This is a genomic window from Levilactobacillus acidifarinae DSM 19394 = JCM 15949, from assembly GCF_001434835.1.
Taxonomy (GTDB): domain Bacteria; phylum Bacillota; class Bacilli; order Lactobacillales; family Lactobacillaceae; genus Levilactobacillus; species Levilactobacillus acidifarinae.
Window position 1 is genome coordinate 1 of sequence record NZ_AZDV01000002.1, and the last position, 57,671, is coordinate 57,671.

A 57,671-nucleotide genomic window follows, 5' to 3' on the forward strand; every position below is an offset into this window, starting at 1 on the left:
AGTGAGTCGTTGTCCGTTTCGGAAAGCGAATCGACCTCAACGAGTGAATCGATATCATTGAGCACTTCGACGAGCCAGTCGTTATCCGTTTCGGAAAGCGAATCGGCCTCAACGAGTGAATCGATATCGTTGAGTACGTCGACTTCGACGAGCCAGTCGCTATCCGTTTCGGAAAGCGAATCAACCTCAACGAGTGAATCGATATCGTTGAGTACGTCGATTTCGACGAGCCAGTCGTTGTCCGTTTCGGAAAGCAAATCGATTTCGACGAGTGAGTCGTTATCCGTTTCGGAAAGTGAATCGACCTCAACAAGTGAATCGATATCGTTGAGCACGTCGACTTCGACGAGCCAGTCGTTATCCGTTTTGGAAAGTGCATCGGTTACAACAAGTGAATCGATATCGTTAAGCACGTCGACTTCGACGAGCCAGTCGTTATCTGTTTTGGAAAGTGAATCGACTTCGACGAGTGAGTCGTTATCCGTTTCAGAAAGTGAATCAGCCTCAACGAGTGAATCGTTATCGTTAAGTACATTCACTTCGACTAGTCAGTCATTGTCTCAAAGCCAGAGATCACAATCAGAATCAATCTCACGTAGCTTATCAATTTCACAAAGTGTTGCGACTTCGCAAAGTATAAGTCAATCAGCACAAAGCGAAGCTATGTCGACTTCTAAATCAGTCAGTCAAAGTTTGGTCACATCGACGAGTCAGTCGAAAGTCTTGTCCGAAAGTCTAGAAGAAGGCAGTGCCCTAGCGCGGCCAACCCACTTCAAACGGTTCAGCGTTTCCGCGGCGAAAAAGCTGGGTCTGTATCGTAAGCCGACCTTTACCAAGCAAAATCGGCTCAAGTTTTACGCGAAACAACCACGTTCGCGGCAACCTCAATTTGTCGTCATCGGGGTCGCCCACTCGATTCATGGTGTCTTGCGTTACCACGTTCGGGACGTGAACCGACACTCAAAGACTTACGGGATGACGGGGTACATTACCGCGCGAAGTAACTTTTTGAAGCGGACCTACCATACGAAAGTGGATCGGCTCAAGATCGTGACGGTGTTGAATCCACGGGGAATCGACAGTTACCGCACCGCCAAGTTGAAGGGTAAGGTCACCCATTACAAGCAAGGGCAACAACTGAAGGTTAAGCGCATCGTTAAGCACAACCTGACGACGCGTTACCAGCTGACTAACGGACGCTACATCACGACTAATAAACAATTTGTTTATGCCGGGCGCTTGAAGTATCCGAAACGCATGACCGTCACGTACGGGGCCAACCTGTACCGCGACGTGAACTTCCACGCCAAAGCGGGGCACCATTACACGCGGTCACAAACCATTCGGGTCTTCGGTTGGGACTACAGTAATCATGGCACACTCCGTTACCGAGTTTCTGGCGGATACGTCACCGCAAACCACCGGTACGTCGATGCTACACAGCAGCATCTTTTAGCGGGAGAACACCTGTTGTAATCAGGCGATAAAAAATGGCCACTCAGGGTTATCTGAGTGACCATTTTCCTATCCAAACGACCTAAATTGGGGGAGCTTAATTCGGGTGAATATAATTTTAGTTATAAAAGATGTGCTAGACTGAAGATGAAATCTGGACGAGGTAGATTAACGGAGGCGGTCAATGATGAACGGGTTAACCCCAGAACAACAAGCAGCTCTGCGTGATGACAAACCACAGTCTCGTCGGTTAGGTGAGACGTGGGTGGCCGCCGCTCTCGCCGCAGTAGACGATTTAATTGACCGGGGAACGGTCAATTCGGAAACGGTCGATGGTGATTCCCTGAAGGGAGAAATCATCAAATCGATTGATTGTCAGGAAGTGGCCGCCATGCAAGCTAAGGGGACGATTCCCGCCGAGTCTAAATTATCAGCGGCTAGTCACATGAAGGCGGTCTCCTCGTCAGTACGGGCTACCGCCACGATTAAGCACGCGGTCGTGACGATTAACCGTAATTCCCTCTCGTAAGGTTACTAAACTAATAATAACTAATCAAAATAGCGATCACTGTCAATTAAAGCAGTGATCGCTATTTGGTTACAGAATTAGCAATTAATGGAACTCGTCGTCGGCCATCTTAGCCAGTAAATCGCGGGCCGGTACGAAGAAGGCTTGACCGGATAACAATTTGGAGAAGGACAACAAGTAGTCGCCCTTTTCTACCATGTTAGTCAGCATGCCCTTAGTAACTTTCCAGTGCCGGGCGTAACCGATAAAGTAGGTCCCGGTATTGCCACCAGCCGGATTGGAATAAGGCACGTTCATCCGCACAATCTTTTGTTCGACACCATCTTCAGTGAACTTAGAAGCCACGTTGTGGGCGTTCTTGAATTTGTCGGCGTCGTCGAGTTCGTAGTCACTGAACTTTTCGCGACCCACGGCCTTTTCTTGCTCTTCGGTCTTCAAGTGGTTCCAGACGGGCATGTCGTGTTGCCACTTCTGAGCAAAGGCGTAGGAGCCGTTTTCAAAAGTAGGATCTTCGTCGCCGACTAAGGCGTAATCGGCCGCATCTTCAATGGCTGGTGCTTCGGTACCGTCGATAAAACCAATGATGGCCCGGCCTTCGAAGTAACGGAAGCCTTGAGTTTCGTCAACCACGGTCGTCACGTCTTCGAGCACGCGCCGGAATTGAGTTTGGGCTTCATAAACCACGGCGTTATCGCTGGCCCGAATGTGTAAGAACAAGTCCCCTTCGGAAGCGGGCATCTCGTACTTGGGACCCTTCAGCGTCGTAAAGGTTTCCAATTCAGCCGGTTTTGGAGCATCCGGGAAGAGGTAGTCCCAAGCGGCGTTACTGATCCCGATAGAAACCTTGAGTTGGGACCCAGTTTCGGGCTTGGCATCACGAATCTTCAAGGAACGCACGATGGCCTGTGAGCGGTCAGCGAATTCTTGAAAGACTTCGCGTTCGTGTTGTGGAGCTTGACGCTTGAACTTTAAAACGGTGAATTGAACGTGTTCCCCGGCATCTTTCCAGACATCTTGAGCACGGCGTGGATCGATTGACATGTTAAATCCCTCCAGTTTTTTAGCTGATTTTAGCGTACAAAAGCGCTGAGAGATAGTCAACTGATAAGGTGCCGACTCGCAAAATTAATTAATCATTCGATAAACGGTTAATTAATTCGGCACATTTTCCCGGTCTAAGATCTGAACGTCTTCACCGTTAGCTTGCCGACGTTCAACGTTGTCTTCACCCCATAAGCAGAGCTCGTGAAGAATTTGAACCAGGGTTTCACCATAAGGGGATAACGCGTATTCGACCTTAGGCGGAACTTGTTTGAAGACCTGACGGGTGATAATCCCGTCGTGTTCCAGTTCGCGTAATTGTTGGGTGAGCATTTTTTGGGAAATTTGGGGAATTGCCCGGGAGAGCTCGCCGGTGCGCATGGTTTGGTGCCGTAAGTGACATAAAATGACCGGTTTCCACTTACCACCGATCACGTCGATAGTGGCTTCAACCCCAATATGGTAGGTTTTTTCGGGCATAGGAACCCCTCCTTGATTAAGTTACTTCTTAGTATAGCACGGGGTTAAACGCTGAGAACTTTCTCCAATTCCATCACTAGATAGTGGGCTTGTTCATCGTCGTCCCAAGGGCGGTCGGGAAACAGAATGTAGCGATCGATGACGTAGCCCCCAATGATCGACATGATGTGCCGAAAAACGATGGGGAAGGGCCACGTAACCATGAGTCCCCGTTGTTGGAAATCTTGAATGACGGTGCGAAAAGTGTCGACGAAGGTGGCGGGGGCCCCAGCGAGAAATTCTTGCCGTAACGTTTCGTTATAGAGCAACTCGCTGAAGAAGACCTTAATGGCATCTTGGTTTTCATCGGCAAAGGCCATTCGGTTACGGACAAAGAATTCTAAAAAATCGTGCAAATTGGTCATGGGTTGCTTTAAGGTTTCTTGTTTGAGTTCCTCTAAGACGTTGGGAATAATTTGGTGGATGATTGGTTCTAAGGCGATACGCAAGATATTGGCTTTAGATTTGAAGTGTTTGAACATCGTGCCTTCGGATTGATGGGCGGCCACGGCGATCTGGTGCGTGCTGGTGTTGGCGTAACCTTGTTTGGCGAAAAGCTGGATACTGGTGATGAGAACATCTTTTTGTTTTTGGGTGAGGTCCTTAGTGGCGTTGACCGCCGCGGGAAACTCAGCAAGAATTTTTTTATTGGGCATGGGACATTTCTCCTAACTAAATCTTAGGTCTATTTTAGCTGAAAATAAGCAAAACGGGTAACGTCTTGTCAGGCGTTACCCGTTTTAGCGTGAGGGGGTTGAGCTTAGTGCTGTTGAGCGATGTGGCCACCCTGACGATAGCCCAAGTAGAACTGGCAAATCGCGAGAATGACGTTGACCCAGTTGACCGTCAAGAACCAACCGGACAGTGCGGCCACGCTGGCGGCACCGTAGAAGGCCCAAAATCCCCAGACGATGGCGATGACGTTAATCCAAGCAAACCACTTCATGAGAGCTTGATTATGCGTCGCAAAACAGGTCCAAATTCCGTTAACAATCAACCAAATAGCTAGAATCCAAAAACTGGTGGTAAACATAATAAGATCTCCCTTCATTTTGTCGAGCGAGTAATCACTCGCCCTTAAGAACAACTTCATAATAACACCAAATTGGAAAAAGGCAAGAGGAATTTTTAAACTTATTTCGTGATTGGAAGAGTAGTGACTGCGTTTTGACTATTTAGTTTAGGTGATGGACTAATTTGACGAGCAATGAAAAGTGATTGGTAAAAAAGCGGCATAAAATTTATGAGACGTAATATTTATAAATTTATTTTATCCATAATAGATCTTATTACAGGATGATAAACAGTTATGCAGAGGAATCCACGTGATATAAATGCTTTTATATCAGCGTTTATAGATTTTGTTATACAGCGCTAACCGTCCCATCTCGCGGGGAACATGGTATTATCGGTATGAGTAAGGGAGACTGGAGAAGGAGCGACAGAGATGAATGGTTTAACCCCCAAGCGAAAGTCGGCGTTATTTCAAAGTAATTGTAAAACTCATTTTAAGATGTATAAAGCAGGAAGACGGTGGCTAGTCGCGGGTATTTCACTTTTGAGCGGTCTTTTAGGGGGGAGCACCTTGGTGGGAACGACCGCTAAAGCCCAAACCCCAGCTCCTGGCACGGGGAAAACGGTCGAGGTCGACCAGATCACGGCCACCCAGACGTCGACAACGATTCCGGCCACGTCACAGAGCGCTGCTTTACCTAGTGCTAGTGTGAGCCAATCGTTGGAAGGGTCGCAAAGTTTAGCGACATCCCGGGAGACTAAGACGTCTGCGACCGCGACTGAAGGCACGATAGCAACGGTGACGTCAACGACTAGCCAGGCAAGTCCCGCAGTCGCCCCGGCGACCACTTCGGTTACGGACAAGTCGAGCCAAGCGACAACGTCCGTGACGGCCCAGCTTCGTGGCGCTGCCACGGCGGTGAGCGCGCCTGCGGCCTACGCTCTACCGTTTGAAACCATCGATCAGAACCGTGGGGAAGTCAACCAAACATCGTACAATAAAGGAACGCAGGCCGCTCGGGACCAGATTGACGGCATTGTCAATAAGTTCGATTCAACCGGGGCGAACAGTATTACCCACCTTGTCGGGAATTTGGGATTTGTTGGGGCGATTTCCAATCAAATAACCGCTAATATCCAGCGAATCTCGAACTTGATTGACCTCTATTATCAGGGAAAAAACTTCCAGTATGACGATGCTTACGGGACGCCCGTCTGGTATAACGGTGAGGCGACAACGCCGCAAACGGCGCACCTGATTTACCACGATTTTAACTTGGGGTATGCTGATTACTTGCGGGCATTTACCCGGGGGATCAGTGAATGGGCGGCGGGAATCAAGGCTAAGGCCCTATCAAGTGATCCCCACGTGGCGGACGGCCTGATCAACTATGGTAATTATGACGGTAGCCAGTTGACCGGGGGCGGACTTTTAGGAACGGCGAGCACAACGATCAATGTCGGCCTATCTTGGGCCCAGGGAATCTGGAAAACGCCCAACTACGCGAACAACATCCTGTCGTACCAAAACAGCAATAATCTGGCCGCCGAAAGTGTCAGCAAGACGGCTACGGCGATTAACTATTACATTTCCATTGTGGCCCCGGTCGTCATCAACGGAATTGCCCATCAGGCCTTGGCGGACGTCCGGGCGATTGGGGGGCACATTGGGGATCAAGACTATGCGCCGGCTAAACTCAGTGATGCGGTGAACCTCAACGGTAATATGACCAAATTTTTAAAGGGAATTGGGCTAAGCGACGTTTTAGGAACGACCATTGTGCAAAACGTTTACGAAGCGATTCGGGCCAACGCCCAGAACGCGATTGAGCGTAACTGGACGATTGGGGCGAATAAGGCCCTCAAAAATTTTTGGAACGATACGAAACCGGTTGATTCAGAATCAAGTTATAAGGATATTCAGGGCTATAATGAAGAAAATCCAGAAGCTATTTTAAATACGACTTCATCGGTTAAATTGTCTCGAATTGCGGAGGCAGCTGGGTACGCGTGGTACCAGAAGATCGTTTCCAAGGTCATTCGCCAGGCGGGATACGATGCCCAAAATAATCAGGCGCAGCGACCAATTGACGATGTCATGACCAATATCGCTCAATTGTTCAATGGGTCTAATGATCCGATTTCGACAGACCTGCTCAATCAGATATTGCAGGGCGGCCAACACGTTTATCCCAAAACGAATACTCCTTATGTGCGTAAAAGTACGGGAGTTAGGGCGGTTCTGACTAACATTTACCAGGCGGCCTACAAGTCAATTCAGGGAGTCCTAAGGGATTATCAGGCCAACCCGCAGGCGACCGATGCGGACATCGAGCGGAACCAACAGCGTTATCAATACACTAGTTTGGCGGACGGGACGCAACAACCCGTAAATAATTACAGCATCATCTACAAGTTCTTACGCCAACTGAATTCACCATATGGCGGTATGATGCTGGCCGATAAACAGGTTCTAACGGAAAAAACGGGATCATCAAAAATTATTGATGATGAGCAGATAGGACGTAAAGCTTATGATTTTTTTTATGACACGGTTGTTAATATCTTGTCCGGGAATCCTAAGGGACAGCAGTCAGACCTGAATTTCTTAAATGTGAGAACGGACTATTTCGTCAATGATGCTCTATTGCAAAAACTCGCAACTAGTCAATATCGGACGGCCTATCAAAAGGAGTTAGGTTTAGCCAATCAGATGTTTAACGCGGGCATGGCGTTTGCCCAGCAACACTATCAAAATTCGGCTACGGGGTTTATCCCGCAGGCTGAAGACGCCGGGGTGGACGCGAACAACAATAGCGCACGGGGGGATCAAAGTGTTAAGCGTTATGCCAATTTGAGTGCCCCTTACCAGGGAGACTTACACTCCGGTGACCTTTTCAAGGCCGGTTATACGGCCATGTTGGCGCCCGTGATCGTCAAGCTGGAAGCGGCTAACTCAGCGGATCGAACGGCCTTTAAGACCACTAGCTTCACGGGTCAAACGTTAAAGGGGCAGGATGTGTCCTTAGAAGCGCCGGAACCGAAAGCCGGCTGGATTGCTACCCCCCCAACCCAAATCCAAACGCTCAAAGCGGGACAAACCACGGTTACGTTTCAATACAAACGGGCAACGACCCTTGAGCAGAGTGGGTTGGCTGAGCAACAAGTCACGTTTAACGGAAAGGACGCTCAAACTCTGCTGAAGGGCACCCGGTTCACGCCGCATTGGTCGGACCAGACGACCGGCCAGACCATCACCATCGCACCATCGTGGTTAACGGTTGACAATAACGGGACGCGGACGGGCGATTTTACCTATCATTTGAATAAGGTGGGGGCCCAGCAGGTCTATCAACAATTGCAAACGCAGCTGACGGCGACCGCGCCCAAGTACGCCTTACCGGATGTCGGGGAGTTAACGCAGATACTGGGCACCTTACACGTGGCGGCGACTAGTGACAGTCGATTATTGCCACAGCTAAAGACGAAGCCGGCGGTAACCGTGGTGGGACGGCCACTGGACGTACAAGACCTAGTCGTAACGGCCACCGATTCCCAAGGCCAACCCATTGAACTTAGCCACGTGACGATGGGCCCCGTTGATTGGCAGCAAGCCGGCCAGCAGGTCGTTCAACTCACGTTACAAGCCCCGACTAGTCAGCAAAGCGTGACGGCAACGACCACGGTCGAGGTAGTCACCCCAGAACAGTCGCTCACCGCCACGACCTCTACGACGGATCAACAGGGAAGTATTAGTCAATTAGAGTCGGGGGAGAATTCGGTTAGCGATTTGGCCGTTTCGGCCATGAGTCAGTTAGCGAACGTTTCGACCAGTGAAGTGACCCTAAGTCAGCAGTCGTTGTCGGATGACCGGCAACTGACCTCATTGACGGACCAAGCGACCAGTTTATCCAGTCGGGTCTCACAAGACCAGAGCCTACTAGGATCGCGCACGTCGGCTGTTGAGTCACGCACGGCGGCCGGGCAAACTAGCCTGGTTTCACAAGCATTGCAGTCGACGAGTGACAATCCAGTAGTTGATTCCGCCACGGTGTCGCAGGTTTCTTTGAGCGAGGCCAGTCTGAGTAGCTGGTCACAAGCGGTGCAGGCCGCACAAAAATCCGCGCAGGATCAGCTAACCACGGAACGTTCACAGTCGAAGGCCCTTGCAGAAACCAGCCAACGATCGCGTAGTCGGGCAGCTCAAAGCCTAGCTGATAGCTCAACTTCAACCAGCCGTTGGGCGTCTCAGATTGCTTCGGAAATGAGTGCGGGAACGTCTGCACGGACGAGTTTGGTGGCGCAAGAAGCCTCCGAAAAATCTGCCTTAGCTTCATTAACGTTGACCCAGGCTAACGATCAGTCGACCGCCGATAACGTGGCCAGTGCTTTAGCAGTGACTTCAGATGCTTCGCTCAGCCTTGCCCAAGAGCCGCAACCCGACCCGCACCTGACAACCGAAATTAGTCAATCGTTAAGTGATTTGGTGACGGCGAGTCAGTCCATCAGCACTCAAGAACAACAATTAATACGGGATAGTCAGCAGCAGGCCCAGGTTTCCGTTGGCAATAGTCAAGCTCACCTGAAGGTTTCGCTCTCTCAAGGATCACTGATTAATGCCAGTCAATCCGCCGCGATTGCTAGTATCAGTGATCATAGTCTAGCCTTAGCTAGTCAGGAACAAGCCGCGGAGCAAGCTGAGAACAGTGTGGCGATGCAATCCCGGACTGACCGACAGACGCTAGCTAGCGTTAGCACAGCCGAGCACAGTCTGAGTCAACTTTTTTGGGCGGACCATTCGGCCAGCGTTCAATCAACGATTGGCGTTTCACTGAATGATTTGTCAGTCAGTGGCCGGTCGTTAAGCGAGTTGGTTCGGTCGTTGAGTGCCCGGGATAGTCGGTTGACGTTCGTGGCGACTAGTTTAACGGCGCAAGTAACCGCAGCGTCTAACACGTTGTCACCACTTAAGGACGCGCAACGAAGTTTGAACAAACAAATAACGTCACAGACCCAATCGGGCGTCAAACAAACCAGTGCCCTAACCTCCTTAGCTGAACAAAGTCTCAGTGCGGCTACGGCGTTCGATTCAATCGTCACATCGCTGATAGAACACAGTTTAGCGTTACCCAATTTACCGGCTAAACAACGAAGCCAATTAGCGGCGCAGTTGCAGGATTTAAGCCAACAAGCGGTTGCCCGTCAGCAGCACTGGAACCTGCAAGTGACCCAGGTCGCGCAAAAATCGTTAGCCTTAGTCGCTGAGCAACAGAACTCGATTAAGCGTGTCGCGCAGCGTCAAAAGGAATTGAGTCAAAGCGTGGCACAGTTAGCCCGGCAATCGACGCAATTGAAGTCACAATCGGCATCGTTGTCGGAACTCCTTTTGCAGCCTTCCCAGGACCTTAATCTGAGTTTAGCGAACGCGAAGACTCAGTGGGTGGGTTACGGTCAAACCAGTCAGGCGCTCGTAACGCCCAATGCGAAGCAAACGGCACAGTTAACCTCGGCCGCCGCTAGTCTAAGCGAGCAATCTGTGTCGGTAATCAGTCAAAGTGTCCAAGTCGATCTGGCGCAGGGGTCGGCTGCTAGCGAGAGCCTGGCGGCACGTTCAGCGTGGTTAGCGGGACATGATAGCCTATTTTCGCAACAGGAAAGCAGTGTGAGCGCTGAAACCAGCGTGACCAAGACCCAATTAACGCAATTGGCAAACGGCCAACAAAGTCTAAAGCAACAGGCGCAAACTATCGCTAATGCCGAGCATGCTTTACAGCACGCAGTTGCAAGCGCCTCAACGCTTGGCAGTGAAATAACGTCGCAATCGGTTGCTAGTGTTAAGCAAATTGAGACGGCCCAACAACAGGTTGCGGCTCATCAGGTCGCGATGCTACAGACCGAAGCGGCGAACCAGACCACGTTAATCACGACCAGTCAAGCACTGGCCCAGCATAGTCAACAGAAGATACACGATTGGGCAGCCCAAACGGGACCACGACAAAGTTTAACCCAAACACTTAACTCGGCCGAACAGTTGTCCGTGGCCCAGACTAGCGCGCAATGGTCGCTCATTAACGTCAGTTTGAGTGACCGATCCGTGGTAGATTGGCTTCAGCAATCCACTTGGGTGGCCGTCAGTCAAAGCTTATTGGCAACTCAAACGCCGATTCAACGGCAACAATTGCATTCCGCCGAGGCGAGTCTGAGCGCCGTTTCCTTGTCGAATGCTAGCGAACGGCAACAGCTAAAGGTGCAATCGGAAAGTCTGGAAGCGGGGGTAACGCAAGCCGTCGCAACCAGTCAAAACTCTGTTGATCGCTTCAGAAATTCGCAACAGTCCCTGGCTGCCCAAGCCACGGCCGTTCAAAGTCAGTTCACTGGCATCGCCTCTCAGATGACGTCGTTACGCGTTCAAAGCCAGATTGACGCTAAGGATTATCAGCAAAAAGCCACCTCCGTTGCCCAACAAGTAGCGGAAGTTACCGCCCAACAAGCTAAATCGCAAACCAAGCTTGCCATGGCGGCGTTAGCGAGTGCGTCGACGAGCCTGGCGCTGCAATCTCTTTCCGTGACCAGTGTTAGCTTGTCTAATCAGCAATCCCTGATTTCGATGACTCAGGTCATGCAGGCGGGGCAGTCGACGCTAAACTCGACTGCTGATAGGTACCTTTCCTTACAAGAAACCAGTGCTAGCCAACAGAGCCAAGCTGATCATCGGGACTTAGAACAATCGCAAGCCCTCCAGAATGGGTACGATACCACCAAGGAGGCCTTGACCTCCGTTACCACGGACGTTCAACAGGCTAACCATAGTCTATCGGTGACCATTGAGACGGCTTTGACCAGTGCTGCGGCTAGCGTGGCGCTAGTCCAGGCCAAGCAGCAAGCCCAACACGCTGCCGACCAGCAACAAGTCGAGACCATGACCGATCAGCAACAGCTTTTAACCCACGCTGCTCAAAGTCAGCAGGCGCAAACCACCGTTGATACCCAACAGTGGGCGACCACTCACGATGCTGAGAACAGCTTAGTCACGGCCTTAAACTCGACGGCGGTTCAAGCATCAAACCAGGCGACGAGTCAGCAGTCGTTAATCGACCAAAGCCTCAGTGCACGTTCCGAATTTACCCGTAGTCAGCAGTCCGAGTGGCTGACGGTCCAGCATAGTCTCAGCCAGTTACCCGTGGTGACGGTCAGTCAGACGAGCGGGTTAACTAGCGCCCAACAATCGTTAAGCCAACAAGAACAGGGCGATTTAGCCGCCCAAGACTGGGTCATTGTGCATCAAGCTAGTTTAGCGGTGACGGCCGAACGGGACCTACTGGCGAGCCAGTCGTTAGCGACTCGACAACGCCACACCAACCAAGTGCTTAGTCAGGTCGATGCTGAGTTGGCTGACCACCTGGCCTCTGCAAATAAGCAAGTGACCATCCAAGCCGAGCAAAGTACTTCCGCCATGCAGCAGTTTCAAACTGCCGTTAAGTCGGCCGATCAGCAAGTCATCGACGTAGGCCATTTCCAACAGCAGGTTCACCAAATGCAGACGGATCATCACGTGCAATCGCTGGCGTTGACCAGTGCTGAAGCTAGTCTGAGCTTACTCTCGGTGGCTGAAACCAGTGTGAGTCTTACTCAGGATCACGCGTGGGTATCACTGACGGCTGGCAGTCAGGCGCAACAGTCCCAATACGTGCGGTCGCTAGTGTCGTTGGCATCGTTAGCCGAAGCCAGTGCGCAGGAACGGTCAATCTGGCGGCAAGCCCAATTGTCGGCACTGACCAGTGCTCAGCAAAGCTTACGGACCAGCAGTCAAGCTATGCAATCCGTGGGACAAGGGTTGAGTCAAGCCAAGGCCAGTCTATCCTTAGTTGCCAGTCAAACGATTTCGGCCGCGACTAGCCAATCCATTTCGGCACGGGTTGGTAGTGAACTGATCGTGGCGTCAACGGCCGAGGCTAGTCTCCAGCACCAAGTGTCAGTAGCGCTGCAACAACAATCGGCAGTGACTTCGTTGCAGACTAGCTTACGGGTTCAGGACAGCCGATTACAGAGTGAGGCGGCCCAGCAGTCTCACCGGGTAATGGTTAGTCTGGCGAGTCAAAGTGCCCTAGTGTCCGAGCAATTGGTGGGCCAACCACACCATTCGGGGTGGCAATCAGCGGCCACGAGCCTGAGTGACCAACTGGGAAGTATGGTTAATGAGATGTCCCAGTCGGTTCAGACGAGTCAAAGGAATCAATCGTTAAGCCAGAAGTCCACGGCACAAACGTCACAGCTGGCAGCTTCTAGGAGTCAGCTTCAAGCCGCCTTAACCAGTCAATCGCAATCGATTGTGACCTCTTTAGCGGCCAAGACAAGTCAACTAGTGACGACGGAACACAGTTTGTTGGCGTCGTTAGGAACCACGTTAAGTCAACTGAGTGAGGCTTCAACGGCTTCGGTAAGTTTACAATTAGCCCACCGTCCAGTGACCGTCGACCAACAGGCGCAGGTCACGAGTTTACTTGATCAGGCTGTCGCTGAAACGAGTACACTGATGGGCAATAGTGCGGCCCAACGGTCGTTAGCTCAACGCAGTGTTGCCGAAGCCCTGGCTAGTTTGAGTGTTCGTTCGCAGCGAGATGCTAGTTTATGGACGTCCTTAGCCACGGTCGCGCAAAGTGAGACGCAGCGGTCACAAACGTTGAACAGCGTGGCGGAACTTGTTTCTACGGCTACAGGTAGCGTGAGTGTCGCGTCACAACAAGAGCAATCGATCATGACTAGTCGGAGTGACGCTTCGTTAGTTCAGGACCAGCTCCCGACCGAAGCTGAGTCAACCACGGCGGCAACCGCCGTGACCACTTCGGATTCATGGCGGCCGGAGGAAACTGCTGCGTCGATCGAGCCACAGGTGACCGGGAAGGTGAACCAGCTTGTGACCCAATCGTCCGGGAGTAAACACCATCATTTGCTGGCTGACCATCCCCGTTTCAAACGGTTCCGGATTACCGGCGTGAAGAAGCTGGGACTGTATCTCTCGCCAGACTTTAGTCGTCGGACGCGTTTGACCTGGTACGCCCAACGCTCACGGACGCATCAACCAATGTTCGAGGTGCTGGGACACGGGATTTCGAAGCACGGGACGCTACGCTATAAAGTTCGGGATATTAATCGCCAGTCAGCGACCTACGGATTGGTCGGGTACGTAACGACGCGGTTGGCTTACGTACGCCCAACGTACTACGCTCGACTTAAACACACGTCCGTGATCACGGTTCTAAACGCTCACGGCATTAACGGGTACCGAACGGTGAAGTTTACCGGCCGGCTCCAGCATTACCGGCCGGGTCAATCCCTCCGCATCAAGCGGTGGGTTCATCACGGGCAAACGACCCGGTATCAATTGACTAATGGCCAATACGTTACGGCCAATAAGCAGTGGGTCATTCGCGGGCGAGTTCAGCGGACGCAACGGTTAGCCCTGACACACCAGGTTTTGAGAACTAATCGATTAAGTGCCGATGACCAACCGACCACGTTCACCGAGCATGTGACGGTAAGGCCCTTTAATGTTAAAACCACTGATCATCAATGGCGTCACGGTCGGCTAAAGTTGACTCAACCGGCCGCTGCCAAACTCGGCCATTTAACTAATTGGTGGGCGTTTCGATCGGACATTAGGCGTTAAAGGCAGTCCATTAACGCACGTTGCGGGTCCCTTCATTCGGAGCTATTAAAAAGGTCGTGACTTTTGTCACGGCTTTTTTGGTAGAAAAAAATGACCACCCCAAGAGGTGATCACTCGAAATAGCTTTAGTTAACCATGATTTAAGGTAACGTGTTGCCCGCTGCAAAGTAGACGTTATACCATTCTTGCTTGGTCAACGTAACGTCCGCACCGGCTGCACTGTCGGCGATGTGGGCTGGATTCATAGTCCCCAGTAAGACTTGGATGTTAGCGGGGTGCCGTAAGATCCAGGCAATTACGATGCCGTTCTTGGAAACGCCGTACTTGTCGGCTAACTTTTGCAGTTCGTCGTTGAGTTTCTGGTATTTTGGATCGTTAATGATCATCCCGGCGAAGAGACCGTACTGGAACGGGGACCAGGCCTGAATGGTGACGTGATGACGCCGAGCGAATTCCAACATACCACCGTCATGATCCACAGACCACTTGTCTTCCATGTTGACGTGCATGCCGGCGTCAACCATGCCGGTATGGGCGGGGCCGAATTGGAGTTGATTGAACATCAGCTTCTGGTCAACGGCGTCTTGAACCATCAAATACTGTTGCACGTTAAAGTTGGAAACCCCAAAGTGACGAACCTTGCCCTCACGTTGTAACGTGTTAAAGGCGTCGGCCACCTCGTTAGGTTCCATTAACGGATCTGGCCGGTGTAGTAAGAAAGCGTCCAGATAATCAAGGCCCGTGCGAGACAGAATCCCGTCGACAGCATCAATCAAGTGTTGCTTGGAGAAGTCGTAGCGTTTGCCGAAGACCAGACCGTCGTGACTGCGGGCGGGGTCTAAGACGATGCCCCCCTTAGATTGAATGTAAAAGTCGTCGCGGGATAAGTTAGAGGCGGCTAAGGCTTCCTTGAACTTCTTCTCTGACGCACCGTCCCCGTAAATGTCGGCAGAGTCGATGTAGGTGATGCCCGCGTCGTGAGCAGCTTCCAAAGCCTTAGCGGCGTCGGCGACTGAAAGATCGGCCATGCGCATGATACCTAGGGCGACAGCAGAGGCCTGCCAATCAGTACCACCTAAGTTAAGTTGTTTCATGCTAAAAATCCTTCCTTTCTTGGTTCATTCAATACAAATTAAGTTTACACCCAAAGACTTAGTGACCCTAGTAATCGCACCTTCTAATCCTGGTTAGCAAAAATTACTTATTGACTTTTAGAATTTTGGCAGTATAGTTAATTACACAAGTAACTAACCAGTGAACTAACAAACGGGGGAATTTAAAATGACAAACGCAGTTGTGGACGTACACCACTTAGAAAAAACCTACGGAAAGGCTGGCGAACGGCCGTATACCGCTTTGAAGGACCTAAACTTCTCGGTTGCCGAGGGGGAATTTGTCGGCATCATGGGAGCGTCCGGGTCGGGGAAGACCACCTTACTGAACATGTTATCCACGTTGGATACGCCCACTAAAGGGGATGTAATCGTCAACGGTCACGACGTCACCAAGATGCGGAGCAACCAACTCTCCGACTTTCGGGCCCAAGAAGTCGGGTTTATTTTCCAGGACTTTAACCTATTAGAAAGCCTGACCGCTGAAGAAAACATTGGTTTACCACTGGCGCTACAGGGGACGGCCTCGAAGGTCATGGATCAAGCGATTCACGCGGTCGCGGAGACGCTGTCGATCACGGACCTGTTAAAGAAGTACCCGGCTCAACTTTCCGGTGGGCAGAAACAACGGGTCGCCGCCGCGCGGGCCATCGTTCACCAACCATCGATCCTGATGGGCGACGAACCAACCGGGGCGTTGGATTCAACCAGCGCGCGTGAGTTGTTAGACTTACTGACCACGATCAATCGCGATCAGCACATGTCCGTTTTATTAGTGACCCATGATCCGTTCTCCGCCAGCTTCTGCCAACGCATCCTGTTCATCAAGGACGGCCAGATCGGTTCCGAACTCAACCGGGGTGACCTGGACCGGAAGGACTTTTACCAACAGGTCTTGACTGAACTGGGGACGTTTAGCGAATAGGGGGACGGAAGAGATGTTAACGAAATTAGCTTTAGCCGGGGTGAAGAACCGGCGCCGGGATTACCTGGTCTTACTGGCCGGGCTGACCATGTCGGCGGCCATCTTCTACATGTTCGCCAACCTGGCGACCAACCAGGCCTTTATCAAGGCCAACGCCGTGATTAAATCTGCCAGCGTGGTCTTTGGCTTCGGGGCGGTCTTACTGGCGTTGATCACCATTGTCTACATTATGTACGCCAACTCGTTCTTGCTGAGCATGCGGCAGCACGATTACGGCCTATTCATGATGCTGGGGGCCAAACGTCGCCGGGTCGGCCAACTGGTCTTCTTGGAAACGTTAATCTTGGGGACCATTGCAACGGTCATCGGAATCGTTTTGGGGATTGTTGTCAGCAAGTTTCTGGTCGGTTTCTTACTCGACCAGTTGGGCCTACACCTGTCGCATTTGGCATCGTTTTACCTGCCAGCCATCCTGTTTACGGCGGTGCTGTACATCGGCCTGTTTATCCTAGCGTCATTGTTTAACCTGACGCGGCTGATGCGTACCACGGTCCAACAACTCTTACACGCCGACCAACAGGCGAACCAACCCAAGAGTCGCCCCCTCCGGCAATTCATCGGCGGTTTAGTGGGAATCGGCTTATTGGCGGTGGGGTACTGGGCCATGGCGGCCATCGAACACCTCCAAATGACGGCGATTCCGCTGGCGTTGGTCACGATTACCTTAGGGACCTACCTGTTGTTCCACGCGGCCGTGTTGGCCGTGATTCGGGGATTACGGCACACCAAGTGGGCTAAGAAACACTTAAACGGGTTCTTGATGGGCCAACTGAACTTCCGGGTGCACGATTACACGCGGATGTTGACCATCGTCTCGTTACTGTTTGCCATGGCGTTAGGGGCGATTACCGTGGGATCGGGTTATCACCGACAGATGCCGATGACCGCCGATTCTCTGGGTGCCTACACCGTGGCGGTGCATGACGCTAACGCTCATCAAAAGCACTTGATTAACCAACTGCACGTGGCTCATCAAGCCACCTACACGCAAAAGGTGCAGGGCAAGACCACTTACTACAACGCGGCCGAACTGAAGACTCAGCCGTTCCAACAGATCAAGAGTCTGCAGAGTAGTCCCAACGGCAAGCCCCAGTTCTATACGGAATCGCTGGCGAAGTTTAAAAAAGACGGGGTCACGCAACTGGACTTCATCATGTTGAACCCTAACAAGTTGGGCGACTTTGCGGCGCCGAAGATCGTGAGTGCGGCGGCCTTCAAACAACTTAAGGGGACCACGTACCGGGTCACCACGGTGCGCGTCAAGCACATGGCAGACGACATGGCGGTTTTGAAGCAGCTGGACCGCAGCGAGCAACACCGGTTTCCCCAGGCGTCGACTCAGTTAACTATCGGAACTTACCAATCGTTTGAAATGATGAACGGGATCTTCGGTGGGTTAGAATTTATCGGGTACTTCCTTGGGATTGCTTTCCTAGCGATGTTAGCGTCCTGCTTGATGTTCAAGATTTTATCCGGGGCACCTGGCGATTTACGGCGTTACACCATGTTGAACAAGATTGGCGTCCGGCGCGGGTTGATGCGCGCGAGCCTGGCGAAAGAAATTGGGATTTTATTCGCAATTCCTGGTATCATGGGAGTAATCGATGTCTTGTTCGGGTTACAGATGTTTAAGCCGTTGATGGCCAAGCCCATGAGCCCGTACCTGGGAATTGGGACCACCTTTGCCATCTTCATCGGGCTTTACGTCATCTACTACGTGATTACCTTGGGGTTATACCTTAATTTAGTGATGCCGCGTGAAGTCGTTCGGGATTAAGACGAGTTCAAAAAGAATGTGAGATAAGCCATGAGATTTAATTTTGATAGTCCAGAACCCATCTATTTACAAGTGGCCGAACAGGTTGAAGAAGCAATCTTCACGGGGGTCTATCAGGCGGGCGAACAAGTGCCTTCCACCACGGAAGTCTCTAAAGAATTTCACATCAACCCGGCAACCGTTCTCAAGGGCATCAATCAGCTGGTGACGGCGGGGATGATTGAGAAACGGCGGGGCGTGGGAATGTTCGTGACGGCCAACGCGGCGGAGATGATCCGCGAGAAGCGGCGGGCCCAGTTCTACGACCGGTACGTGAGTCGTTTTACCAGTGAGGCTAAAAAATTAAACTTATCGGAAACGGAAGTCGTGGCGCTGATTCAACGGGCGTATCAGGACTGACCGATAGGGACTTGCGGGGGAACCGTAAGTCCCTTTTTCTGTGAGCAGATGAGTTTACAAAACGGGGCAAACGGTGTATAAAATAATTGTACGCAATTTAATTGCAAGCAGAGAGAAAGAGGGACTTCACATGGACATCAAGATTAAAGACGCCGCGAAGGACTATTTGGCAGCACACGTGACGGCCGGCAGTATCTTATTGCTGGTGACCGACGACGGGTCTAACAAGTATTCGACCATCGGTGGGTCGTGTGCCATTGGGAATAAGTTCCAGCTGGTCGCATTAACGGCCGAAGATCCCGACTACCAATTAATCATTGAGAACAACGCTGGTTATCAGTTACGGACTAACCAAAACGATGCCATCTACCTGGGCAATGGCTTAAATCTCGACCGGGTTCACAACCAGTTAGTCTTAAAGGACGACAGCGGCATGCTGGATAGTGCGGTGGGGCTCATCACCTACACGGCCGAAGAGAAGTCTAAGTTGGATTTAAAGAAGGAAATGCAGACGTTGGGGACGCGAATTTGCTAACAGAATAGAAGTATTGACCGTCGATTGTGGAGTCAATCGGCGGCCTTTTTGTTGGTCGGACATGATTTGGCACGGGTTTGTGGGTTGCTATTGAAATGGGGGGACTTGCACGCGTATACTTAACCCCGAGAACAATTTTTAGGAGGGGATTTTTTGCGAAACGACCATCGTATCATCAAATGGCTAATCGCTTTGATGGGTTTACTGGTGTTGACCCTGTGTGGCCACGCACCGCTGGCCCAAGCGGCCACAATCGACGGTAGCCCGTACGTCACGTCTGCCAAGGTCATCAATGGTCCGGACTTTAAGGTAGCGGACACCATCAACGTGGACTATCACTTAGAATTTGGCAACACCGCTCTACATAGTGGCGACAAGGTTACGATACCGTTGCCTGACAATTTAAAATCGTCTAAGACCGACACCTTCGACGTGACGGGGCCCGACGGTAAGACCGTGATCGGGACCGGGAGCGTCGTTAAGGGTGAACATAGCATTGAAGTGACCCTGAATGATAAGGTGGAGAACCTCGACAATAAGGTCTTGGACCTGAAGATTGCCACCAAATATGCGGGAACCGATTATGGGGAACAGGCCGTGAACTTCCCGAACAACCACCCCGATAAAATCAACATTGTCGAAAACCTGGCTAACCTTTCCAAGAAGGGTGAAATTCAGGATAACGATACCGTGCGTTGGACGGTCTTGGTCAACCGGCGGAACCTTAAAATGAAGAATCTGAAGGTGGAAGACACCATCGGGGCTAACCAGACCATGATTCACGACGTCACGGTCTCCCCGGCTTACTGGGTCACCAACACGTCTTACAAACGTGAAACCCCAGCGTTAAGTGCGGACCAGTATACCGTGGATTACACCAGCGATGGCTTTACCTTGAAATTTAAGGACACCATCGACCGGATGTACGCCATCGACTACTACACTAAGGTCGATGATCCGTCCGTGATCCACGACGGTTACGTCTTCACCAACCAGGCGACGATGACCTGGGGGGGTGGCACGTCGGGAACGCCAAACTCCGAACAGGCCAACGGGAAAGTTTCCACGTCCAGCAGTAATTCCGGTTCTGGGAACGGAAACAACGTTGGCAACGAAGATAAGGATGGTAACGAGGACAAGGACGGCGATGGGGACATCGACGAAAATGGGAACATCGACATTGTTGATCCCGGAACGGGAACCGGGGTCGATGACGTCGATACCGGGACCGAAACGCCGGCAGAGGAAGCGGTCCGTGAAAAGGAAGCAGCCGCTAAGGAAGCCGCAACCAAGCAGCCAACTAAGCCCACAACGAGCAAAACAACCACGGCCAAGAAGGCCGCAGCTAAGCCAATCACGAAGGCCAACCATGCCAAGCCAGTCGTGGCAACGCAAACCAAGACTAAAACGGTACGGCGGAACGCGAAGTTGCCGCAAACCAACGACCAAACCAGTCTCGTCGCTATTGCGGGTTTGAGTCTGTTAGCCGCGGTAACGGCGGTAACCGTTATTCGGCCTCATTTCTAAACTAATTTAAGATTGACGAAAAGTCCGACCACAGGTGTCGGACTTTTTTTAGTCGTCGGAGAAATCGCTCGCATAAAAAAACGGTTACACCGCCGTTTCGAAATTGCGTTATTATTAAAGTGGAACACGAGTCAATAGATCTGAGGAAGGGGCGTCTAGAACCACATGACTAAACCAATTTATACCGATTATTTCTTTGACGAACCAGCGTACAACACCCACGATGGGGGCTACGTGCCGTTGGAGGTCGCTGATGCACCCGAGATGGCGTTACGGATTCCACCACTGTTGAAACCCGATAAGGAAACGGCGACGGATACTTATTACACGGTCGAGGCCCAAGCCGGCGAAACGCAACTGTTACCCGGTAAGAAGACCAAGACCTGGGGGTACAACACCTCCCTTCTGAGTCAAACCTTGGTATTTGCCAAGGGGAAGACCATGCACATTGATTTGAAGAACAGTTTACCCGAACTCACCACGTTCCACTGGCACGGATTAAACGTTCCCGGGCCGTACACCGATGGGGGCTGTCATGCACCCGTCTATCCGGGGGAAACGAAGCACATCGACTTCACGGTCGACCAACCCGCCGCGACGCTATGGCTCCACGCCCACCCGTGTCCATCAACGGCCGAACAGGTCTGGCACGGTCTGGCCGGCATGGTGCTGGTGACCGACGACCAAGAAGCGGAGTTGCCGTTTCCACGAAACTACGGGGTCGACGACATTCCGTTGGTCTTACAGGATCGGCGCTTCCACGAAGATAACCAGTGGGATTACAATCAAGATTACGATCCCGATGGGGTCCAAGGCCCCACGGCGATGATCAACGGGACCATCAACCCGTACTTTGACGTTACCACCCAACGGTTACGGCTCCGAATTCTGGACGGTGCGAACCGGCGTGAATGGCGGTTACACTTTAGTAACGACCTGCCATTCACTCAGGTGGCGTCTGACGGGGGTGTGATGCCGGAACCCGTTAAATTTACCCACCTGATGTTGACCTGTGCGGAACGAGCCGAAATCATCGTGGACTTTGGCAGTGTCAAGCCGGGCGAAACGGTCACGTTGTACTCCGATGATACGCCATTGGTTAAGTTCCGGATTCACGACTACCAACGCGAAGACGTGACGTTGCCTGACCACTTGGTCGACATTCCCGACCCAGAAGTCACGCCCAACATGCCCGTACGCAAGGTCGTTATGGACGGGATGGACGAATACGTGATGATCGACGGGAAGAAGTTCAACATGCAACGGATCGACGCTCGCCAACAGGTTGGTAACGTCGAACTTTGGGACGTGAAGAACAATAACAAGACCGATAGTGGAATGGTTCACCCGTTCCACATGCACGGGACCCAATTCTTAGTGGTTTCCCGTAACGGCAAGGCCCCGTACCCCAACGAACGCGGGTACAAGGACACGGTTGGGGTCAACCCGGGTGAAACGGTCCGCATCAAGGTGCGGTTCGATAAGCCGGGGGTCTTCATGTACCACTGTCACATCATCGAACACGAAGATGGTGGGATGATGGCCCAGATTGAGGCTTACGATCCAGCACATCCCAAGACGTACAAATTAATGGATATGGACACGTTGATGAACGCATTCGCTAAGGAAAGGGGTATCGACGTCAAGGACCTTCATCTGGCCGGAATGAGTTCGTATGATAAGATGGGAATGAAAATGTAGCAGAGTGCGACGAAGGGCGATTAGTCAGTGAGCATTAACGTCGATTAGCCGATTATCCTGGGCTTGGATAATTGGCTAATCGGGGTTAGGCGGAGCTGGCTGCCCGTCAGGAGCACGTTTCGGAGGCCGCAAATAGCGCTAATTTGAAAATGATTAGCCTGGTTTTGACTAATTGCTAAAATGGGGTTAAGCGGAATCCGTTGCCCCTGATAAGCACGTTTCAGTTAGAGTGCGTCAAGGAACGCTTAGCCGGTGAGCATTAACGTCATAACGGGAATTAGCCCGTGCTTGGCTAATTCCCGTTATGGGGTTAAGCGGAGCCGGTTGTTCCTTGTAAGCACGTTTCGGAGGCCGCAAATAGCGCTAACCCAAGAATAAAACGCGCTAATCTCTATTCGGAAGTTAGTGATTAAACACGGCTTTCCACCCATTCAATCCAAATAACAACCAAAAGCAGCTTTCAACCGCAAGAATTTCGCCGGTTGGAGGCTGTTTTAGCGTTCGGATAAGGACCCGTAAGATATAATAGAATTAATAGGAAATGGTGTTGGACAGAGTCAATGATCAACGGAAGGACGGTCTCGTGAATGGATGCGAAAGCTAGTTACCCGCAGGGGCATTATCATATTAGTCAGTTTGATCAGCAGCAGTTATTGATTCGAAACCAAGTTAGTTTGGTGACGTCGTTATTACGGTTGACGGACTCCGAGACGCCGTTTAACCAGATTAACGCCTTTTTAAAGGGGACGGTGACCAACCGGAAATTAAGCGACGTCACGGTCCAACGCCTACTAAATTTACGAACGGCCGTGGCCTTTATCACCGGCTCACCGGAAGGCTTCGAACTCTTGACGGTTAGTCACATCAACGACTTAGTGACCGCCGGTGTCGGGTTAGGCGGGGGCGAGCTGCGGCAAATGTCGGTAGTGACCAGGGGCGGCCAGACGATTAAACTACCGCTACCCGAACAAGTTGCCGTTCAAAAAGATTTATTGGATCTGCGGCTCAACCACAGTGATTATACCGACCGGGCGTTACAGACGGTGGCCTACGTGTTGCATAAGCAACTGTTCAGTGATGGTAACTTGGAGACGGCCTTCTTGGTTGGCAATCAGGTCCTGGCTAAACGGGGCGCGGGGGTGTTGTTGGTCGCGGAAGAGCAACAAATGCCTTTCCAGCAAGCTCTGCGGGACTTTTACCGTAACGCCGATGCGGAAACGTTTTGTCGCTGGTTATACGCCAACGCCATCGTAGGGCCGGAAGAGCTCCGTTAACGACTAGTCACCTAACTACCAAAGAAGCGCCCGGGACTTTTGCTCCTGGGCGCTTCTTTGGTAGAAAGTTTATTTGCGTTTAAGTAGTTTACGAACCAGAAAAATTAAGCCGACGATAATGGCAATTTGAATCAAGAAAACGGCAACGTAATAGAGGCTGTCAAACAGATCAAAGGCCGTTAACACGTTAAGCATGCTGGATCTCCTCCCTAACCCGATTGATTAAGACACTAAACGAGTTAGAGGAAGTTGTCAACGTGAATTTGGCACGGATTGGGGAAGGTTGATGAGGAGAATGGCGACAATGGTGAGCACGATTCCTAAAAATTGAATCGGGCAAAAGGAGACGTTCAGGCACAACACGGACAGCACGGTGGCGGTCAGAGGTTCGAGGGTACCCAGCATGCTGACAACTGCCGGATCGAGGCCGTTTAAACTCTCCACGTAAAAGGCGTAAGCCAGGAGGGTCCCCACGACGACGATGCCCGCAACTAGGAGAAAATCCAGGCCGTCGAACCCAGCGGGCATGGCGGTGAGGGGCGTCAGACAGTTTGCGGCGACCCCACCGATGAACAGGCCCCAGCCGGTCACCGTTAGCGAGTTATTTTGTTCGAGAAGCGGACAGGGAATCAGCGTGTAGGCGACAATCCCGAAGGCCGAGGCCACACCCCACACGAAGGCGGGTGTCGGGACCACCAGCGACGTGAGCTTGCCCCCGGTCACTAGTAGCAAAATACCAATTAAGGAAAGGCCAACGGCACCGATGTCGAGCCACCGGGGTAAGCGCCGTTTAGCGATGGCGACCAAGAGGATTAGAATGGCGGGCCCCAGCGATTGTAGAATCGTAGCGACCGCGGCGTTGCCGTAGTAAAGCGACAGCAGAAAGGTTGATTGGGCGAAACACACGCCCAGGACGCCAAAGGCGATAACCAGGCCGGCGGAGCGCCACGACCGCCAGATTTTAAAAATGGGTTGGCGGGTAATCAGCAGGTAGGCGAGTAATAGCAGGCCGGAGAAAAACATGCGCGCGGAGACCAGCCAACCCGGAGAGACGGCGATGCGAGCAAACAGGATACTGGAGAGCACGCCACTGATCCCAAAGAAGATGGCCCCGGTACCGGCCAGAACGGCAGCAAATTTTTTAGTCATGGGGCATCCTCCATTCTCAATCTGATAATTTATTATAACAAATTATCAAGCGTAATGAAACCGCTAACACTAGGTGCTAATTTATCCAAGCTACGAACGACTTAAATCCTCAATCCACGAGGGCCTAAGTGATCGAACGGCCGGATAGTCGGGGCTGTTTTTAGTTGGGAAAAGGGGAAAGCCTTGGTATGCTTAACCTAAAGCGATGATGGTTAAGGGTTAATGTTTTAGGGGAGGTCTCATGGAGTTACCACGACAACTCACACAGATTCGCCAATTTCGGGGCTATTCGGTGGTCCAACTGGCGGAAAAATTACGGGTCCCACCAACCCTGGTGGAAACCTGGGAAGCGGGAAATCGCTATCCTAGTCTGCAAGCCATATTGGGCCTGAGTCGGATCCTTAACGTTCCGGTCAGTCGGTTGGTACAGGCGGATCTCGGCCGGATGCGGCAGCAGCTGCGGGGAAAGAATCCCCATCAGGATACGGACCTATTGCTCGCGTTGAGCCTGTTTTTTGGGTTCTCGTGGGTCCCGGTCCTGTTGGTGTGGCGCCACTGGCCGTGGGTGTTTGGGGTGCCGCTAAGTCTCTGGCTGGGTGTGATGGGACTGGTGTGGCATTTGGACGACCGCGCCCACCGCAGTGACCGGCAACACTACCGAGAAATTTTGGGTTACGTCGCCGGTCAGGACGTTGCGACCTTGTGGCGTCAACGCTTACGCTACCGTGAGCGTTGGGTCGTTGCGGGGAGTTATGCGTTGTTACTGGTGGTGTTAGGGGTGCTGGGCGGCCTAATAGTTAATCAGCAATAAGTATAGACATCAATTATGTCAGTTGTTATGCTGGCTAGCGGACAGGGGAACTTAAATTTAAGTAAATGGGGAGTTTGAATGCATCAGATTAATTTAACGCTTGTTTTAATCAAGTATTTTAACGGGGTTGAAGACGAACACTTTGAACCCACGCAGGTCGCACGGTTTAATCAGGCCGCCAGTAATAGCCTAATCCTATTATTAGGGCTATTCGGTCTGGGAACTTTAGGATTGACGGCGGAGTCGCGGGCAATTAACAATTGGACGATGGTAGGCATGGGGATGGTCATCAGTATCCTGCTTTTATGGCTTCGACACCTGACGCATCAGCTGGGGTTTCGGGAATTACGGACAACTCGGCACGACTATGCGGCCCGCATCCGACGGTTACGGCGCCGAGCTTGTGGGTTAGGTGGTGGGCTGGCCCTGATCCTTTGGGGAAGTATGTCACGGGTCGGTGATTGGCGGATAACGCTAGGACTTAGCGCCGTTATTGCGGTCTTAATGACCGTTGATACTTACCAGACCTGGCGAGACCACTTAACGATTATCGATTGAGCCGCGACGATGTGGCTCTTTTTTTAACGGCTTGGTGTCATATATAGTTGACACGACTTGAAGGCGCAGGTAAACTAAAGATGTCAATTATAAGTGACATTTCGAAAGGTGGCGGGTCATGAACCACGTCAAAGAGTATCGGCAGCAACGGGGGCTGTCGCAGTTGAAGTTGGCGCAAGCCGTGGGGGTGGCGCGCCAGACCATTAACTTAATTGAAAACGATAAATACAACCCGTCGCTCAAGCTTTGCCTGGGGTTGGCCAAAACGTTGGGAACGGATTTAAATAGTTTATTCTGGGAGGAATGACGGATGGGGAAATCAAGTTTATACGTGCGGCTGGTCAAGCGCTTCTACGGTATCGACGACGTGCTGGATGAGTACAAACTGCAACAAATCAATCATTTAGGTAATGTGATGTTTCTATGGCTCATGGGGTATCTGATGATCGGTAACTTAGCCCTGATGGTGGCCATCGTGAAGGCGCCCGCCGAACAGGTCCTGACCATTGCCATTTTTGTGAACCTGTTGGTAGTAGCCAGCGTAATCGGCGTGCTGATCGGGGTCACCCGGAAACTTAAGTTGGACGATGTCGAAGTGGCCGCGGCCGACCTCCCGCAACGAGTGAAACGGTTGCGGTGGCGGGCTGTGGGCGCGGGCTTCTACTTCTTTTGTTGGATGTTGTTGATTCAGAGCCTGTTGGATTGGTGGGTCGACGGAACGAGTTTGGCGGCCACTTTTACCTCACTGGGATTCTATGGCACCGGTCTAGGTGGGGGTGTGTTCTTTGGCGTCTGGATGTACGTGGTCTGGCGGTTACACCTGAAGATTGTGGATTAACTGGAAGAAACGAAAACTGCAGAAATTAGTGTGATCAAAAAGGACGCGACCGAATTAACGGGTCACGTCCTTTTTAAAATACTGAAATTAGAAGAAAATCTTGCTGGCAATCGTAACCCCGGTCATCAAGACCACGGAAGCTAAGGTTGCGGCGAGAAACGGCCGAGCGCCCCGGTGCGCGATGACCTTAAAGTTTACGCTCATCCCCAGAGCGGCCATGGCCATCCCCAAGAAGATGTAGGCCAACTTGACCAGTCCAGCCACGACGGCGTCCCCCAAGGGGATAAAGGTGCCGATGACACTGGTCAGGATGAACCCGGCCATGAACCACGGAATCGGCAGCTTGGCGTTGGCGTCCGTGTTGGCTTGCGGCGCGGTCTTTTGGTACCACAGTCCGATGATCACGGCGGCGGGGGCTAACAGCAGCACCCGTGACAGCTTGGTGATGATGGCGGTATCCAGACTGACCGGACCGCCGGCACTCCCGGCAGCGACCGCGTGGGCGATTTCGTGCAGCGAGCCCCCGGTCATGACCCCGAATTGAACGGCGGTCAGGTGCAACAGTGGCTTTAAGCCGATTTCAATCAGGGTAAAGACGGTTCCTAAGATGGCCACGATGGCCACGGCCAGGACTTCGTTTTCCCGTTGTTGTTCGGCCTTTTCGGCGGGCACCTTAATCTGCGGGGAAACGCCCATGACGGCGGCGGCCCCACAGATGCTGGTCCCGGTGGCGGTTAGGATGGCCAGATCCTTTTCGACCCCCATCTTGCGGCTCAAGTTGTAGGTCAGTAAGATCATCCCGGTAACCACGACGGCGGCTAAGGTGATGGTCTTGACCCCGGCGCTGGCCAGTTGAATTAAGTTCAATTTGAATCCTAATAAAATAATGCCTAAACGCAGGAACTTATTGGAAATGAAGCCAACTCCGGCGAGGTTGGGCGTGACCAGTTGTGGCCGTACCTGACAGGCCATCCCTAAGAGTAGGGCGATGACCAAGGCCCCCACGAGGTTTAAGTACGGCAACTGGGCCAGTTCGCTCCCAGCGACGGCACAGAGTAACGTAATCACGGCGGCCCCCCAGAATGGCCGCGACGCTAAGGTCGTTCGAATTTCTAACATCAGCAATTTTCTCCTCTCAAATCGATAAGTTGAGTATACCGGAGTGGTATCATAAGATAAAATTGTTATTTCTGATGTTTCCATAAATCTAGCTAATGATGAGGTGTTTTCATATGTTTGATCAACGGTATCAAACCTTTCGGGTGCTGGTGGCGACGAAGTCCTACACGCGGACCGCTGAGGAATTATTTATCACCCAACCGGCCGTTTCCCAACAAATTAAGAGTTTAGAGGCCGAGGTGGGGGTGCCGCTCGTCCACTACCAGCGGCCCTATCTGACCATCACCCCGGCGGGTCAGCAACTGGCCGCGTTCATTCAGCGGACCCAGGCCCAATCGACTAAATTACTGAACGACTTGCGTCAACCGGGGCAGCAACGCCAACTGACCTTTAGTACCACGTTATCGATCAGCGAATTTCTGGCGCCTCAGCTGGTCCGAGTTCTTCAACGGCAGGGTAGTTACCGGCAGATCAATTGCCAGATCACCAACACCCAAACGGCACTGCGGGCCTTGCAAACGGGGACCAGCGACTTTGCCTTGATTGAAGGAAATTTTGAAAAGCACGCGTTCGATTACCAAGTCATTCGTCATGAGCCCTTCGTGGGGATCGTGAGTGCGACCTCCCCGTTGGCGCAACTTTCTCGGGTGACCTGGGCTGACCTCACCAACTACCCGTTGATCATTCGGGAGGGCGGGTCAGGAAGCCGGGATATTTTGTTGCATTTGGCCCAGGCAGCGAACGTCAGTCTGGCGGACTTCCCTCAGGTGATTACGGTGAATCATCCGGCGGCAATTCGCCAATTGCTACTGGCCAACGTGGGAGTGAGCTTCGTGTATCGGTCGGTGGTGCAGACCGAACTGGCGGCGGGGCAATTGGTCGAGTTACCCTTGGCGTCCGGCCGGCTAGAACATGATTTGGATTTGGTCTACGTCAAGGACAGCTTCTTTGCGGCGGACTACGCGCGACTTGCGGCCCAATTACGGTAAGGGCCTTCACTAGTTTGTTAAGTAAGCTTATTATTAGACAATTAATATTAAACCCTGTAGAATAGCAATATTGTTCTAAATTTTGCCGAAAAGGGGTGGAGCCACGTGACGAAGAAGACGAAACGGGCCATTTTTATTTTAATTTTTAGTGAATTCCTAGTGTGTTTGGGAATAAGTTTAGTGATACCGGTGATGCCGTTCATAAAAACGCAATTGCATCTCAGTGCCACTGACATGGGGATTATGAACGCCTTGTTTGCCTTCGCGCAGTTCGTGGCTTCCCCGTTAATTGGCCGGCTGTCCGATTGCATCGGTCGAAAGCCGGTCTTAACGGCCGGGTTATTTCTTTACATGGTTTCCGAAGTCCTGTTCGCGTTGACCAACCACTTGTGGGTCTTTAACGTGTCGCGGGTCATCGGGGGCCTTTCCGCCGCGATGGTGGTACCGACCGCCATGGCCTTAGCCGCCGATATCACCACCAAGCAACAACGGGCGCGGGTGATCGGCTGGTTGTCCGCCGCCTTTAGTGGGGGCCTGATTTTGGGCCCCGGTATCGGGGGCATCTTGGCCGGCGTGAGTTACAAGACGCCATTTTGGGTGGCCGGGGCGCTGGGTCTCTTGAGTGCCATCGTGTTGATTACCCTACTGCCGAACGACGCCGAACACGAACAACCGGTGGAACCGGCAGCGACGACGGCACCAGCCAATCACCCGATGAGTCGGGCATTTTGGACGGTGCCCATCATCATCCTGTTTACCATGATTCTGGTCTCGTCGTTTGGGCTGCAAGGTTTCGAAAGCATCTACAGTATTTACGTCAACGAAGTCTTTAACTTCAGCCTCAGTAACATTGCGTTGGTCCTGACGTTAAACGGATTGATTTCGTTATTCTTCCAGGTCGCGTTATTCGACGGTATCGTGAGTCGGTGGGGCGAACGGCGGTTGATTCGGCTGTGCTTCTTTTTGGCGGCCGTTTCAACCATCTGGATCACCCAGGCGCACAGCAAGTTAGAAGTGATGATTGCCACGCTGATTATCTTCACGGCGTTTGACCTGTTGCGGCCAGCCATCACCACCTTACTGACCAAGGCGAGTGAATCCAACCAGGGCCTGATCAACGGGTTAAACATGTCGTTGACCAGTATCGGCAACATTGCCGGACCCATCATGTCGGGGATGTTACTCGACATGAACACCCACTACCCGTACATCGTGGTGGCGGGCTTCCTGATCATCTCGTACCTGATGGCGTTCCTACTCCGACGGCCCCAAACGGCCCAGCCGGTGGAACAAAACTAAACTGATTAAGTTTTAAGGGACCTTCGCCAATGGTGAGGGTCCCTTTTTTAGGAGTTTAGGACTGGTTGCAACGGCCATCCTTGACCGGATCGTTCAGCGGACTGACCGTTTAATCGGTGGGTGGATAGGGGGAAGGACGAACCGAATTTACCCAAAAATAAATCAGCTAACCATGCGGATTAGCTGATTTCCCCTAAGCAGATGACCATGATTGATTCAGTTAAGTGTTTGGGTCAACCGGATTGTTCCTCCCCCAAGGTACGAACGGTTAGCCTAAACGTGAGTTGGAAAGGATTCACCAAACCGGAGCTTGCCTTCCCCCAAAGGCAACTTCCGGACTAGTCAAATCATCGTTGAGTCGGAAACCTCCCCCAAGTTTTCCGGTGGCGATGGGTAAACGTGGTAGAATTCTTAAGCACTGTGACGTTTGGAATTCCCTTTAACGTTTATGACCCCATTATAGGCAAACTGTCACATTTATATAATCCCGTAATTTACTTATTGGATTACTAAAATTAACCACCTGACGGCCGGCTGCGTTATACTATTGTCGATGATAGGAATCGTTTGAATCGTAAAAAATAGAGAAGCTGTAAACGGTCTGCGGATCGTTACACACAAAAGAAACGGGGAACTGAGATGCCACGGCCGTATCATGAACGTTTAAACTTTGCGATGGAATTACCCCTCCGGATAATTTTACACGGAACGGGGGGACCGAAGAACGTCTTGCCGCACTGGCACCAGGCCGTTGAACTGACTTACGTTTATCGGGGAACGCCCGGCGATGTGCACATTGGGGGGTCCACGTTTGCGATGCAGGCCCAGCACCTGTACGTGATCAATGCCGAAGTGGTCCACAGTTTCGAGTCGGTACTAGATGAAGACAATCAGGTGGCGACGTTACTCCTCCCAGCGGTGTGGTTACGTAACCTGGTCGATAGCGACCAACTTCCGGTCTGGGGACCGTTGGACCTGGATTTGACCACGCCGAAGTACCACGATTTACAGACCGTGGTGCAGGCACTGGTCGCCAGTGCCCAAAACGAGTCATCGGCGCGTTCCCAGTACCTGATCGATCTGGGGATGGCCTACCGGTTAGTAGGAGAATTGATCAAGAAGCTGACGGTCAACGGGCAGATCCTAAACGATCAACGCCCGTTACCCCACCCGTTGCGCCAAGCGGTTAACGAGATTCAGGAAAATTACGCCAGTTCGGTCTCCATTGCCGATTTGGCGGCACAATTGAGTTATTCGAGTGTGTACTTTTCTCGGTACTTCAAGGCTTACATGGGCATCTCACCCAAGGCCTACCTGGGACAGGTGCGACTCGAACGGGCGACCGAACTGCTGATGACGTCGCAGGAGTCGATTCAAGAGATTGCCCGGCAGACGGGGTTTCGAACGGAGAAAAACTTCTTTGTGACCTTTAAGCAACGGTTCGACATGACGCCTAAGACCTACCGGGAACGGTACGCCGCCCGGCAAGACTGGCAGGGGTAATTTTTATAGATTGGAACCGTCTTCACGAGGGACTAACGTTGCGGACCCCGCATTTTTATGGTAAACTAACGCAAATTAACCACGACTTTTCAGAAAAACAGCGTGGACGCGCAAACGTCGCGTTGTTTTTTCTTGTCAAAATTCAAACCATGGAGGATTGTTCTATGCTCACTGTTTCCAACGTTAGTATGCAGTTTTCAGGTCGCAAGCTTTACAGCGACGTGAACTTAAAATTTACGCCCGGTAACTGTTACGGGGTCATTGGCGCCAACGGGGCCGGTAAATCAACGCTTTTGAAGATCATGGAAGGCCGCTTACAGCCCACGACGGGAACGGTCAGCATGGGACCCAACGAGCGGATGTCGAGCTTAAACCAAGATCACTTTGCCTTCGAAGACAGCGTGGTCCTAGACACCGTGATCCGGGGTCATCAGAAGTTGTACGACATCATGACCGAAAAGAACGCGTTGTACCTGAAGCCCGATTTCAGCGACGAAGACGGGATTCGCGCCGCCGAATTAGAAGGCGAATTTGGTGAAATGGGTGGTTGGGAAGCCGAATCCGAAGCCGCCCAACTTCTCCAAAACCTGGGGATCGACGACAGCCTGTACGGCAGCTTGATGAGTGACCTGACCGAACCACAAAAGGTGAAGGTCTTATTAGGACAAGCCCTGTTCGGTCATCCCGACGTGTTACTCCTCGACGAACCGACCAACGGGTTGGACGTTCAATCCATTAGCTGGTTGGAAGGCTTCTTAGCCGACTACGAAAACACGGTCATCGTGGTTTCCCATGACCGGCACTTCTTGAACCAGGTCTGCACGCATATGTGTGACGTGGACTTCAACAAGATCACGGTCTTCGTCGGGAACTACGACTTCTGGCTGGAATCCAGTCAATTAGCCGCGCAATTGAAGGCCAACGCCAACGCCAAGAAGGCCGACCAAATCAAGGAACTTCAAGAGTTTATCGCCCGGTTTAGCGCCAACGCCTCGAAGTCTAAGCAGGCCACGTCACGGAAGAAGCAACTGGACAAGATTACCTTAGACGACATTCAACCGTCCTCCCGGAAGTACCCGTATATCAAGTTCGTGCCCGAGCGCGAACTGGGGAACGACTTGGTACGGGTGGAACACCTGACCAAGGTGATCGACGGCGTGACGCTGTTTGACGACCTGAGCTTTACTTTACGGCCCGGGGAAAAGACCGCGTTTGTCAGTCAAAATGACTTAACGACCACCACGTTGATGCAGATCTTAGGCGGTAACCTGGAACCGGATAGTGGGACCGTCACTTGGGGGCAGACCACTAGTCGGACCTACCTGCCGAAGAACGTTAACGAGTTCTTCGCTGCCGATGACATGACGGTTCTGGACTGGTTACGGCAATACGCCGCGAAGGAAGAAAGCGACAACACCTTCCTGCGCGGTTTCTTAGGGAAGATGCTGTTCTCCGGTGAAGACGTGACCCGGACGGTCAACGTCTTATCCGGGGGCGAAAAGGTGCGCGCCATGCTCTCCAAGATGATGTTGAGTAAGGCCAACGTCTTGGTCTTAGACGACCCGACCAACCACTTGGATTTGGAATCGATCACGGCGTTAAACGATAGCTTGGTGGCCTTCCCGGGCAGCATGCTGTTCACGTCGCATGACCACGAGTTCATCCAAACGATTGCCGATCGAATCATTGCGGTTGGTCCGAACGGTTTAGTTGACCGGGCGGACACCAGCTACGACGAATTCTTAGGCCACGCCCAGGTCCAAGAACAGGTGACGAAACTTTACGCATAAAGTTAAACAGCTTCGATCCGCCCTTACGGCGTGATCGGAGCTGCTTTTAGTTACGGATCATTTTTTCGGTGACGCGTTGGTTACCGTCATACAGGTGGCCCTTGATGGCCCGTTTTTCCTGGACAAATTGACCGGTCGCGGTTAACGTCAGCGCCGAAATACCGCCGTCAAAGTGTTTGGACCGGCTACCGGCGTTGATGAGGTAGCGCGGCACGTCGTGGGCGTTCGCCTGCATCTTGAGGTAGCCCACCCCGGTGCCCGTGAGCTTTTGAACGGGGGTGTGGCCGGTAATGATGATCTTACCGAGCTGGTTGGCGTGCCACTTGTCCTTGGTCGTGTTTTGGTAAAAGTAAGGTCCCCGAATATCGAGCAGGTCTTCGGGTCGTTGCCGGTCCAAGGCCCGGTGCCAGTTCAATCCGGCGTGCACGGCAAAAAGGTGCGCGTTTTCCCAGGTCAACGGGAGATTCGCGAGGAATTCGGTATATTTACGCAAGGGCTTGCGGTTTAAGGCGGCGGCCACCGCCGCTAATTTAGTGGCGTGAATCCCGAGCTGATCGGCGAGTTGGTGGCCACTCTTGTGCTGCCAGAGGAGGTAATCGTCGGCGTTTTGACGGGCGGTTTCGACCCAAAGCTCGTCATGGTTTCCCAATAACGCGACGTCCCCGCGGGCCACCCGCGCCATCAAGATATCCAAGACACCGAGGGGGTCTAGCCGGTTGGTTTCGGTATGGTCGCTAAAGCGGCGTTTGGCTTGGCCGTCGATGTAGTCCCCCACAAAGATAATTTGATTTTTCCGAATCACGGGGTCGCGTAACAGGGCGCGTAAATCGTCGGCCGCCGAGTGGATGTCGCCGACAAAGGTGATTTTAGTCAACGTTAGTCGCTCCTTTCTTACTTTATTGATTATACGCGCGGTTGCGAGGACTGCCAACATTTAATTTAGGGTGACCAAAATTAGGCGGTTGACCTATCCAATTATCGGCAAAACGGGTATACTCACGGGGACGAAACCAGAAAGGGTGAGCACTATCGAGACGTTTCAAATTCCCACGACCCAGACCAGCTTTGCAACCAAGGAAGTCACCGCCATTACCGGGATGACCAAGGACGCGCTACGTTATTACGAGCGGTTGGGTCTTTTGGGCGCCGTTCCGCGGGATCGTAACCATTATCGTCAATATTCGCCACAGAATCTGGAACGGTTGCAGTTTGTTCAAATTTTCAAACGGTTGGGCCTGGACCTAAATTTGTTAGCCGGGACGGATCTGAACGTCACACCCGCCCGCAAAGCCCAGGACTTACGGCAGTACCAACAAACGGTGCGCCAGGAGATGGCCCACTTGACCGAAATTGACGCCTTTTTGCAACGTAAGATTGACTATTTTGATGAGTTAACACCTAAAGCGTGAAAAAAGGCTTGCTATGGTGTGAACACTATAGTTTAGACTAGGGTCATCTTGAAAGAAGGTCCTTTATTTGAAAACCATTGCGATTAACCAATACGGTCCAGCGACCGAATTTAACTTACTAGAATTACCTAAACCAACGCCCACGGCCGATGAGGTCTTGGTCGAGATCCACGCCTTTAGCATCAATCCCATGGACGTGGCCGGCCGGCAGGGTCAATTAGGTGCACCGTTTACCGATCAGTGGTCCTTCCCGTTGGTTCTCGGCTGGGACTTTGCCGGGGTGGTTGCCCAAGTTGGCGCCCACGTCACGAACTTTGCGTTGGGTGATCGGGTTTTCGGCGCGATTGCCAGCGCGCACGCGGCCACTAACGGGACGTACGGTGAATTTGTCGCGGCGGGTACGGAAGAATTAGCAAAAATTCCAGCCGGCTTGTCGTTTGATCAGGCGGCGGCCTTGCCCATTGGAGGCATGACGGCTTACTACGGCATGACGCACAGTCTCGACCTCCAACCAGGCCAGAAGGTGCTGGTTCAAGGTGGCGCGGGCGGCGTTGGCCTCTTTGCCGTGCAAATCGCGAAGGCCTTAGGGGCTTACGTGGCGACGACGGCCAGTGCCAACCACCGGGAACTATTGATGCAGCTAGGGGTCGACCAGGTGATCGATTACCACGAGACCTCACCAGCGGCCGTCTTACACGATTTCGACGCCGTCTTTGATACGGTCGGCGACATTGAAACCGGGTTAAAGGTCTTGAAGTCGGACGGTAAGCTCAGTACGATTGCGGGGCAACCAACTCCTGCACAACAACACGATCAAAATAAGCAGGTGGCCTTTCAATTTACGCAGGGGAGTGCTGCGGACTTGGCAGCGCTGGCTGACCTGGTGGTCACGGGACAGGTTCAGTTGACCCTGACTACGTTGCCGTTCAGTGCGGCCAGCGTTACTCAGGCTCACCAAACCATTGAAGGTCATCATACGACCGGTAAACAGGTCATTCACGTTAAAGACTAACCGCTAAAGGCAACAAAAAGCCCCCAGACGCAAGCACACGTCTGAGGGCTTTTGTGGTTTTTGTTAATTATGATCTAGTTGACTAGTGGGAACCGGTCGCGGTTATTGGGCGGTGTAACCACCGTCGACCACGAATTCGGCACCGGTGGCAAACTTGGATTCGTTGGAAGCCAAGTAGACACAGATGTAGGCGATATCGTTGGGTTCACCGATGTGGCCCATTGGCGTCTTGGTCCGGGCAGACATCGCTGCTTCGGCGCCTGGTAAGTCATCCACTAACGGTGTCTTGATGTATCCGGGGTGCACGGTGTTGACCCGCACGTCGTAGTCCTTCAAGGCGCAGTCGAGCGCAGCGGACTTGGACATGATCCGAACGGCCCCCTTAGAGGCATTGTAGGCCCCTAAGTTCGGATCGCCGATGAAGCCTTCGATGGAGGACATGTTGATAATGGAAGCGCCCAGATGTTTGTTCTTCATCCGTTGAATCCCTAACCGGGTACCGAAGAAGACGGCGTCCAGGTTAACGGCAAGTTGTTTCTTCCATTCGTCCGTCGTTGTGTTTTCGATACTCTTGTTGACGGCCATCCCGGCGTTGTTGACCACCGTGGTAACGGGGCCAAAGGCCTTTTCCGTTGCGTCAAAGAGGTCGATCCAACCCTGTTCATCGGTCGCATCGTGGTGGAAGAATTGAATGACATCTGGTCCGCCAATGCCCTTAGCGGCTTTTTCCCCAACGTCACTGTGCCGTCCGGTGATCATCACCTTGGCACCTTCTTCAACGAATTTATCAGCAATCGCTAATCCAATGCCTAAAGTTCCGCCCGTAACAATGGCAACTTTTCCGTCTAATCGATGGCTCATATCATCAACCTCCATAAATTCTCTGATAGTTTGTTAGTAAGTTCACAAAAACATTGTAAACCACTTATCGGGGAAGTGCAACCCATTTAGCTTATTTTTTCACAAGTCGAAATAGGGGCTTGTGAAGGTTAGTCAGCCAACTTGGCTAACGCATCGATGCGGGCAAAGAACCCATCGTGGTCCACCTGAGTCACCAGGGTGAGGGGCCGCCCGTCCGTCACTTTAAACGTGCGCCCTTGGCCGGGACCCGTGGTTAAAACGTCACTGGTCACTTCTTTGGTGGTCACGATGGCTGGCGTGTCACTGGCTACCGTGGTCAAGACGTCCCACAAGAAGTAGGTTGAGTTAGTTTCAAAGTGTTCCAATGGTGGGACTAACGCGTAACCTTGACCGATGAAGTCGAGGGCCGGGTGTTGGCGTAACGTGGCCCAGTGTTGCCGAATGGCGGGCGTCAGTGGCACCTGACGGGTACTTTCGAGGCCGACCATTTGAATGGCGATATCGCTGTCCCAGACGGTTTTAACGGCCTGAGGATCCCAGTAGGCGTTCCATTCGACCGTGCCGTCTTGTTCGGGTTCGGCCACGTTCCCGCGGCCATCGAAGGTGCCGCCCATCCAGTAGAGCTTGTCGATCTTAGCGGTGATGGTGGGGTCCACTTCCAGTGCTCGGGCTAGGTCGGTCAAGGGGCCGGTCATCACTAGCGTAGTTTTACCGGGCGTGGCCTGGACCTTATCGATCAAGTCGAGGTGCGCGGGTTTAGAAGCGACGGGGGTCTTGACGGTCCCACTTTCGTTTAAGATGGGGAACGCGTCGAGGCTAAAGGCGTCGAGACGCCATTCCTTAGGAAACGGGTGCACGCCCCGGGAATTGGAGGCCGCCACGTTGAGGATGGTGCCGTGGCCGAAGCGGTCGATAATTTTACGACTGGCGGAAACGGCTGGTTCCAGGTAGGAGTCCGCGCCCACCACGCCGACTCCGGTCAGGTGCACATCGGGCATTTGCAATAAAAGTAACAGTGAAACCAAATCGTCGACGCTACCGTCATGGTTAAAATAGACATTCCGCATAGTAAATTCTCTCCCTTTTATTACGAACATTATAATCAATTATGCCTTTGATAGTTCTTATAATACGGGGAGAGCTGGTAAATTGCAAGTCCTGACGTTGGGACTTTAGGGCAACGTTAAGCCAGCTTTGTTAGACTGGTCATTAGTTTAGCGAATAGAAAGGCGGTTTACCATGCAACCAATTCAAAATCAACGACCTAAAAAGTGGCTGGCCGTACTCGTAGCGGGGATCATCCTCTTCGTTGGCGGTGGCGGGACCGGTTATATGCTGGGGCAACAACAAGCCAAGGCCCAACAGACGCAACAGATGAAAAAGGCACCCAAGGGACTGGGCGGCAAGGGACCGAGTGGTCAACCTAGCGGCGCACCAAGTCAGAGCAGTAGCAGTAATTAACGAACATTCTTGATTTTTAAACGGCTTTGATCATCATTAAAATACTAATTAAGCAAGTTGAAGTTGGAATCGAAGACTATACTAAGGCTATAAATGATTAGGAAGGTCGCATGGTTATGCCTCAACTTAAATTTTGATTAGTCACGTTGGCCGCGCTGAGTGTGGGCGGGGGATTTCCCCTGACGGCTCGGGCGGCTAATACCACGATTCCCAAAGTCTTACGGGGAACCTACTACAGTCACCATTATGTCAATCATCGCTGGACCGTGATGACGCTCACGGCTCACACGGCTAGGATTCGGCAACAGGGCAAAGCGGGCACGGCATTTACGGCCCATGCCAGATCAGTGACCAAGCGGCTGGTGTACACGGGATCGCCCAAGCATTTTCAACTAGCGGCACCGACCCTGACCATGGCACAGAGTCCGTTTCCCGAGGGCGGGATGGCCTTAAAGACGCGGCGAATCGGTGGGAAAACCTACCACGTGATTCGGGGATACGGTGCGAGTGGTGGTCACGCAGACTTTGTGCGCGGTCATAAATTAAATCGATTTTAACCCAAAAGCCTAGAACGGCAAGCAACCGTTCTAGGCTTTTGGATTAATTAAGGGTTGATACGGGTTAACTTTAGCGTTTGGTCGCTTGGATATAGCGAAAGTCGTTCGGCCCGGTAACTCCAATCGCCGTGCGCGAAGTGGGTGCGGTCGACGTCAAAGACCACCCGGTTAGTCTTCCGGTTGACCTCGACAAATTCGCTGCGCTTACCCGAGTCGGCGTACCCAAAGCCAATCAGGGTGTTGCCCCGACCGACGGCGTAGCTACTGCCGACGATGTTGGTGAAGTTCCGTTGACCTAAGGACTGCCCGAATTCCCAGGTCTTGGTGACGGTTCGTTTCAATTGGTTGATCGTCACAACTTCCCCGGCGGACCACTGCTTGGACTGCGCGGTCTTTCCTCGTGTCACCGGAACGTTGTTGTCGTAAAATTCCAGTTCGACCGAGTCTCCCTGATGTTGATCCTGGTGAATTAGCTGGACCGCGTGTTGGCCGCCGTTGTAGCGATAGTTCTTAGTCGTTGGTTTCAGCAGGTACTTCTGGTAGCTCTGAGGTAATTTTTCGGGCGCCGCTAAAATCCATTTAAGCTTGGTGGTCTTGTAATTAATGGCAAAAATCATATCCTGATTCCGACCGGAAACCACGAGCTCGTCTCTTTTCTTGTCGTAGGTCATCGAGTTTTGATGGAACCAATCGACCTTGCCATCCGGGCGGTGGGTCCCAGTGTACTGCTGGTAGGCCGAGGCGGGGAGGAGGCGTTTCAGGTCAATGACCTTCTGAATCTTACCGGTCTGCCGGTCAATCTCAATCATGGTGTCCTCGACGAATTTTTTGCTCCCGTCGTCCACGGTGAGCAACAGATTGTGGTTGGGCAACTCGATGGCGTCGTGATGGATGACCGTGTTGGTGGCCAGTTTGCTAGTGTCTTGGCGTGTCGGGAAGAGACCGCTAAAGTTGTACTGACGGTAGACTCGGCCGTAGAAGTCGGTCTCCTGGAGGGCGTTATATTTATGCTCGGTCGGGGCAATCTTGGTGAGAATCAAGAGGTGGTGGTTGCTGAGTTCCTTGAAGACGTGGGAAATCTTCAACGAGCTGTACCAGCGAATCTTTCCCCGCGCATCGAGGCCGTAGGTGTAGCCCTGACTACTGACGGCAAACGTCAACTTGGTGTGGCCCTGACCTAGGGCCATCTGCTGGGGGTGGCTGGTTTTCAGCGTATTACGACCGATTCCGTGCGGGACCTTAGTCGTTTTTAACTGGTAGGTGTGGTGGGTCACCGTGCCGCGTTTAGTGGTGAAGGTCAGTGTCACCCGGTTATTGCGGTTGGCGTACAGGCCCAACACGCCGATACTGTGAGCGGTGCGGTAGCCGCTGACGGTCTGGTGAATGGTGGTGGCCGGCGTCGTGCCGTGAACCGTCAGGCGGACCTTGGTCGCGTGGGGGGTCTTGACCAGAATTAATCCGGAAAGTGGCGACGTTTGGTAGGGATTGACAATGGTCTGAGCGTGCGTCGTCCCGGTTGGAAGGGCCTTTAGTTGTTTTTGGTACTTAGCCGTTAGGTGATTCGTCGCGGTGGTGTGCTTGGTCGACAACGCCGGTCGTAAGTTGAGCTTGATTTGACTAGTCGCGAGGACGTCTTTTTTCGTGTAATGTTGATGAACCAGTAGGTAACGGCGAATGTTGTGGCGTTCGTGGTACGCCGTGGCGCCGCCTAAGACCAGCAACGCTGCGAGGACGAGGCCGGTGAGACGCCAGAATTTTTTGGACATGGTGACAACTCCCTAAGATAATTTGCAGTAGTATTATTTGATACATTATTACTTATTCTAGCAATATTCATTTTCAACAACAACCGCTTTCATGAAATGACACCGCTTTTTCCGCCACTTCTAGGGAATTTGGGATGCCGAGCCGGACCGAAAAACGGTATACTAGGGGGCATGACGCAACAGTTGAAAGGGGAATAACCATGACGTCACAAGATCGGAAAAATTTAAAACTCGGGGCTAAACGCCAGGTCCTGGACCACTTTAAATTCTATCTATTATTATCTATTTTATGGCTGGCCCTGTACTGGGTGGGCGCAGAGATTAACGACCGGCACATTGGGTGGGTGACGGAGGCCATGACGGGAAACTTGCACTTGACTGAGTACGCTGGCCCCTTTTCGTTTGCCGGTCTGCTCATGTTAGTGGGGGCGGTACTGCACGCCGGCACCATGTTGACCATGATCGACGTGGATCGGGGAACGGTTCAGTTGGACCAACCCGTGCAACGCAGTTTACGGGTCTTTGAAAATGGGCGGTACTTCTTAGGCTGGTTGTTTATCGCCATCTGGTCGACCGTGTTTATCTTTTTGTGGACCTGCTTATTGGTGGTTCCGGGGATCATCAAGACGCTGTCGTACTCACAAGCCTTTTATCTGTACCGCGACGCCTACGACCAGGGGCATCCCATCACCGCGCTCGAGGCCATTACCCGGTCGCGGCAGGTCATGGACGGCAATAAAGCGTTCCTGTTCATCATGAATTTGTCGTTTATCCTCTGGTTCTTCCTGGGGGGCTTGTTCTGGGGACTCCCGAGTCTGTTTGTGATGCCGTACTACGACCTGAGCATGGCTAAGTTCTACAACCAGTTAGTGGGCGTGGCCCAACGGGAACCGGAAGCGGACTAATCTAATTTGAGTGGATAAGCGCTTCCGGGTCAGTCAGCAACGGGCTGGAACGGGGGGCACGGCTTCAAGCCCTCAGAGCGGGTCTTGAAGACCGACCTTTGTCTAAGCTGGCAAAGAACACCAGCTTAGACAAACGCCCCCCCCTAAGCCCATTGCTGACTGGTCCTCCAGCTCATGCTGGTTACGGTAACAGCTTAAAATGGTAAGTAGTTGGGCCCAATGATTCAAATAGGCGCCCCAAAGAAGAAAGATTTGGTTTAAGAACTAGCTTTAAACCGGATTTAGGTTAAAGAGAAATTGATGGAGAAGGGATTGTTTTTGTCGTGCAACAAAGGAATTTATTGAGCGGGCACTTGGTGGCTCTGCTGACCGTCTTGCTGTGGGGGACCACGTTTATTTCCACCAAGATCTTATTGGTGGATTTTGCCCCCATCGAGATTTTGCTGACCCGCTTCGTGATTGGGTTAATCGCCTTATTTGTGGCCTACCCGAAGGTGTTTAAATTCACCAGTTGGCACGAAGAGGGCGCCTTTGCCTTGGCCGGACTGCTGGGTATTTGCCTGTATTACCTGCTGGAAAACTTTGCGTTGACCCTAACGCTGGCGTCCAACATCGGGGTGATCGTGTCGATTTCGCCGTTCTTCATTGCCATGATCGGAGCCCTCACGCACCGTAACACGTTAAGTCGCCAGTTCCTGTTGGGATTCGTGGCCGCGATGGCCGGGATCGTGCTGATTTCGTTTAACGGGACCAGCGGCGTTCAGTTTAACTTCTGGGGCGACCTGATGGCGATTCTAGCGGCGCTGGTCTGGGCGCTGTATTCCTACGTGGTGATTTATCTTAACCACTTGCACTACAACCCCATCCAGGTGACCCGGCGGACCTTTACTTACGGGATTCTGTTCATCCTACCGATTTTCGGGTTGACTCACGGGACACTGAAGTTGGGGACCATTCTCCAGCTGACCAACCTGGGGAACTTCCTGTTTTTGGGGTTGGGGGCCTCGGCCGTGTGTTTCCTAAGTTGGGCCTACGCGGTCAAGACCTTAGGGGCGGTTAAAACCAGTGTCTACATCTACCTGACACCGGTCATCACCGTGATCTTTGCCGCACTGATTTTACACGAGCCAATTACGCCGTGGATCATCGTGGGCATCTGCCTGACCATCAGTGGGTTGGTCCTGTCGCAGCGCAGCTAACTCAGACTCTCGGGAACGTCCCTACAGTGACGTTCCTTTTCTTTTGGTTAAGGGGGCTTGTTTTTACGAGTGTACTATGTATAATAGTACACGCAGGACACATACGACACACGAAGGGGTGAGGGGATGCAAGTCAGTGATGGCTCAAGCCTACCGTACTACGAACAACTGGTATTGCGCGTCAAGCAGCAGATTGTTCGCGGCATTTTGCAGCCGGGTGACCGGTTGCCGTCCGTGCGAGAGATGGCGCGTCAAGAGCAACTCAATCCCAACACGGTGAGCAAGGCGTACAAGCAACTAGAAGCGCAGCAGGTGATTACCACGGTTCACGGGAAGGGCACCTACGTGAAGGAATCGGCGACGGCGCCCGATAACGCCCGCCAAATCATTGAAACCAAACAACGGCTGATGCCTCTGTTGACCGAGATTCGCTATTTAGGCGTTCCGGCCGATGAGGTGATCGGGTGGATTAAAACGGCATATCAGGAGGCAGATTAGATGTTACGGGTCAGCAAATTAACCAAAAAGATTGAACGCCGCCAAATTATTGAAGACGTAAGCTTTGATTGGCAACCTGGCGAAATTGTGGGCCTCGTGGGGCGTAACGGGGTGGGAAAAACCACACTGTTTCGGACCATGACGCGCCAATACATCGCCGATGCCGGTCAAGTACTGATTGACCAACACGATTTAGGGGCCGAACCGGCGGCCCAACGGCAATTATTTTTCGTTGACACGCAGTACAACTTTTTAAGTAATTACCGCTTACGCGAGTTACCCGACTTTTTCGCGTTGGTGTACACCGACTTTGACCAATCGCGGTACACACAACTATTGGACCGTTTCCAGCTGAACGGACGGGACCAATACCGGCGCTTGTCTAAGGGGATGCGGGCGTTGGTCAACCTGATCTTAGCGTTGACGTCGAACGCCACCTACATCATTTTGGACGAACCCTTCGATGGGTTAGATGTGATCGTCCGCGAAAATATTGCCAGCATGGTGATTGACGAAGTGGCCGACCAGACCAAGGGCTTTTTGATCTCGTCACACGATTTAAACGAACTCGACGGGTTGAGTGACCGGGTCTTGCTACTTAAAGACAGCCGGTTAGCTCACGACTACAACTTAGAAGATGTGCGTGCGAAGGCCAAAAAGATTCAGTTAGTCTTTAAGGACAAGGAGATTCCCCAACTGTTAAAGGACCACAGTAAGTTGATTCGGGTCTCCGGACGAGTCCTGGTGGTCGTTTTTCCGGACTTTACGCCCGAGTTAGATGCGCAACTGCGCGCTTTGAATCCGGTTTTACTGGAAGAATTACCGTTAACGTTGGAAGACTTATTCCGGGCGAACCTGTCACAGGACACCGGTTATCAACTGTTGAAGTAGGGGGAATGAATGGTGACTAAAAATTTAAGCCGCTTACTATGGCGGCGTTACCGTCAACGTTTTTGGGCGTTACTGGGAATTTCTGTGTTAGCTGGGATTGCCGTGGCGCTATTGGATGCGGAAACTTGGGTTCGGCACAGTCCGGTGTTGTTTGCGGATCAGATTAATCACTGGGTGGTGTACCAAACGAGTAAGTTTGGGAGCGTTTCGGTCTACTCGTATTGGTTGGTTTTCGTTGCCTGGTTATCCGGGATGCTCCTGATGATGCAGGATTTAAAAGAAAACTTTAATCAGTTCTTATTTGCGAGTGGGTATAAACGCCAACGGATCTATTGGACCAAGTTAGGGATGGCTTTGGCGGGCCTCCTCGTTATTGACGTGGTCACCGCGGTCGTTCAGTATTTGACTTATTGGATTAAGCTACCTCAGGGCACGAGTTTTAATCTGGCGTTACCCGGATTCTTGACGACCTGGGTAAGCGGTCTAATTCTGGCCCTCGTCATGTTTGCCATTGGCTGGTTTGCCGCGTTGATTGTGGGGCAAAGCGGGCCGTTGGTGATTACGGTATGTGGGTTTACGCTGTCCCTGGTGGGGATGGTCACGTTTTTTGAAGGGGTAACGTTGCATATGACCACCATAACGGTCGAATGGCTCGCTGTGGGGTCATGGTTACTGGCAGCGGTCATCTTGCTGGTTTGGGGGAGCTTTCTCTTTAATCGGTTGTCGTTAGAGCACAACGGGGAATACTTAATGTTTCCACGGTTACGGGTGCCACTATACCTGGTTTTTGTGGGCTATATGACGTTTATTTTCTCCGTTAACGCTAACGATTTACAGCCAGCGTTGATCACGTTTATTATCTCGGCAATCTTCGGTTATGGCTGGTTATGGCGCCCACAGCTCATCGAAAAGTGGCATCAGCGTCGTGGTGACTAGCTTTACCATTTCTTTAATAACGTTCGGGGAAAAAGGTGCTACTATCATAGCTGGAGATTAGATTGGGTTCACGTTACCCCGACCTAACCAGTACCAGAAGTTTTAATCTTAAAATTGGCCATGGAGTAGGGCTGAAACTGAATAAGAAGGGTGGCTACTGGGAGTAGCGCCTTTCAGGGGAGTCGCCGGTATCGTTGGGGAACGTGCCGGGGATCAAAAAACGACAATCACCTTTTGCGGGTGGTTGTCGTTTTTTGACGTGGTAACTTAATTCGTGTACCAATCATATAACGCGTGGACTTGTTTAGCGGAGAGGTACCGGAGTTCGATGGCTTGTTTGCGATTGCCATGCCGGACATTCACGGTCAGGTGGGCCAGGTGTTTGGGCCGCATCCAAACGGAAAAGTTCACTTCCAGGGATTGAATCTGTTGGCGGCGCACCACAAACGTTTCGCGGGTCCAGACGTGACCGGTCTGTAACATCACTAACTCATCACTTAACCGGCGACCACCAGTGTTGCGGGCGACGAATCGACCCTGAAAGTAGGCCAGTGGGAGTAAGAACAAACTTAAGTAGCCCCAGGGCTGCCAGAGCCAGCACAGTAAAATGACGGGTAAGGCCACCACTAGCAGGGCGTTACGGTTTAGCAACCATCGGGCCTGACGGGGCACCACGAAGTCCGTTAATTGGGGCGCCGTGGCCGGTACCCAAGGGATAAACGGGTGAAGGGTGGCGTAGAGCTGGTCTTGCGCGATGGCCGGTAATAAAACCAGATCGTGGTCGTCATCGTCGGTCGCGGCCTTGGACGCGAGTAGAACCTGAACGGTCTGCAGGTGGAGCCATTGCCGCAAGATGTTTTGCTTGAACCGCACGGCCTGAATTCGGTCAATCGGTGCCGTGACCGTGTTCCGTTGAAACAGTCCCTTGACGGTCTCCAACTGATCGCCGGTTTTGGTCAGCGTGAAGTGGTAGTAGCGAATCAGGACCCACAGGTAGGCGCCCACCCAGGCGATGAGTAGCACCACGATGATGGCCCCCACAAGGAAGGGTAACGCGTAGTGGGCGGCTTGAGCCAGGGCTTGATTCTCCCAATCCTTGGGGAGTTTACCGTAGATTCCTAGGAGTACCAACACTAAGGGGATGACCCCCGTAGAGGTCAGCGCAAATTGGGTGAGGGCCCGGTGGGTAATGCGGTAACTCGGCCCCTGTGATTGTGGTATTGCGGTGGGCGCGGCCGATTCGGTCGTCACGGTAGCTGCGATTGATGGCTTAGTCGTGGCTTGTCGGTAGGTGTTGATGGTGTCGGCAACGCTGGTCGGAACGGCCGGTAACCGGACCTCGGGTTGACCGTCCTCATGACTGGCAGTCTCCAGTTTCAGGGTTTCCAGGTGAAACGGCCGCAGGTAGAACCATTGCTGGCGCTGGACCGTCTGAATCCGGGGGTACGGGATATGTAACTGGTGTCGCACGAAGATCCCCGAGTGAATGACCACCGCGTCCGGGGTGACGATGTAGGTCAACGTGGCCCACTTGGTGATCGGCCAGGCCAGAAACCAGACCACTAGGGCGGCGATTGCTACACCGCGCCACAGCGGGGATAAGTTCCCCCATTGCCACAGCAACAGAATGAACAAAAACCAGTATTCCTGAATCTGTTTAGCCAGGTGAGTGATGAGGCCGAGTACGTGGGAATGCCGCGGTTTAGTCATGGCGGGCCTCCTGGGCCAGCTGCATGATTTGTTCCCGGAGTTGCTCGGCCACGGTAAGTTCTAAGCCCTCGATGGTGTGGCTGGTGGCCGCCGTGGCAACGGTGACCTGCGTCAGTTTCTGCCACTGCAGAAGCGGGCCGGCCTTCAAGGTGACGTCTTGAACCCGCGCAATCGGGATGGCTAGGCGTTTTTTAAAGACCATGCCGGACTGCATTTCTACGGCGACCGGGGTGATCTGGTAGCGCGTGAACCGGTACCGGTAGGGAATTAGGCCGGCCTCCACGATGGGTTCAATTAAGGTTACGATGGCACTGGCAATAACGAGCCAATTAGCCCAGTGCCAGCCGAGGTGGGCCCAGTACAATAGGGCAGTAACGACTAACCCGACAACGAAACTCCCCAGGGTGCTATACCCCCAGATCCGTTTGATACGGGGCGGTAGGTGATGACTTGTGGGTAACATATAATCCTCCTCTATGATGCATCTAGTGTATCAAGTCCGACGGGAAACGACAACTAAGCCACCAAACGGTTTGTTAGGTGATTGGCCGGTGGACTGACATGGCTGAGGCCGATAGGTTAGCCGCGTAACTAGTGCGGCCATAAAATTTAACAAGCCCCTCAGGCGCGGTTAGCCGCCCAACCGTGGTATAAAGGCCTTAAGGAGATGATGGGTAATGGAAACCACTGCAAAGTTACAGTTATTAGCCGATCTGATTAAGATTCGCTCCGTCAACGACCACGAGTTACAGGTGGCGAAGTACCTGAAGGGGGTCTTTGACCGGGTAGGCATCGACAGTCAAATCATCCCGCTGACGGGGGATCGGGCCAACCTGGTGGCCACGTTAGGTCACGGTCAGCCGGTTTTAGCGGTTTCCGGCCACATGGACGTGGTCGACGTCGACGAGGCGCATTGGGACACGGACCCCTTTGAGATGGTGACTAAGGGGGATCGGCTTTACGGTCGGGGCGTCACCGATATGAAGGACGGGTTGGCTGCTCTGGTGATCGCGATGATCGAGTTGAAGGAGCAGGCGGTGCCCCTTAATGGGACGATTCGCTTACTGGCGACCGTCGGCGAGGAGGTCGGTGAATTGGGAGCTAAAGCCCTCACCGCCGCCGGGTACATGCAAGACGTCACGGGACTTTTAGTGGGGGAACCCACCGGCTATCGGTTGATGTATGCCAACAAGGGCACCATGAACTTGACCGTGACTTCGACGGGCAGGGCGGCACACAGTTCGATGCCGCAACTGGGTAATAACGCCATTTTCCATCTAATCAACGCGCTCCAATTAATGCAGACCGAGTTTGAGAAGATGACCGATGGGGTGCGTAACGACACGTTGGGTCAAACCGTCTACAACGTCGATGTGATCAACGGTGGTAACCAGGTCAACGCGATTCCGGGCTCGGCAACCGCACAAATCAACCTGCGAACGATTCCCGAACTCAGTAATCACGCTATCGTGCGGAACTTTGAACGGGTCTTGGACCAGTACAATCAGACTACCAACGGTCACGTGACGCTTGAAATGGCCACCGATATTGGCCCACTAGTTGGCGCAACGAATGGCAAACTGACCCGTTTGATTCAAAAGATTGGCAATCCGTACGCGGCCAAGCAAACCATCACCGCCGAGGAACGGGAATATGAGGCTAAAATTCTAAAACTATTGAAGTTGCCATACTCACCGACGGAAATTCTGGCGATGAGTTCGCCGGGAGGAACTGACGGCGCCCAGTTCCTAAAGGACCATCCCGTGGGCTTCGATTACGTGGTTTTTGGCCCCGGCAACGATAGTCAGCACCAGGATAACGAATGGACCTCGAAGTCGCAGTACCTGGACTTTATCGAGATCTACAAGCAGGTGTTGACGCAGTACTTTAACTAAGTAAGCCCCGGAGGTAAGATTAGGTAAAAATGAGGGGTGAGGGAATGACAGTCTGGTCGCGAGCGTTACACGGAACTGAACTGGGAGTAGCGCTCCTAGATATCGGGGTGATCGCTACCATCTTATATCAGGGAATCGATGCCATGTACGTCAACGTTCTCCCGTACCTGTGGGGGTTAGGTGTGGCGTTTAGCGTCATGTTGATCTTTGCCATGAGTTGTGTATTTTACCGGTTAAAGTCGATTTTCTTAAGTAGTGGGCTCTTGCTCGTGACGGGCATTTGTTGGGTTGTCTTGATGAACGGTTAAGGCGACCTTGAAATTTCTTGAGGCCCGGTCTTATCGGCAGTGAACCGCTTAACTTAAATTCTGAACGCCTGAACCGGATTGACGAATATTTTAGAAGTCCGTATAATACGTTCTAACAACCAAATAGTCCTTTTAACTTTAGCCCAGAGAGGCTAACAAAGGTACGGTAGAATCGCGGGCTTTTTGCGCGCGACTAGCGGCCTGAGTTCGAGCGAATTCGGCCGCTTTTTTCATGCTTACGTTGGTTGAAAAATTTTTGGAGGAGTTTTACCATGGCACAAATTTACGTTGCAAGTCCGTTTTTCAGTCCCGAACAGGTGGACCGGGTAACCCGGCTCGAACAAGCCTTAGAAGCGAACCCCACGGTGACGGATTTCTACTCACCGCGGTTACACCAGGACGCCCAAGCGGAACAATTCACTAAGGCGTGGGCCACGGAAATCTTCCACCGCGACATGGATCAGATTGCGGCGGCCGACGTGATCGTCACGGTCTTAGACTTCGAAGCGAAGAACTTGGACTCCGGGACGGCCTACGAATTAGGGGTTGCCACGATGCGTAACCTGCCAATTCTGGCGCTCCAAGAAAAGGACGAAGCGGTTAACCTGATGATTACCGAAAGTTTGTACTGGTACACCAAGCAGGTGCAAGATTTGGCCACTTATGACTTTACTAAGCTGCCGAAGGGCGAATTCGTCGGCGAAATTCTGTAAATTTGCGTTCGTAAAATTGGTGTGGGGCCGCGGTGATTCGGCTAGGGTGTTGGCCGTGGCGACAAGCAAAGTGGGCAGACGGTCATTACGCTTGGCGGTACGACAACGAATTTTGAATGCATGGTGATGCATTGACCCAATCATGCCGGTCACCTTGGTCAACCCGCCAGAGGGAAAGGTGACACACATGGCACAAGAGCTAAAAACAACGACTGCAAAGACAAAGGCCGCTTCTACGGCTGACTTTGGTCGCGTTGACGTGGTGGCAACCGAACACCGCCACATGTCGAATTGGGATTTATTTGCGACTTGGATTGGGGCGAATGCCAATAACGGCACTTGGTACATCGGCGGCGTGATTGCCGCCTGTGGGTTCCTGACCGCATCTACTACGCTGGTCGTGGTGGGACTGATCTCCTACGCCTTACTGGCGGTTGCCAGCTACATGGGCTACCAGACGGGCCTACCGGCGATGGCGCTAACCAGAGCGTCGTTTGGCTTACGGGGCAGCTACATCCCGTCACTGATCAACGTGGTCCAGTTTATCGGCTGGGCGGCCGTGAATACCTTTATCGCGGCGACGTCGATTAGTTACATCTTCAGTGAGCTTTTCGGTTGGCCGGTCTACGGCAAGCCCGGGGGAAACCTGGGATTAATCGTCGGCATCTTAATCATGAGTGTGTTGCATTTATTAAGTATCTCTCTGGGTGAGCGGTCCGTTCGCTTAATCGAACGGATTGGCATCATCCTGGTGGTGGTCTTCGTCCTCTGGGAATCCGTGGTGGTTTTCCGGACGGTATCCTTTAGCGAGATTGTCAGTTGGCAACCACCCCACAACTTAAAAATGACGTCCGGCGTGGCGGCGGATACCTTAGCGGCCTTTAACTTGGCCTGGGTCACCGCGGCGTCCGACTTTAGTCGTTTTACGGCCAAAAAGTCGGCGGCCACGACCGCGTCATTTCTGGGGGCCAACTTGGGTCTGTTCTGGTTCGCCTTTATCGGACTGTTTGCCACGATTGGCACGGCGGTCACGTTGAACCACTTCGATCCGAACAACTCGGATCCCAGTACGGTAGCCGCGAAACTGGGTCTAGGCCTCTTAGCGCTATTGGTGATTGTGTTGACCAGTACCACGGCCAACGCGGTCAACCTGATGTCGGCCGGCTCGGCACTGACCAACATGGTGCACCGGTTGTCGTTAAACGTCAGTTTGTGGCTAGTCACCCTCGTGGCCACACTGGTCACGTTTATTCCGGTCTACTTGGCGAGCTTCCTGGATGTGTTTGAAACCTTCTTGGACGGTATTGGGATGTTCCTGGGACCCGAAATTGCCATCTTCTTGGTGGACTTCTTCTGGTTGAAAGGGAAACACTACCACATCAGTGAATTCACCAAGGTACACGGCGCCTACTGGTACCGTCACGGGGTGAACTGGGTGGCGGTGGCCAGCTGGGGCCTCGGCGTGGTCGCTTATTGGGGCTTAAAACAAGTGCCAGTCATCGCAACCACGGTGGGGGCGACCTTCATCGCCATGGCCATTACGGCCGTAATTTACGCGGTGGGCATGCGTTTCACGCAACCCGCTAAAACCAAGACCCCGACTCAAGCCTAGCTTGCCCACAATTATGGTGCGCGACGGCGGGCTATAATTGACTAACAAACTAGAAAACCCCCGACCGGCAGTCGCTTCCTTGCGTGGCTGCTAGTCGGGGGTTTTATCGTTAAAAAGACCAGTGAAGTGTCCGAGTAAGCCCGGCGCATCACTGGTCCTTTGTATTTTTTAGTTAGTGCTGAACCACTTCTGGATGGACGGCCAACTTTCCCGGTTGATGATGACCCGCGGCGTCGCGTTGAGATCGGTGTTGTCGGTGACAATGCCGGCGTCCAACGTGGCGACCCAGGTGAGCCGTTGCCGGGCCAGAAAGGCGTCGATGGCGTCCGTGCCGGCCCCGTAAGGAAAGGCGAATGAGTTACCGGTCACGTCGGTATGCGCCTTTAGCTCTTGCTTAGAAACCGCAAAGTCGCGTTCAAATTTCCCGGTGTAGTGGGGTTGCATGAAGACTGGTTCCATATGAGAATTCAAATAGTGCAGGTTGTGCGTGTGCAAGCCCAGGGTCATTCGCCCCTGAGAAGCCTTTTGGGCGGCGCGAATCTGTGACCAAGTGGCAAGCTGCGTACCTTCCCGGTAACGACCGGTGTTCCCCGTAATGATGAAGGTGGTGAAGGGGAACTTATAATGATTCATGACCGGTACGGCGTGGTCGATCACGGTTCGATCGATATCGTCGAAGGACAACACCGCGTATTTCCCGTGAATGGGCTGGTCATTGCGCACCATCTTGGTCATGGTGGCGGCTGAAATTACCTTGACGTGGTGGTCATGCAGGTATTTCATCTGGGCGGTGAATTGGTCGGCCGGGACGTTAAATTCGTGAAGTTGCGAATTGGTCGACAACCCCCGGATAATGCGCGTCGTCCAGTTATCCCCTAAAATTCGGTGATAACAGAACACCATGATGCCGTTCGACATTTTTTCGTAGCGTGCCGGGAGGGCATAACTTTCCTTCGTGGCCTGTTGTTTGGCGGCCTTGTGTTGGTAAGTCCAACCAAAACCGAGAATCAACGCCAAGAAGAGGAGGATCAGGAGTCCTCGACGGAGGCGACGAGTCATGCGCGGACCCCCTTACGTAAGTGCAGCCACCGCCAAGCACAGTAGAGGGGCACGACGATGAGCAAGACTAACGCGAGGAGTAGAAAGGCGCTGTTTGCGTGGGCCTTCAGGTTAAATAAAAGGTAAAGACTGACAAGCGTGTCGTTGTACCAGCCCAAGCTAAAGCCCAAGTTGGTGATCACGACCAGAGCGATGAAGCCCCAAAGCGCGATTAAGACGATGGCGCGCAGTAACCGGCTTTTGAGGCTGGTTTGTCGCCGAATAATGGGTGACGCTGGTGTTCTTCGCATAGTTTATAACCCCCGATCAGGACTGCGCCAAGTTCCCCGACGTTGTGGATCAACGAAGTAGGAACTGATGGCGGCGATACAACTCACTAAGTTGATCAGCCAGTAGTATAGAATGTAAACGGGGACTAATAACAGTTCGGGCAGCGTCAACTGCGCGATTTCTTGTGACGCGATAAAGCCAATCGTAAATTGAATAGCGTTTAAAGTAAACATTAAGATTAATAGGTTACCATCTAATGAAAGATTGTGTAAGAAAAACAGTTGAAACGCATAAGCCACCAACGAGATGGCCGTTAAGATGGCCCAACAATTACTGACGATTGATTCCAAGAGGAGTCCCCGTTGTCCCCAAGGATTCAGATATAGGCCACGCCGGTTGGTGATGAGCACTTCCAGCCCACCACGAGACCAGCGTTGCCGTTGCTTGAGTAAGCCCCGGAGTCGTTCTGGGACTAAAATCCAGCACACGGCCCGTGGCTCGTAGGCGGCCTGCCACTTATTACGGTACATCCGCCAGGTGATGTCGATGTCTTCGGTCATGACCGCGGGATTCCAGCCGCCGACCTCGTTTAACGCCTCGCGTCGAAACGCAACGATGACGCCGGAAACCGTGGTGATACTCCCAGTCAGGTAGGCCTGAGCCTTCTTGATCAGGTCAATCACGGCGACGTACTCCAGTAATTGTAGGCGCCCTAAGAGGGTGGAGCGGTTCCGGACGATGGGTTTCCCCGTGACGGCCCCGTAGTTAGGATTCTCCAACAACGTGGTCATTAATTGGGTCACGGCGTCGGGCTGCAAGAGTGAGTCGGCGTCGATAACCACGAGGTAGTCCCCCTTGGCGATCTTCGCGCCCTGGTTCAACGCACTGGCCTTTCCCTGGTTGATTGGTAAATGCAAGTTGTGAATGGCCAATTGACCGGCCCACTGCTTGGCTAACGTCTCCATAAGTTCCCAGGTGTTGTCGGTACTACAATCGTCGATCAACACGACTTCGTAGTGCTGATACTGTAGTCCGGCCAATGATTTGACGGCGGCGACCAACGTATCGGACTCGTTGTGTGCCGGAATCAAGATGGAGACGAAGGGTTCTTCATCGGCAGTCAACAGCTTTCGGGACTGCCGATGACGGTAGAAACTAGAAAAAAGGCCACCCGTAATCCAAATGATTGAAACGAAGATTGGGTACCCTACGACAAAGATAGTATTTAGATTTTTCAGCCACATAATTGCTTTCTCCCCTGTGTTGAATATCGATAGCATCAATCAGCATGACTATGAGCATAGCATGATTAACAGGTTGCGCGAAACGCCTGGCCCTAAACGTAACAAAAATGTAACTTTTTATAAAGAGTCCGATTTAAGACCAATTATGGTCGGTTAAACGGTGAAACCGCCACCTTTCTTTAACGGACTGGTTCCTGAAATCGCGGGTGGGCCTAGACCAAAAAATGGCGGGACCAACTGACGAAGATGGCCCGGTTGAAAATGACGGGTGGTTTGATGACGGCACGTTGTGTCGACTTTCTTCTATTAAGTAAGCGTTCGTCGTGCTCAATTGGCAAAGGGGCAACTAGGACGGGGGGGAAACCCTCATCGCTGAGCGATATGAATTGGTTAAAACAGCGGTTTGAGTGGTTGTTATGGCTAATATCAGCTAGTGGCCAAGTAGATTACCCGATAAAATAAACGCAAGGGGCTAAATCTACGGATTGACCGGTGACGTGGTAAAATAGAACTGGAAAGTTAATGCATAGGAGGGCGATTAGAATGATGCAACAGGTTCCAACTTTACCACTAGTTGAACGGTTAAGTGCAGGGCAGAAAGTGACGTTGACCACCAGTGATCAAGAACGGGTGACAATTCAACCGGAAATCCGTGCGGGCCAACTGACGGGTAATTACCTGAGCAGCGTTCTACCAGACGTTCGGTACGACGATCCCCGAATTATCTTAAAGGAGACGTTGGCCGAACTAGAAGATGTGCGCCACGTCACGATTAACAACATTGACTAATCAATCATGAAGACAGCCCCTGATCGTTCGTGGTCGGGGGCTGTTCGCTAACTTGGGGGAGTGAGCAACATTGAAAATTGATTTTGCGATGTTAACGGTAAAGGATACCCGTAAATTGCGACTGATGTCGTTTATTACGGATCACCATGGTCAATTTAACCTGGTCGATTTTGCGACCAACATGCAGGGGAGCTATTCGCAAGCCTACCATATTCTACTGAATCTGCGGACGGACTTGCAGCACTTGGCGCCCACCACTAAATTAACGAAAGACAGTTTAACCACACCGATTACGGTCGACGTTTACCGTCACTGGCTTTACGCCCGCAGTATTCCGTATCAAGCGGTGTTGGCCACACTAAGTGCCGAACCCCAACAGGTGCGGACTTTGTGTGAACGCTACGGTATCAGTACGTCGACGTTTAACCGGCGGATGCGCCCGATGCGCCAGCAACTGGCCCAGTATCACTTGGAATTGACCACAAACCCGCTTCGATTGAACGGGGATGAAACGCTAGTTCAGTTGTTGTACTTTACGTTGTTTAGTACCACGCTGACCACGCTAAACGAATTACCCGAGTTACCGGCGGCGTATCAATCGTTGTACGAGGCGATTTGTACGACTTACGCCGATGACACGTTATACCAGAACTCCAAGGGTCTGGCCCAGCACCGGAATCTCTTGATTACTTTGGCGCTCTTGCGGTTGGCGCAGGGGCACCGGTATTCGGCCTTACGGTTCCCATTGGTGCACCTGACCGACTTGCGGCCGCTGGCGGTCAAGTTTCAGCAACAACTGAACGATACGCCGCGAGCAGCGCTGACCGAACTGGCCACCCTGGACTACTTGTTGACCAGCTCGCCGTATTTTGTGAGGGCGTTGCAACCGCGAAACATGCAGCGCCTGTATTCTGGGTTACGGCAGAAGGTTCCGACCTATCAGTTGGCGCCCAGTGTCGCGTCGTTAAGCGACTTCGCCACGGGGCAAGATTGGTTTGCCAACTGGCTCTTTTCACTGGGGCAATTCATGCTGCTCTTCCGGGTCGATCCGCTCTTACGGCCCGAAATTACAGCGTTGTACCGGACCACGCCAACGTCGACGGCGGCCGCAACGGACATTGCCAACAACCTGGCCCAGCTCTATCCTGATCAGGTCACCGCGAGTGACTTGCGGTTAGCTCAAAAGTATCTGAGCAAGTACACTAACGGGCTCAATCTGACTGCCGCGCGGGTTCAAATCCTGGTTTCTTACGATATGTTGGGGGTCACGACGGATATCTTTAACCGATTATTGGGCGGTATCGTGCACTTGAGTCTCCTGACCAGTCAAGTCGTGATTGACGAACAGAAGCGGGGCAACTATATCGTGGTTTACGGGACGGATCCGCAGGCCTTGCGATTTGCTCAGGCCCATCAACTGGAGGCCTTTCACTGGATCAAGGAGTTAAAGTACGGTGAGAACTTGGACCGGTTGATTCGAACGCTTCGGCATCATGAGTTGTCGATCTTTGCGTTGGACTTCCAGAATCCATGAATGACGGATAGGTTTCCGAAAATGAAGGGGCCAATAAATTTTATTATTAAAATCGTTATTTTTACGAAAGCGTGCGGGACTAGGCTTCCCGGACGCTTTTTGTATGGTCTATTTAATGGGTAATTTAAATCTTGTGAAAACCCGCGCCAAATCTGGGTTTACAAAGCCTTAGGCCTCCGTATAATGGTGACTACCATCAGATTAAGGGGAGTGGAAAATATGACAGATAACGTTTCAAAAACCACGGCGGATCAGGGGCTGCTGGGGTACGCTAACGGGCCTTCGTTAGAAGAAATCAACGGGACCGTTTCAATTCCTAAGGAAAAGGGCTTTTGGAAAAACCTGGTTGCCTTTTCGGGACCGGGGGCCCTAGTGGCCGTGGGGTATATGGATCCCGGTAACTGGGTAACGTCCATCGGGGGTGGGGCCCAGTACGGCTACCTCTTGATGTCCGTGATCTTGATTTCCAGTTTGATTGCGATGCTGTTGCAATACATGGCGGCTAAACTGGGAATCGTGACGCAAAAGGATTTGGCGCAGGCGACGCGGTCGTACACCACCAAACGGATTGGGTTCGTGCTCTGGGTGGTGACCGAATTGGCCATCATGGCGACGGACATTGCCGAAGTCATCGGGGGCGCCATCGCTTTACAATTATTATTCGGCATTCCACTGATTATTGGGGTTTCCTTAACCGTTTTTGACGTGTTACTTCTATTATTATTAACGAAACTAGGATTCCGCAAGATTGAAGCCATCGTGATTTGTTTAATTGCCGTCATCTTAGTGGTTTTCGCTTACGAAGTCGTTATTGCGCAACCGAACATGGGTCAGGCGGTCGCTAACTTTGTGCCCCAGGCGCAGATCTTGCATCCGGGCCAACTGACCATGGCGTTGGGAATTGTGGGGGCGACGGTGATGCCACATAACCTCTACTTACATTCTTCCATTGCCCAGACGCGGAAATTTAACCGTGACGATCCCGAGGAAATGCGCCGGGCGGTCAAGTTTACCACCTGGGATTCCAACATTCAGTTGATTGGGGCCTTCGTGATCAACTGCCTACTGTTACTGTTGGGGGCAGCGTTGTTTTTTGGGAAGGACGTCGACAAGTTAGGGACGTTTGGAAACCTGTATGCGGCTTTACAGGATAATCATTTAGCGGGAGCCGTGGCATCACCGTTCTTATCCACGCTGTTTGCGGTGGCGTTACTGGCTTCGGGACAAAATTCGACAATTACGGGGACGCTGACCGGTCAGGTTATCATGGAAGGATTCATTAACCTGAAGGTTCCCATTTGGGTGCGCCGGTTGGTTACGCGACTGTTATCGGTCGCTCCGGTCGTGATTTGTACCATTATGTACGGCGGAAACGAGGCGGCATTAGACCGGTTGCTGGTGAACTCACAGGTCTTCTTGTCGATTGCGTTGCCGTTCTCGATGATTCCGTT

52 protein-coding genes (1 of these 52 running past the window's edge) are annotated in these 57,671 nt (G+C 52.4%); 34 read left to right on the forward strand and 18 right to left on the reverse strand.

Going from position 1 to position 57,671, the window contains the following annotated elements; genetic code table 11:
- Positions 1–539: MSCRAMM family adhesin SdrC (locus FD25_RS00445; protein ID WP_235807906.1), on the reverse strand; the 539-nt coding region annotated here is incomplete at its 3' end.
- Between the two features lie 124 nt (positions 540–663).
- Here FD25_RS00445 and FD25_RS00450 point away from each other — a divergent pair.
- Together FD25_RS00450 and FD25_RS00455 are read left to right on the forward strand one after the other, a co-directional pair.
- The gene (locus FD25_RS00450; protein WP_057800629.1) at positions 664–1,476 is read left to right on the forward strand and encodes a DUF5776 domain-containing protein; all 813 of its coding nucleotides are present in this window, start codon (positions 664–666) and stop codon (positions 1,474–1,476) included.
- A gap of 163 nt (positions 1,477–1,639) precedes the next feature.
- Positions 1,640–1,984, forward strand: coding sequence for a hypothetical protein (locus FD25_RS00455; protein WP_146999945.1), 345 nt, complete (start codon positions 1,640–1,642; stop codon positions 1,982–1,984).
- An 84-nt stretch (positions 1,985–2,068) separates the two neighbouring features.
- Here FD25_RS00455 and FD25_RS00460 read toward each other — a convergent pair whose 3' ends face one another.
- From FD25_RS00460 to FD25_RS00475, 4 genes are all read right to left on the reverse strand, one after another.
- On the reverse strand, positions 2,069–3,025 hold the full coding sequence (locus FD25_RS00460; protein WP_057800631.1) for a Dyp-type peroxidase: 957 nt from the start codon (positions 3,023–3,025) through the stop codon (positions 2,069–2,071).
- A 111-nt stretch (positions 3,026–3,136) separates the two neighbouring features.
- The gene (locus FD25_RS00465) at positions 3,137–3,505 is read right to left on the reverse strand and encodes a winged helix-turn-helix transcriptional regulator (protein WP_057733722.1); all 369 of its coding nucleotides are present in this window, start codon (positions 3,503–3,505) and stop codon (positions 3,137–3,139) included.
- Between the two features lie 44 nt (positions 3,506–3,549).
- A complete protein-coding gene (locus tag FD25_RS00470) occupies positions 3,550–4,200 on the reverse strand; it encodes a TetR/AcrR family transcriptional regulator (protein ID WP_057800632.1) in 651 nt (216 codons plus the stop codon).
- Positions 4,201–4,304: 104 nt separating this feature from the next.
- Positions 4,305–4,577, reverse strand: a complete 273-nt coding sequence (locus tag FD25_RS00475) for a hypothetical protein (protein WP_057800633.1) — start codon at positions 4,575–4,577, stop codon at positions 4,305–4,307.
- 414 nt (positions 4,578–4,991) lie between these two features.
- On the opposite strand from FD25_RS00475, the gene FD25_RS00480 reads away from it, so the two are divergent.
- Positions 4,992–14,225, forward strand: coding sequence for a DUF5776 domain-containing protein (locus FD25_RS00480; protein ID WP_083484031.1), 9,234 nt, complete (start codon positions 4,992–4,994; stop codon positions 14,223–14,225).
- A gap of 140 nt (positions 14,226–14,365) precedes the next feature.
- Here the strand turns inward: FD25_RS00480 and FD25_RS00485 are convergent, their stop codons facing one another.
- Positions 14,366–15,319: an aldo/keto reductase gene (locus FD25_RS00485; protein ID WP_057800635.1), complete on the reverse strand. Its 954-nt coding sequence runs from the start codon at positions 15,317–15,319 to the stop codon at positions 14,366–14,368.
- Between the two features lie 187 nt (positions 15,320–15,506).
- Between FD25_RS00485 and FD25_RS00490 the strand changes: the two genes are divergently transcribed.
- From FD25_RS00490 to FD25_RS00520, 7 genes are all read left to right on the forward strand, one after another.
- Positions 15,507–16,262, forward strand: coding sequence for an ABC transporter ATP-binding protein (locus FD25_RS00490; RefSeq protein ID WP_057800636.1), 756 nt, complete (start codon positions 15,507–15,509; stop codon positions 16,260–16,262).
- A 13-nt stretch (positions 16,263–16,275) separates the two neighbouring features.
- Positions 16,276–18,099: an FtsX-like permease family protein gene (locus tag FD25_RS00495; protein ID WP_057800637.1), complete on the forward strand. Its 1,824-nt coding sequence runs from the start codon at positions 16,276–16,278 to the stop codon at positions 18,097–18,099.
- A gap of 30 nt (positions 18,100–18,129) precedes the next feature.
- The gene (locus tag FD25_RS00500) at positions 18,130–18,498 is read left to right on the forward strand and encodes a GntR family transcriptional regulator (RefSeq protein ID WP_057800638.1); all 369 of its coding nucleotides are present in this window, start codon (positions 18,130–18,132) and stop codon (positions 18,496–18,498) included.
- 130 nt (positions 18,499–18,628) lie between these two features.
- Positions 18,629–19,033 (forward strand): iron-sulfur cluster biosynthesis family protein, encoded by a 405-nt coding sequence (locus FD25_RS00505; protein ID WP_057800639.1) that lies wholly within the window; start codon positions 18,629–18,631, stop codon positions 19,031–19,033.
- A gap of 153 nt (positions 19,034–19,186) precedes the next feature.
- Positions 19,187–20,560, forward strand: a complete 1,374-nt coding sequence (locus tag FD25_RS00510; protein ID WP_057800640.1) for a collagen binding domain-containing protein — start codon at positions 19,187–19,189, stop codon at positions 20,558–20,560.
- 165 nt (positions 20,561–20,725) lie between these two features.
- A complete protein-coding gene (locus FD25_RS00515) occupies positions 20,726–22,261 on the forward strand; it encodes a multicopper oxidase family protein (protein WP_057800641.1) in 1,536 nt (511 codons plus the stop codon).
- A gap of 587 nt (positions 22,262–22,848) precedes the next feature.
- Positions 22,849–23,535, forward strand: coding sequence for a hypothetical protein (locus FD25_RS00520; RefSeq protein ID WP_057800642.1), 687 nt, complete (start codon positions 22,849–22,851; stop codon positions 23,533–23,535).
- A 69-nt stretch (positions 23,536–23,604) separates the two neighbouring features.
- On the opposite strand, the gene FD25_RS14365 is transcribed toward FD25_RS00520, so the two are convergent.
- A complete protein-coding gene (locus FD25_RS14365; protein ID WP_263862337.1) occupies positions 23,605–23,730 on the reverse strand; it encodes a hypothetical protein in 126 nt (41 codons plus the stop codon).
- Between the two features lie 57 nt (positions 23,731–23,787).
- On the reverse strand, positions 23,788–24,684 hold the full coding sequence (locus FD25_RS00525) for a DMT family transporter (RefSeq protein ID WP_057800643.1): 897 nt from the start codon (positions 24,682–24,684) through the stop codon (positions 23,788–23,790).
- 241 nt (positions 24,685–24,925) lie between these two features.
- On the opposite strand from FD25_RS00525, the gene FD25_RS00530 reads away from it, so the two are divergent.
- The 4 genes from FD25_RS00530 to FD25_RS00545 all read left to right on the forward strand — a co-directional run bounded on the left by FD25_RS00530 (position 24,926) and on the right by FD25_RS00545 (position 26,891).
- Entirely contained in the window at positions 24,926–25,495 is a 570-nt protein-coding gene (locus FD25_RS00530; protein ID WP_057800644.1) for a helix-turn-helix transcriptional regulator, read from the forward strand.
- Between the two features lie 78 nt (positions 25,496–25,573).
- Positions 25,574–26,053 (forward strand): hypothetical protein, encoded by a 480-nt coding sequence (locus FD25_RS00535; protein WP_057800645.1) that lies wholly within the window; start codon positions 25,574–25,576, stop codon positions 26,051–26,053.
- 118 nt (positions 26,054–26,171) lie between these two features.
- The gene (locus tag FD25_RS00540; RefSeq protein ID WP_057800646.1) at positions 26,172–26,360 is read left to right on the forward strand and encodes a helix-turn-helix transcriptional regulator; all 189 of its coding nucleotides are present in this window, start codon (positions 26,172–26,174) and stop codon (positions 26,358–26,360) included.
- 3 nt (positions 26,361–26,363) lie between these two features.
- Positions 26,364–26,891, forward strand: a complete 528-nt coding sequence (locus FD25_RS00545) for a DUF3278 domain-containing protein (protein WP_057800647.1) — start codon at positions 26,364–26,366, stop codon at positions 26,889–26,891.
- An 87-nt stretch (positions 26,892–26,978) separates the two neighbouring features.
- Here the strand turns inward: FD25_RS00545 and FD25_RS00550 are convergent, their stop codons facing one another.
- Entirely contained in the window at positions 26,979–28,010 is a 1,032-nt protein-coding gene (locus tag FD25_RS00550; RefSeq protein ID WP_057800648.1) for a YeiH family protein, read from the reverse strand.
- Between the two features lie 113 nt (positions 28,011–28,123).
- Here FD25_RS00550 and FD25_RS00555 point away from each other — a divergent pair, with 113 nt between their 5' ends.
- The 4 genes from FD25_RS00555 to FD25_RS00570 all read left to right on the forward strand — a co-directional run bounded on the left by FD25_RS00555 (position 28,124) and on the right by FD25_RS00570 (position 33,591).
- Complete coding sequence (locus FD25_RS00555) at positions 28,124–28,999, forward strand: LysR family transcriptional regulator (protein WP_057800649.1); 876 nt, start codon at positions 28,124–28,126, stop codon at positions 28,997–28,999.
- Positions 29,000–29,104: 105 nt separating this feature from the next.
- Complete coding sequence (locus FD25_RS00560; RefSeq protein WP_057800650.1) at positions 29,105–30,298, forward strand: MFS transporter; 1,194 nt, start codon at positions 29,105–29,107, stop codon at positions 30,296–30,298.
- A gap of 639 nt (positions 30,299–30,937) precedes the next feature.
- Positions 30,938–31,801 (forward strand): AraC family transcriptional regulator, encoded by an 864-nt coding sequence (locus FD25_RS00565; protein WP_057800651.1) that lies wholly within the window; start codon positions 30,938–30,940, stop codon positions 31,799–31,801.
- Between the two features lie 164 nt (positions 31,802–31,965).
- Positions 31,966–33,591 carry an ABC-F family ATP-binding cassette domain-containing protein gene (locus FD25_RS00570; protein WP_057800677.1) on the forward strand — a complete coding sequence of 542 codons (1,626 nt, stop codon included), beginning with the start codon at positions 31,966–31,968 and terminating at the stop codon, positions 33,589–33,591.
- A gap of 46 nt (positions 33,592–33,637) precedes the next feature.
- Here the strand turns inward: FD25_RS00570 and FD25_RS00575 are convergent, their stop codons facing one another.
- Complete coding sequence (locus FD25_RS00575) at positions 33,638–34,465, reverse strand: metallophosphoesterase (RefSeq protein WP_057800652.1); 828 nt, start codon at positions 34,463–34,465, stop codon at positions 33,638–33,640.
- A gap of 145 nt (positions 34,466–34,610) precedes the next feature.
- Between FD25_RS00575 and FD25_RS00580 the strand changes: the two genes are divergently transcribed.
- Entirely contained in the window at positions 34,611–35,000 is a 390-nt protein-coding gene (locus tag FD25_RS00580; protein ID WP_225428571.1) for a MerR family transcriptional regulator, read from the forward strand.
- A gap of 67 nt (positions 35,001–35,067) precedes the next feature.
- Entirely contained in the window at positions 35,068–36,012 is a 945-nt protein-coding gene (locus FD25_RS00585) for an NADP-dependent oxidoreductase (protein ID WP_057800653.1), read from the forward strand.
- 102 nt (positions 36,013–36,114) lie between these two features.
- Here the strand turns inward: FD25_RS00585 and FD25_RS00590 are convergent, their stop codons facing one another.
- Complete coding sequence (locus FD25_RS00590) at positions 36,115–36,873, reverse strand: NADP-dependent (R)-specific alcohol dehydrogenase (RefSeq protein WP_057800654.1); 759 nt, start codon at positions 36,871–36,873, stop codon at positions 36,115–36,117.
- 128 nt (positions 36,874–37,001) lie between these two features.
- Positions 37,002–37,940, reverse strand: coding sequence for a nucleoside hydrolase (locus FD25_RS00595; protein ID WP_057800655.1), 939 nt, complete (start codon positions 37,938–37,940; stop codon positions 37,002–37,004).
- A 172-nt stretch (positions 37,941–38,112) separates the two neighbouring features.
- Here FD25_RS00595 and FD25_RS00600 point away from each other — a divergent pair, with 172 nt between their 5' ends.
- On the forward strand, positions 38,113–38,334 hold the full coding sequence (locus FD25_RS00600) for a hypothetical protein (protein WP_057800656.1): 222 nt from the start codon (positions 38,113–38,115) through the stop codon (positions 38,332–38,334).
- A gap of 146 nt (positions 38,335–38,480) precedes the next feature.
- Positions 38,481–38,891 (forward strand): hypothetical protein, encoded by a 411-nt coding sequence (locus FD25_RS00605; protein ID WP_057800657.1) that lies wholly within the window; start codon positions 38,481–38,483, stop codon positions 38,889–38,891.
- A gap of 47 nt (positions 38,892–38,938) precedes the next feature.
- Here FD25_RS00605 and FD25_RS00610 read toward each other — a convergent pair whose 3' ends face one another.
- The gene (locus tag FD25_RS00610) at positions 38,939–40,657 is read right to left on the reverse strand and encodes an aryl-sulfate sulfotransferase (protein ID WP_057800658.1); all 1,719 of its coding nucleotides are present in this window, start codon (positions 40,655–40,657) and stop codon (positions 38,939–38,941) included.
- Between the two features lie 200 nt (positions 40,658–40,857).
- Here FD25_RS00610 and FD25_RS00615 point away from each other — a divergent pair, with 200 nt between their 5' ends.
- The 5 genes from FD25_RS00615 to FD25_RS00635 all read left to right on the forward strand — a co-directional run bounded on the left by FD25_RS00615 (position 40,858) and on the right by FD25_RS00635 (position 45,086).
- Entirely contained in the window at positions 40,858–41,562 is a 705-nt protein-coding gene (locus FD25_RS00615) for a DUF975 family protein (RefSeq protein ID WP_057800659.1), read from the forward strand.
- A 323-nt stretch (positions 41,563–41,885) separates the two neighbouring features.
- Positions 41,886–42,761, forward strand: coding sequence for a DMT family transporter (locus tag FD25_RS00620; protein ID WP_057800660.1), 876 nt, complete (start codon positions 41,886–41,888; stop codon positions 42,759–42,761).
- A gap of 126 nt (positions 42,762–42,887) precedes the next feature.
- Complete coding sequence (locus tag FD25_RS00625) at positions 42,888–43,259, forward strand: GntR family transcriptional regulator (RefSeq protein ID WP_057800661.1); 372 nt, start codon at positions 42,888–42,890, stop codon at positions 43,257–43,259.
- Positions 43,260–44,150, forward strand: a complete 891-nt coding sequence (locus FD25_RS00630) for an ATP-binding cassette domain-containing protein (protein ID WP_057800662.1) — start codon at positions 43,260–43,262, stop codon at positions 44,148–44,150.
- A 12-nt stretch (positions 44,151–44,162) separates the two neighbouring features.
- Positions 44,163–45,086 (forward strand): ABC transporter permease, encoded by a 924-nt coding sequence (locus FD25_RS00635; RefSeq protein WP_146999946.1) that lies wholly within the window; start codon positions 44,163–44,165, stop codon positions 45,084–45,086.
- A 267-nt stretch (positions 45,087–45,353) separates the two neighbouring features.
- Here the strand turns inward: FD25_RS00635 and FD25_RS00640 are convergent, their stop codons facing one another.
- Complete coding sequence (locus FD25_RS00640) at positions 45,354–46,796, reverse strand: PH domain-containing protein (protein WP_057800664.1); 1,443 nt, start codon at positions 46,794–46,796, stop codon at positions 45,354–45,356.
- The gene (locus FD25_RS00645; protein ID WP_057800665.1) at positions 46,789–47,259 is read right to left on the reverse strand and encodes a PH domain-containing protein; all 471 of its coding nucleotides are present in this window, start codon (positions 47,257–47,259) and stop codon (positions 46,789–46,791) included. Before FD25_RS00645 ends, FD25_RS00640 begins: the two co-directional genes overlap by 8 nt.
- A gap of 214 nt (positions 47,260–47,473) precedes the next feature.
- On the opposite strand from FD25_RS00645, the gene FD25_RS00650 reads away from it, so the two are divergent.
- From FD25_RS00650 to FD25_RS00665, 4 genes are all read left to right on the forward strand, one after another.
- A complete protein-coding gene (locus tag FD25_RS00650; RefSeq protein ID WP_057800666.1) occupies positions 47,474–48,691 on the forward strand; it encodes an ArgE/DapE family deacylase in 1,218 nt (405 codons plus the stop codon).
- A 44-nt stretch (positions 48,692–48,735) separates the two neighbouring features.
- Positions 48,736–48,999 carry a hypothetical protein gene (locus tag FD25_RS00655; protein WP_057800667.1) on the forward strand — a complete coding sequence of 88 codons (264 nt, stop codon included), beginning with the start codon at positions 48,736–48,738 and terminating at the stop codon, positions 48,997–48,999.
- A gap of 272 nt (positions 49,000–49,271) precedes the next feature.
- On the forward strand, positions 49,272–49,712 hold the full coding sequence (locus FD25_RS00660; protein WP_057800668.1) for a nucleoside 2-deoxyribosyltransferase: 441 nt from the start codon (positions 49,272–49,274) through the stop codon (positions 49,710–49,712).
- Positions 49,713–49,899: 187 nt separating this feature from the next.
- Complete coding sequence (locus FD25_RS00665) at positions 49,900–51,324, forward strand: cytosine permease (RefSeq protein WP_057800669.1); 1,425 nt, start codon at positions 49,900–49,902, stop codon at positions 51,322–51,324.
- 168 nt (positions 51,325–51,492) lie between these two features.
- On the opposite strand, the gene FD25_RS00670 is transcribed toward FD25_RS00665, so the two are convergent.
- Genes FD25_RS00670 through FD25_RS00680 form a run of 3 tightly spaced genes read right to left on the reverse strand, consistent with a single transcriptional unit; the run spans position 51,493 to position 53,897 of the window.
- Complete coding sequence (locus FD25_RS00670; protein WP_057800670.1) at positions 51,493–52,383, reverse strand: polysaccharide deacetylase family protein; 891 nt, start codon at positions 52,381–52,383, stop codon at positions 51,493–51,495.
- Entirely contained in the window at positions 52,380–52,673 is a 294-nt protein-coding gene (locus tag FD25_RS00675; protein ID WP_057800671.1) for a hypothetical protein, read from the reverse strand. The genes FD25_RS00670 and FD25_RS00675 overlap by 4 nt, the downstream gene beginning before the upstream one ends.
- A 3-nt stretch (positions 52,674–52,676) precedes the next feature.
- Complete coding sequence (locus tag FD25_RS00680; RefSeq protein ID WP_057800672.1) at positions 52,677–53,897, reverse strand: glycosyltransferase family 2 protein; 1,221 nt, start codon at positions 53,895–53,897, stop codon at positions 52,677–52,679.
- A 543-nt stretch (positions 53,898–54,440) separates the two neighbouring features.
- Here FD25_RS00680 and FD25_RS00685 point away from each other — a divergent pair.
- The 3 genes from FD25_RS00685 to FD25_RS00695 form a co-directional block, all read left to right on the forward strand.
- Positions 54,441–54,686, forward strand: a complete 246-nt coding sequence (locus FD25_RS00685; RefSeq protein ID WP_057800673.1) for a hypothetical protein — start codon at positions 54,441–54,443, stop codon at positions 54,684–54,686.
- Between the two features lie 70 nt (positions 54,687–54,756).
- Positions 54,757–56,220: a helix-turn-helix domain-containing protein gene (locus tag FD25_RS00690; RefSeq protein ID WP_057800674.1), complete on the forward strand. Its 1,464-nt coding sequence runs from the start codon at positions 54,757–54,759 to the stop codon at positions 56,218–56,220.
- Between the two features lie 219 nt (positions 56,221–56,439).
- Positions 56,440–57,671, forward strand: the 5' portion of a protein-coding gene (locus FD25_RS00695; protein ID WP_057800675.1) for an Nramp family divalent metal transporter. The gene runs 145 nt beyond the window's last position; the window shows 1,232 of its 1,377 coding nt (coding positions 1–1,232); the start codon lies at positions 56,440–56,442; the stop codon falls past the right edge of the window.

What these genes read in the sequence shown, in the direction of transcription:
- FD25_RS00450 (WP_057800629.1), top strand. Translation starts at nt 664, where the DNA reads ATGTCGACTTCTAAATCAGTCAGTCAAAGTTTGGTCACATCGACGAGT.
- FD25_RS00455 (WP_146999945.1), top strand. Translation starts at nt 1,640, where the DNA reads ATGATGAACGGGTTAACCCCAGAACAACAAGCAGCTCTGCGTGATGAC.
- FD25_RS00460 (WP_057800631.1), bottom strand. Translation starts at nt 3,025, where the DNA reads ATGTCAATCGATCCACGCCGTGCTCAAGATGTCTGGAAAGATGCCGGG.
- FD25_RS00465 (WP_057733722.1), bottom strand. Translation starts at nt 3,505, where the DNA reads ATGCCCGAAAAAACCTACCATATTGGGGTTGAAGCCACTATCGACGTG.
- FD25_RS00470 (WP_057800632.1), bottom strand. Translation starts at nt 4,200, where the DNA reads ATGCCCAATAAAAAAATTCTTGCTGAGTTTCCCGCGGCGGTCAACGCC.
- FD25_RS00475 (WP_057800633.1), bottom strand. Translation starts at nt 4,577, where the DNA reads ATGTTTACCACCAGTTTTTGGATTCTAGCTATTTGGTTGATTGTTAAC.
- FD25_RS00480 (WP_083484031.1), top strand. Translation starts at nt 4,992, where the DNA reads ATGAATGGTTTAACCCCCAAGCGAAAGTCGGCGTTATTTCAAAGTAAT.
- FD25_RS00485 (WP_057800635.1), bottom strand. Translation starts at nt 15,319, where the DNA reads ATGAAACAACTTAACTTAGGTGGTACTGATTGGCAGGCCTCTGCTGTC.
- FD25_RS00490 (WP_057800636.1), top strand. Translation starts at nt 15,507, where the DNA reads ATGACAAACGCAGTTGTGGACGTACACCACTTAGAAAAAACCTACGGA.
- FD25_RS00495 (WP_057800637.1), top strand. Translation starts at nt 16,276, where the DNA reads ATGTTAACGAAATTAGCTTTAGCCGGGGTGAAGAACCGGCGCCGGGAT.
- FD25_RS00500 (WP_057800638.1), top strand. Translation starts at nt 18,130, where the DNA reads ATGAGATTTAATTTTGATAGTCCAGAACCCATCTATTTACAAGTGGCC.
- FD25_RS00505 (WP_057800639.1), top strand. Translation starts at nt 18,629, where the DNA reads ATGGACATCAAGATTAAAGACGCCGCGAAGGACTATTTGGCAGCACAC.
- FD25_RS00515 (WP_057800641.1), top strand. Translation starts at nt 20,726, where the DNA reads ATGACTAAACCAATTTATACCGATTATTTCTTTGACGAACCAGCGTAC.
- FD25_RS00520 (WP_057800642.1), top strand. Translation starts at nt 22,849, where the DNA reads ATGGATGCGAAAGCTAGTTACCCGCAGGGGCATTATCATATTAGTCAG.
- FD25_RS14365 (WP_263862337.1), bottom strand. Translation starts at nt 23,730, where the DNA reads ATGCTTAACGTGTTAACGGCCTTTGATCTGTTTGACAGCCTCTATTAC.
- FD25_RS00525 (WP_057800643.1), bottom strand. Translation starts at nt 24,684, where the DNA reads ATGACTAAAAAATTTGCTGCCGTTCTGGCCGGTACCGGGGCCATCTTC.
- FD25_RS00530 (WP_057800644.1), top strand. Translation starts at nt 24,926, where the DNA reads ATGGAGTTACCACGACAACTCACACAGATTCGCCAATTTCGGGGCTAT.
- FD25_RS00535 (WP_057800645.1), top strand. Translation starts at nt 25,574, where the DNA reads ATGCATCAGATTAATTTAACGCTTGTTTTAATCAAGTATTTTAACGGG.
- FD25_RS00540 (WP_057800646.1), top strand. Translation starts at nt 26,172, where the DNA reads ATGAACCACGTCAAAGAGTATCGGCAGCAACGGGGGCTGTCGCAGTTG.
- FD25_RS00545 (WP_057800647.1), top strand. Translation starts at nt 26,364, where the DNA reads ATGGGGAAATCAAGTTTATACGTGCGGCTGGTCAAGCGCTTCTACGGT.
- FD25_RS00550 (WP_057800648.1), bottom strand. Translation starts at nt 28,010, where the DNA reads ATGTTAGAAATTCGAACGACCTTAGCGTCGCGGCCATTCTGGGGGGCC.
- FD25_RS00555 (WP_057800649.1), top strand. Translation starts at nt 28,124, where the DNA reads ATGTTTGATCAACGGTATCAAACCTTTCGGGTGCTGGTGGCGACGAAG.
- FD25_RS00565 (WP_057800651.1), top strand. Translation starts at nt 30,938, where the DNA reads ATGCCACGGCCGTATCATGAACGTTTAAACTTTGCGATGGAATTACCC.
- FD25_RS00570 (WP_057800677.1), top strand. Translation starts at nt 31,966, where the DNA reads ATGCTCACTGTTTCCAACGTTAGTATGCAGTTTTCAGGTCGCAAGCTT.
- FD25_RS00590 (WP_057800654.1), bottom strand. Translation starts at nt 36,873, where the DNA reads ATGAGCCATCGATTAGACGGAAAAGTTGCCATTGTTACGGGCGGAACT.
- FD25_RS00595 (WP_057800655.1), bottom strand. Translation starts at nt 37,940, where the DNA reads ATGCGGAATGTCTATTTTAACCATGACGGTAGCGTCGACGATTTGGTT.
- FD25_RS00600 (WP_057800656.1), top strand. Translation starts at nt 38,113, where the DNA reads ATGCAACCAATTCAAAATCAACGACCTAAAAAGTGGCTGGCCGTACTC.
- FD25_RS00610 (WP_057800658.1), bottom strand. Translation starts at nt 40,657, where the DNA reads ATGTCCAAAAAATTCTGGCGTCTCACCGGCCTCGTCCTCGCAGCGTTG.
- FD25_RS00615 (WP_057800659.1), top strand. Translation starts at nt 40,858, where the DNA reads ATGACGTCACAAGATCGGAAAAATTTAAAACTCGGGGCTAAACGCCAG.
- FD25_RS00625 (WP_057800661.1), top strand. Translation starts at nt 42,888, where the DNA reads ATGCAAGTCAGTGATGGCTCAAGCCTACCGTACTACGAACAACTGGTA.
- FD25_RS00630 (WP_057800662.1), top strand. Translation starts at nt 43,260, where the DNA reads ATGTTACGGGTCAGCAAATTAACCAAAAAGATTGAACGCCGCCAAATT.
- FD25_RS00640 (WP_057800664.1), bottom strand. Translation starts at nt 46,796, where the DNA reads ATGACTAAACCGCGGCATTCCCACGTACTCGGCCTCATCACTCACCTG.
- FD25_RS00645 (WP_057800665.1), bottom strand. Translation starts at nt 47,259, where the DNA reads ATGTTACCCACAAGTCATCACCTACCGCCCCGTATCAAACGGATCTGG.
- FD25_RS00650 (WP_057800666.1), top strand. Translation starts at nt 47,474, where the DNA reads ATGGAAACCACTGCAAAGTTACAGTTATTAGCCGATCTGATTAAGATT.
- FD25_RS00655 (WP_057800667.1), top strand. Translation starts at nt 48,736, where the DNA reads ATGACAGTCTGGTCGCGAGCGTTACACGGAACTGAACTGGGAGTAGCG.
- FD25_RS00660 (WP_057800668.1), top strand. Translation starts at nt 49,272, where the DNA reads ATGGCACAAATTTACGTTGCAAGTCCGTTTTTCAGTCCCGAACAGGTG.
- FD25_RS00665 (WP_057800669.1), top strand. Translation starts at nt 49,900, where the DNA reads ATGGCACAAGAGCTAAAAACAACGACTGCAAAGACAAAGGCCGCTTCT.
- FD25_RS00670 (WP_057800670.1), bottom strand. Translation starts at nt 52,383, where the DNA reads ATGACTCGTCGCCTCCGTCGAGGACTCCTGATCCTCCTCTTCTTGGCG.
- FD25_RS00675 (WP_057800671.1), bottom strand. Translation starts at nt 52,673, where the DNA reads ATGCGAAGAACACCAGCGTCACCCATTATTCGGCGACAAACCAGCCTC.
- FD25_RS00680 (WP_057800672.1), bottom strand. Translation starts at nt 53,897, where the DNA reads ATGTGGCTGAAAAATCTAAATACTATCTTTGTCGTAGGGTACCCAATC.
- FD25_RS00685 (WP_057800673.1), top strand. Translation starts at nt 54,441, where the DNA reads ATGATGCAACAGGTTCCAACTTTACCACTAGTTGAACGGTTAAGTGCA.